Source organism: Arthrobacter mobilis, assembly GCF_012395835.1.
GTDB lineage: Bacteria > Actinomycetota > Actinomycetes > Actinomycetales > Micrococcaceae > Crystallibacter > Crystallibacter mobilis.
In genome coordinates, this window is record NZ_JAAZSQ010000006.1 from 20,596 (window position 1) to 77,788 (window position 57,193).

General features: G+C 68.9%; 50 protein-coding genes, 1 tRNA gene, 1 pseudogene and 1 riboswitch (1 of these 53 cut by a window edge). Of the genes and pseudogenes, 28 read left to right on the top strand and 24 right to left on the bottom strand.

The window, feature by feature from the left end; translation table 11 throughout:
* A pseudogene (locus HGG74_RS08125) lies at positions 1-313 on the bottom strand (ISAzo13-like element transposase-related protein); the annotation flags it as partial.
* Between the two features lie 368 nt (positions 314-681).
* On the opposite strand from HGG74_RS08125, the gene HGG74_RS08130 reads away from it, so the two are divergent.
* On the top strand, positions 682-1,506 hold the full coding sequence (locus HGG74_RS08130) for an AfsR/SARP family transcriptional regulator (RefSeq protein ID WP_168485858.1): 825 nt from the start codon (positions 682-684) through the stop codon (positions 1,504-1,506).
* Positions 1,507-1,531: 25 nt separating this feature from the next.
* Here HGG74_RS08130 and HGG74_RS08135 read toward each other — a convergent pair whose 3' ends face one another.
* The 11 genes from HGG74_RS08135 to HGG74_RS08185 form a co-directional block, all read right to left on the bottom strand.
* Positions 1,532-2,695 (bottom strand): carboxylate-amine ligase, encoded by a 1,164-nt coding sequence (locus HGG74_RS08135; protein WP_205761596.1) that lies wholly within the window; start codon positions 2,693-2,695, stop codon positions 1,532-1,534.
* A 79-nt stretch (positions 2,696-2,774) separates the two neighbouring features.
* A complete protein-coding gene (locus HGG74_RS08140) occupies positions 2,775-3,518 on the bottom strand; it encodes a metal-dependent transcriptional regulator (RefSeq protein WP_168485859.1) in 744 nt (247 codons plus the stop codon).
* A 15-nt stretch (positions 3,519-3,533) separates the two neighbouring features.
* Entirely contained in the window at positions 3,534-4,427 is an 894-nt protein-coding gene (locus HGG74_RS08145) for a metal ABC transporter permease (protein WP_168485860.1), read from the bottom strand.
* Positions 4,427-5,206 carry a metal ABC transporter ATP-binding protein gene (locus HGG74_RS08150; protein WP_168485861.1) on the bottom strand — a complete coding sequence of 260 codons (780 nt, stop codon included), beginning with the start codon at positions 5,204-5,206 and terminating at the stop codon, positions 4,427-4,429. Before HGG74_RS08150 ends, HGG74_RS08145 begins: the two co-directional genes overlap by 1 nt.
* Positions 5,203-6,120 (bottom strand): metal ABC transporter substrate-binding protein, encoded by a 918-nt coding sequence (locus HGG74_RS08155; RefSeq protein ID WP_168485862.1) that lies wholly within the window; start codon positions 6,118-6,120, stop codon positions 5,203-5,205. The genes HGG74_RS08150 and HGG74_RS08155 overlap by 4 nt, the downstream gene beginning before the upstream one ends.
* Before the next feature lie 38 nt (positions 6,121-6,158).
* On the bottom strand, positions 6,159-6,923 hold the full coding sequence (locus HGG74_RS08160) for a class I SAM-dependent methyltransferase (RefSeq protein ID WP_168485863.1): 765 nt from the start codon (positions 6,921-6,923) through the stop codon (positions 6,159-6,161).
* Between the two features lie 118 nt (positions 6,924-7,041).
* Entirely contained in the window at positions 7,042-8,421 is a 1,380-nt protein-coding gene (locus HGG74_RS08165) for an aminotransferase class V-fold PLP-dependent enzyme (protein WP_168485864.1), read from the bottom strand.
* Between the two features lie 39 nt (positions 8,422-8,460).
* A riboswitch (SAM riboswitch) is annotated at positions 8,461-8,573 on the bottom strand.
* Between the two features lie 123 nt (positions 8,574-8,696).
* Positions 8,697-9,560, bottom strand: coding sequence for a histidinol-phosphatase (gene hisN / locus HGG74_RS08170; RefSeq protein WP_168485865.1), 864 nt, complete (start codon positions 9,558-9,560; stop codon positions 8,697-8,699).
* A 111-nt stretch (positions 9,561-9,671) separates the two neighbouring features.
* Positions 9,672-10,784, bottom strand: a complete 1,113-nt coding sequence (gene rsgA, locus HGG74_RS08175) for a ribosome small subunit-dependent GTPase A (protein WP_168485866.1) — start codon at positions 10,782-10,784, stop codon at positions 9,672-9,674.
* Positions 10,785-10,786: 2 nt separating this feature from the next.
* Positions 10,787-12,127 carry a 3-phosphoshikimate 1-carboxyvinyltransferase gene (gene aroA / locus HGG74_RS08180; protein ID WP_205761598.1) on the bottom strand — a complete coding sequence of 447 codons (1,341 nt, stop codon included), beginning with the start codon at positions 12,125-12,127 and terminating at the stop codon, positions 10,787-10,789.
* 5 nt (positions 12,128-12,132) lie between these two features.
* Positions 12,133-12,813 (bottom strand): DoxX family protein, encoded by a 681-nt coding sequence (locus HGG74_RS08185; RefSeq protein ID WP_168485867.1) that lies wholly within the window; start codon positions 12,811-12,813, stop codon positions 12,133-12,135.
* A gap of 458 nt (positions 12,814-13,271) precedes the next feature.
* On the opposite strand from HGG74_RS08185, the gene HGG74_RS08190 reads away from it, so the two are divergent.
* Both HGG74_RS08190 and rsrA read left to right on the top strand, forming a co-directional pair.
* A complete protein-coding gene (locus tag HGG74_RS08190; protein WP_168486004.1) occupies positions 13,272-13,967 on the top strand; it encodes a sigma-70 family RNA polymerase sigma factor in 696 nt (231 codons plus the stop codon).
* A complete protein-coding gene (gene rsrA / locus HGG74_RS08195) occupies positions 13,964-14,227 on the top strand; it encodes a mycothiol system anti-sigma-R factor (RefSeq protein ID WP_168485868.1) in 264 nt (87 codons plus the stop codon). The genes HGG74_RS08190 and rsrA overlap by 4 nt, the downstream gene beginning before the upstream one ends.
* A gap of 122 nt (positions 14,228-14,349) precedes the next feature.
* Here rsrA and HGG74_RS22245 read toward each other — a convergent pair whose 3' ends face one another.
* The 3 genes from HGG74_RS22245 to HGG74_RS08205 form a co-directional block, all read right to left on the bottom strand.
* Positions 14,350-14,424 carry a 50S ribosomal protein bL37 gene (locus tag HGG74_RS22245; RefSeq protein WP_369299106.1) on the bottom strand — a complete coding sequence of 25 codons (75 nt, stop codon included), beginning with the start codon at positions 14,422-14,424 and terminating at the stop codon, positions 14,350-14,352.
* 207 nt (positions 14,425-14,631) lie between these two features.
* Positions 14,632-15,231, bottom strand: coding sequence for a GDSL-type esterase/lipase family protein (locus HGG74_RS08200; RefSeq protein WP_168485869.1), 600 nt, complete (start codon positions 15,229-15,231; stop codon positions 14,632-14,634).
* A gap of 96 nt (positions 15,232-15,327) precedes the next feature.
* Positions 15,328-19,155, bottom strand: coding sequence for a multifunctional oxoglutarate decarboxylase/oxoglutarate dehydrogenase thiamine pyrophosphate-binding subunit/dihydrolipoyllysine-residue succinyltransferase subunit (locus HGG74_RS08205; protein WP_168485870.1), 3,828 nt, complete (start codon positions 19,153-19,155; stop codon positions 15,328-15,330).
* 255 nt (positions 19,156-19,410) lie between these two features.
* On the opposite strand from HGG74_RS08205, the gene guaB1 reads away from it, so the two are divergent.
* The 6 genes from guaB1 (at position 19,411) to HGG74_RS08235 (ending at position 26,506) form a co-directional block, all read left to right on the top strand.
* Positions 19,411-20,865: a GMP reductase gene (guaB1, locus tag HGG74_RS08210; protein ID WP_168485871.1), complete on the top strand. Its 1,455-nt coding sequence runs from the start codon at positions 19,411-19,413 to the stop codon at positions 20,863-20,865.
* A 283-nt stretch (positions 20,866-21,148) separates the two neighbouring features.
* Positions 21,149-22,477 carry a hemolysin family protein gene (locus tag HGG74_RS08215; protein ID WP_168485872.1) on the top strand — a complete coding sequence of 443 codons (1,329 nt, stop codon included), beginning with the start codon at positions 21,149-21,151 and terminating at the stop codon, positions 22,475-22,477.
* Positions 22,474-23,535, top strand: a complete 1,062-nt coding sequence (locus HGG74_RS08220; protein WP_168485873.1) for a hemolysin family protein — start codon at positions 22,474-22,476, stop codon at positions 23,533-23,535. The genes HGG74_RS08215 and HGG74_RS08220 overlap by 4 nt, the downstream gene beginning before the upstream one ends.
* A gap of 171 nt (positions 23,536-23,706) precedes the next feature.
* Positions 23,707-24,738, top strand: coding sequence for a metal ABC transporter solute-binding protein, Zn/Mn family (locus HGG74_RS08225; protein ID WP_168485874.1), 1,032 nt, complete (start codon positions 23,707-23,709; stop codon positions 24,736-24,738).
* Positions 24,735-25,544, top strand: a complete 810-nt coding sequence (locus HGG74_RS08230; protein ID WP_168485875.1) for a metal ABC transporter ATP-binding protein — start codon at positions 24,735-24,737, stop codon at positions 25,542-25,544. Before HGG74_RS08225 ends, HGG74_RS08230 begins: the two co-directional genes overlap by 4 nt.
* A gap of 2 nt (positions 25,545-25,546) precedes the next feature.
* Positions 25,547-26,506 (top strand): metal ABC transporter permease, encoded by a 960-nt coding sequence (locus tag HGG74_RS08235; protein ID WP_168485876.1) that lies wholly within the window; start codon positions 25,547-25,549, stop codon positions 26,504-26,506.
* On the opposite strand, the gene HGG74_RS08240 is transcribed toward HGG74_RS08235, so the two are convergent.
* Positions 26,503-26,931: a Fur family transcriptional regulator gene (locus tag HGG74_RS08240; protein WP_168485877.1), complete on the bottom strand. Its 429-nt coding sequence runs from the start codon at positions 26,929-26,931 to the stop codon at positions 26,503-26,505. The genes HGG74_RS08235 and HGG74_RS08240 overlap by 4 nt on opposite strands.
* A gap of 141 nt (positions 26,932-27,072) precedes the next feature.
* Here HGG74_RS08240 and HGG74_RS08245 point away from each other — a divergent pair, with 141 nt between their 5' ends.
* Genes HGG74_RS08245 through HGG74_RS08260 form a run of 4 tightly spaced genes read left to right on the top strand, consistent with a single transcriptional unit; the run spans position 27,073 to position 30,352 of the window.
* Positions 27,073-27,771, top strand: coding sequence for an MBL fold metallo-hydrolase (locus HGG74_RS08245; protein WP_168485878.1), 699 nt, complete (start codon positions 27,073-27,075; stop codon positions 27,769-27,771).
* A gap of 6 nt (positions 27,772-27,777) precedes the next feature.
* On the top strand, positions 27,778-28,719 hold the full coding sequence (locus tag HGG74_RS08250) for a sulfurtransferase (protein WP_376766126.1): 942 nt from the start codon (positions 27,778-27,780) through the stop codon (positions 28,717-28,719).
* Positions 28,716-29,927 carry an NAD(P)-dependent alcohol dehydrogenase gene (locus HGG74_RS08255; protein WP_168485879.1) on the top strand — a complete coding sequence of 404 codons (1,212 nt, stop codon included), beginning with the start codon at positions 28,716-28,718 and terminating at the stop codon, positions 29,925-29,927. The genes HGG74_RS08250 and HGG74_RS08255 overlap by 4 nt, the downstream gene beginning before the upstream one ends.
* Entirely contained in the window at positions 29,924-30,352 is a 429-nt protein-coding gene (locus tag HGG74_RS08260; protein WP_168485880.1) for an HIT family protein, read from the top strand. The genes HGG74_RS08255 and HGG74_RS08260 overlap by 4 nt, the downstream gene beginning before the upstream one ends.
* A gap of 114 nt (positions 30,353-30,466) precedes the next feature.
* On the opposite strand, the gene HGG74_RS08265 is transcribed toward HGG74_RS08260, so the two are convergent.
* Both HGG74_RS08265 and HGG74_RS08270 read right to left on the bottom strand, forming a co-directional pair.
* Positions 30,467-30,925, bottom strand: a complete 459-nt coding sequence (locus HGG74_RS08265) for an NAD(P)/FAD-dependent oxidoreductase (protein WP_205761600.1) — start codon at positions 30,923-30,925, stop codon at positions 30,467-30,469.
* A gap of 194 nt (positions 30,926-31,119) precedes the next feature.
* Entirely contained in the window at positions 31,120-31,998 is an 879-nt protein-coding gene (locus HGG74_RS08270) for a class I SAM-dependent methyltransferase (protein WP_168485881.1), read from the bottom strand.
* Between the two features lie 48 nt (positions 31,999-32,046).
* Here HGG74_RS08270 and HGG74_RS08275 point away from each other — a divergent pair, with 48 nt between their 5' ends.
* Positions 32,047-32,637: a helix-turn-helix domain-containing protein gene (locus tag HGG74_RS08275; protein WP_168485882.1), complete on the top strand. Its 591-nt coding sequence runs from the start codon at positions 32,047-32,049 to the stop codon at positions 32,635-32,637.
* A 51-nt stretch (positions 32,638-32,688) separates the two neighbouring features.
* Here HGG74_RS08275 and hrpA read toward each other — a convergent pair whose 3' ends face one another.
* Entirely contained in the window at positions 32,689-36,648 is a 3,960-nt protein-coding gene (gene hrpA, locus HGG74_RS08280) for an ATP-dependent RNA helicase HrpA (RefSeq protein ID WP_168485883.1), read from the bottom strand.
* Between the two features lie 331 nt (positions 36,649-36,979).
* Here hrpA and HGG74_RS08285 point away from each other — a divergent pair, with 331 nt between their 5' ends.
* From HGG74_RS08285 to HGG74_RS08300, 4 genes are all read left to right on the top strand, one after another.
* Positions 36,980-37,993 carry an ABC transporter substrate-binding protein gene (locus tag HGG74_RS08285; protein ID WP_168485884.1) on the top strand — a complete coding sequence of 338 codons (1,014 nt, stop codon included), beginning with the start codon at positions 36,980-36,982 and terminating at the stop codon, positions 37,991-37,993.
* A 40-nt stretch (positions 37,994-38,033) separates the two neighbouring features.
* Positions 38,034-38,951, top strand: coding sequence for an ABC transporter permease (locus tag HGG74_RS08290; protein WP_168485885.1), 918 nt, complete (start codon positions 38,034-38,036; stop codon positions 38,949-38,951).
* A gap of 2 nt (positions 38,952-38,953) precedes the next feature.
* Positions 38,954-39,745, top strand: coding sequence for an ABC transporter ATP-binding protein (locus HGG74_RS08295; protein ID WP_168485886.1), 792 nt, complete (start codon positions 38,954-38,956; stop codon positions 39,743-39,745).
* 151 nt (positions 39,746-39,896) lie between these two features.
* Entirely contained in the window at positions 39,897-40,454 is a 558-nt protein-coding gene (locus HGG74_RS08300; protein ID WP_312856788.1) for a DinB family protein, read from the top strand.
* A gap of 80 nt (positions 40,455-40,534) precedes the next feature.
* On the opposite strand, the gene HGG74_RS08305 is transcribed toward HGG74_RS08300, so the two are convergent.
* Positions 40,535-40,702 carry a hypothetical protein gene (locus tag HGG74_RS08305; RefSeq protein ID WP_168485888.1) on the bottom strand — a complete coding sequence of 56 codons (168 nt, stop codon included), beginning with the start codon at positions 40,700-40,702 and terminating at the stop codon, positions 40,535-40,537.
* A gap of 81 nt (positions 40,703-40,783) precedes the next feature.
* Here HGG74_RS08305 and HGG74_RS08310 point away from each other — a divergent pair, with 81 nt between their 5' ends.
* Positions 40,784-41,770 (top strand): GlxA family transcriptional regulator, encoded by a 987-nt coding sequence (locus HGG74_RS08310; RefSeq protein ID WP_168485889.1) that lies wholly within the window; start codon positions 40,784-40,786, stop codon positions 41,768-41,770.
* A gap of 84 nt (positions 41,771-41,854) precedes the next feature.
* On the opposite strand, the gene HGG74_RS08315 is transcribed toward HGG74_RS08310, so the two are convergent.
* The 4 genes from HGG74_RS08315 to HGG74_RS08330 all read right to left on the bottom strand — a co-directional run bounded on the left by HGG74_RS08315 (position 41,855) and on the right by HGG74_RS08330 (position 44,906).
* A tRNA-Arg gene (locus tag HGG74_RS08315) sits at positions 41,855-41,927 on the bottom strand.
* Positions 41,928-42,037: 110 nt separating this feature from the next.
* Positions 42,038-43,573, bottom strand: a complete 1,536-nt coding sequence (locus HGG74_RS08320; RefSeq protein ID WP_168485890.1) for a ferredoxin--NADP reductase — start codon at positions 43,571-43,573, stop codon at positions 42,038-42,040.
* Entirely contained in the window at positions 43,570-44,475 is a 906-nt protein-coding gene (locus HGG74_RS08325) for an FAD:protein FMN transferase (RefSeq protein WP_312856789.1), read from the bottom strand. Before HGG74_RS08325 ends, HGG74_RS08320 begins: the two co-directional genes overlap by 4 nt.
* A 5-nt stretch (positions 44,476-44,480) precedes the next feature.
* Entirely contained in the window at positions 44,481-44,906 is a 426-nt protein-coding gene (locus HGG74_RS08330; RefSeq protein WP_168486007.1) for an FMN-binding protein, read from the bottom strand.
* 229 nt (positions 44,907-45,135) lie between these two features.
* Between HGG74_RS08330 and argS the strand changes: the two genes are divergently transcribed.
* The 9 genes from argS to HGG74_RS08375 form a co-directional block, all read left to right on the top strand.
* A complete protein-coding gene (gene argS, locus HGG74_RS08335) occupies positions 45,136-46,776 on the top strand; it encodes an arginine--tRNA ligase (protein ID WP_168485891.1) in 1,641 nt (546 codons plus the stop codon).
* A 2-nt stretch (positions 46,777-46,778) separates the two neighbouring features.
* Positions 46,779-48,239, top strand: a complete 1,461-nt coding sequence (lysA, locus tag HGG74_RS08340) for a diaminopimelate decarboxylase (protein ID WP_168485892.1) — start codon at positions 46,779-46,781, stop codon at positions 48,237-48,239.
* A gap of 80 nt (positions 48,240-48,319) precedes the next feature.
* Positions 48,320-49,642 (top strand): homoserine dehydrogenase, encoded by a 1,323-nt coding sequence (locus tag HGG74_RS08345; protein WP_168485893.1) that lies wholly within the window; start codon positions 48,320-48,322, stop codon positions 49,640-49,642.
* Positions 49,643-50,743, top strand: a complete 1,101-nt coding sequence (gene thrC, locus HGG74_RS08350) for a threonine synthase (RefSeq protein ID WP_168485894.1) — start codon at positions 49,643-49,645, stop codon at positions 50,741-50,743.
* Between the two features lie 7 nt (positions 50,744-50,750).
* On the top strand, positions 50,751-51,713 hold the full coding sequence (gene thrB / locus HGG74_RS08355; protein ID WP_168485895.1) for a homoserine kinase: 963 nt from the start codon (positions 50,751-50,753) through the stop codon (positions 51,711-51,713).
* Positions 51,714-52,084: 371 nt separating this feature from the next.
* Complete coding sequence (rho, locus tag HGG74_RS08360; protein WP_168485896.1) at positions 52,085-54,280, top strand: transcription termination factor Rho; 2,196 nt, start codon at positions 52,085-52,087, stop codon at positions 54,278-54,280.
* A 237-nt stretch (positions 54,281-54,517) separates the two neighbouring features.
* Positions 54,518-55,597: a peptide chain release factor 1 gene (prfA, locus tag HGG74_RS08365; RefSeq protein WP_168485897.1), complete on the top strand. Its 1,080-nt coding sequence runs from the start codon at positions 54,518-54,520 to the stop codon at positions 55,595-55,597.
* Positions 55,598-55,616: 19 nt separating this feature from the next.
* Entirely contained in the window at positions 55,617-56,471 is an 855-nt protein-coding gene (gene prmC, locus HGG74_RS08370; RefSeq protein WP_168485898.1) for a peptide chain release factor N(5)-glutamine methyltransferase, read from the top strand.
* A 38-nt stretch (positions 56,472-56,509) separates the two neighbouring features.
* Positions 56,510-57,193: the 5' portion of an L-threonylcarbamoyladenylate synthase gene (locus HGG74_RS08375; RefSeq protein ID WP_168485899.1), read on the top strand. Its footprint extends 99 nt past the window's final position; only the first 684 of its 783 coding nucleotides appear in the window; its start codon is at positions 56,510-56,512; its stop codon lies beyond the right edge, outside the window.

A 57,193-nucleotide genomic window follows, 5' to 3' on the forward strand; every position in this document is an offset into this window, starting at 1 on the left:
CCGATGTCGTAGGTGTTGGTGCCGAGCTCGGCGTGCACTCTCGGCCCGGTGCGGGTCGCAAGTCGCGGCGATGGTGTTGACGATGACCTCGTGGCTGGTCAGGAGCCGGCCGCGCCGGTTCGTGGTGATGTGGGAGAACAGCCGGTGCCCGGTGGTATTCCACTTGCTTGTACCGAGCGGGGAAGTGGCACACGGTGATCTGCAGGCCCGTTTCTACGGTCAGGGCCGCCAGCTCCGTCTTCCAGGCGCGGGTGCGGTAGCCGTTGGAGCCTCCGACGTCCGCGGTGATCAGCAGGCGGGTGGCATGCGGATGGCCGTGTCCGCGCTGACCCTGCCGGGCCAGTTCCGCGGCAAGGTTGCGGGCCGACTTCGTGGTCCAGTGCAGCGGAGACATCGGATTGCCCGCGCAACACGGTATTCTCCGAGGCCCCTGCACATTCCTCATTTCAGTAGTCCCTCAAATTTTAAGCGGGTCCACTGTCCGAAATCCCTAGGCTCACCAGTGGCTCCGTTACGCACACGTTACGCACACGTTACCGCTCACCGATTTCTTTTAACATGAATCCTTTAGCCGCGTTGACATCCCCGGAGCCGGTGGCAAGCTGGAGAAAACGGGGAGTTCCACGGGGCGTTGGGGGCAGCGGACCTACAGGAACGAGTGCTGGGGGGGAGCTGCAGATTATGACTTCGAACAGTAGTTGGGAAATCCGCCTGCTCGGCGGATGGCACGTCTTTAACGGCCGTCGCCCGGTGAGGGTGACGTTCCGCCAGCAGCGGCTGATCGCCGTCCTTGCACTGTATGGCAGCCAGCCCCGGTCCTTCCTGGCCGGAACATTGTGGCCGAACAGCTCGGAGAAGCAGGCCACCGGAAGCCTGCGGGAGAGCATCTGGATGGTCTCCCACCAGCTGCCCGGGCTGCTGGTGGAAGGCCGCGACCCCCTGGGACTGGCCCCCGAGGTGACGGTGGACGTGCACGCCCTCAGGCGGCAGGCCGCGGAGCTGGAGCGGAGCCCCGGCGGCCGCGGTGACAAGAGGCGCGCAGAGCTGCTGGAAGCACTCAGGACTGCCGAGCTGCTGCCTGGCTGGTACGAGGACTGGGTGACCGCCGAGCAGGAACGCTGGAACCAGCTGCGTCTGACAGCGCTTGAACGTCTGGCCGCCCAGTTCCTCGAAAACGGCCAGACGGGGCAGGCCGTGGACGCCGCCGCCTGCGCCATCGCGATTGAGCCGCTGCGGGAAAGCTCCCAGCGGCTGCTGCTGGAGGCGCACCTGGCGGAGGGTAATTACGCCCAGGCCCTGCGCAGCTATGCCGCCTTCAGCTCCCGGCTGCTGGACGAGTTCGGCGTCGAGCCCTCGGCCAGGATCTCGGAGCTGATCGGGCCGTTGAAGCTGGTCGGTGGCGGAGCGCGCGGCGCGTCCCGGCGGAAGTGGCCGGAGCCGGACCACGGGTTCGAGGACGCTGGCACGGCCGGCCGCGCCCGGGCAGGCGGCTGGCTGGCGAAATAGCCGCATCTTCGCCGGCCGGCGAACGCTACAGCTCGGCAGTCAGGGAGGTGGCATAGAGGTCCAGCAGTGCCGGCAGCCCGCCATGCTCCATGGACCGTCGCTGGCGTTCGGCCCCCGTGCCGTCGGCCAGTATCCGGGCGAGCGAGGCATCAACCCACTCGTCGTCGCCGGCTTCCTCGAGCGCGGGGCGGATATGCCGCAGCAACTGTCCCAGCACGTCTTCGGCCGGCAGCAGCACGCCGGCCAGCGGGTCGATCAGCCGCCCTGCCATACCCTGCCGTCCGGCCTGCCATACCGCGGCGTCCAGTATCTCGGCATCCGGCTCCGGGCACTGCCGGCCGCCTGCGGCCTCGGCGACGGCGGTGGAAACCAGGCCGCGGACCAGGGCGGCAATCAGCACGGCGTCCCGGGCCTCGAGCTGCACATCGGCGGCGCGCACCTCGATGGTGGGATAGTGGTCCGAGAGCCGGGCGAGCCAGGTCAGCACGCCGCGGTCGATGATCACCGAGGTGTCCACCAGCCGCTGGACGCGCCGCTCATAGTCGGCGGCATCGGCGAAGAGCGGCGGGCAGCCCTGCAGCGGCCAGCGGCGGTAGCTGATGGTGCGCCAGCTGGCGAAGCCGCTGTCCCGGTCCTGCCAGAACGGCGAGTTGGCGCTCAGCGCCACGATGGCCGGCAGCCAGGGGCGGATCCGGTTCAGCGCCTGGACACCGGTTTCCCGGTCCGGGACCTGGACATGCACATGCTGGCCGTTGATGAACTGGTCGGCCACGATACCTTTGGCACTGGCTTTGAGCTGGTGGTAGCGCAGCTTGTCCGTGACCGCTGGATAGCTTTCATCGATGCGCGGGGCCGTGGCCGTGGCCGCGGCCCGTACGCCGCTCTTGCGCGCGGCCGCATCCAGGCTGCGGCGGAACTTGAGCAGCGATTCCCCGGCCTCGGTCAGCGTGCTGCAGACGCTGGTGGCCGTTTCGATCTGGCAGCTGAGCAGTTCTCGCTGGACGTCCCTCCGGGCCACCTGGGCGGAGTCTTCCAAATGTGCCGCGACGCTGTCGGCCACCGCCGCGGGCAGGCCGCTCAGCGGATCCAGCAGCAGGTATTCCTCTTCGACCCCGATGGTGGGGATGCCGTCGCTGGCTGCCGGACGCCTGGTCGCTGCCTTGTCAGTCGTCTTCGCAGGGTGCTGCATGTGCTGCCTTTCCATCAGGGACGGCGGACACCACGAGCTTAGTTGATCAGCATGCTGTCTGTTGACCCGGCGCGGGGGGTCAGTGTCCGATCACACAGCCAGGGTGGGGATGGTCGCTGCTGATCCACAGTGCCGCCGCGGCTTCGTCGCCCAGATCCAGTTCGCGGCCGGCGTCCGCCGTGCCAACGCTGACCACCAGCGCTCCGCCGAAGGGACGGCGGCCGATCATCCGCACCGGATCGTCCAGGCTGATGTTCTCCGCCTGCAGGAAGCGCAGCAGTGCAGGGTCCGCGTCGCTGATGCGGGTAATCCTGCCGGTATGGCCCTCGTCCAGGTCAGGCAGCCGCCAGGCCCGGGGCACGGTGACAGAACCGTCAGCGGCCGGAATCGGGTCGCCGTGCGGATCCCTGCCGGGGTTGCCCAGTTTCGCCGCGATGCGTTCGATCATTTTGTCGGAGACGGTGTGTTCGAGCAGTTCGGCCTCCTCGTGCACCTCGTCCCAGGCGTACCCGAGCTCGTTCACCAGGTAGGTCTCCAGCAGCCGGTGCCGGCGCACCATGGCCAGTGCGAGCCTGCGCCCCGGCTCGGTAAGTTCGACGTCGCCGTACGGCTCATGCGCGACCAGGCCAAGTTCCACGAGCTTGCGCACCATTTCGGACACGGAGGAGTTCGCCACCCCCAGCCGGGCAGCCAGGACTGAGGAACTGACCGGCCGGTCCTGCCACTCCGTGAAGGTGTAGATCGCCTTCACGTAGTCCTGCACGCTGGACGAATTGCTGCTCAGGACGGAGTTCTTGTGCTTCTTCCTGCTGGCGGGGGACATCTTCGCCTCCAAGGTTCAGCGGCCGGCTTCCTGCCGGGCGGGAGCGGCCGCGGCGGGGCGGGAGGCCAGGCGCCGCCGCCACTGCCAGACTACCCCGCTGCGGCGGGCGAAGAGGAACACCAGGACGAACACCACGGACTGCGCCAGCACCACCGATGCGCCTGTGGAAATGTCCAGGTAGTAGCTGGCATAGATTCCGGCCACGGAGGCGGCGGCCGTGACCGTGCCTGCGATGAGCAGCATGCGGTCGAAGCTGCGCGTCAGCAGGAAGGCGGTGGCCCCGGGAGTGATGAGCATGGCCACCACAAGGATGATGCCCACCGCCTGCAGGCCGACGACGACGGTCAGGGCCAGCAGGCCCAGCAGGAGCGCCGAAAGCCGGCGTGTGCCCAGGCCGATGGCATGGGCGTGGATCCGGTCGAAGGCGAAGAGCGTCAGGTCCCGGCGCTTGAACAGGAGCACGGCCAGCGTCAGGGCTCCCAGGGCCAGCACCTGGATAAGCTCCGGCGTGCTGACGCCCAGGACATTGCCGAAGAGGATGTGCTGCAGGTCGATCTGGCTTGGTGTCTTGGAGACGATGGCCAGGCCGGTGGCGAACAGCCCGGTAAACACGACGCCGATGGCGGTATCGGCCTTTAGCTTGCTGTTCGAGCGGACCGCGCCGATCAGCGCCACGGCGCCGGCACCGAAAACGAAGGCGCCGATGGAAAACGGGATGCCGGCAATGTAGGCCAGCGCCACGCCCGGCAGGACCGCGTGGGATACCGCGTCACCCATGAGCGACCAACCCATCAGGATCAGCCAGCACGAAAGAACCGCGCAGACGACGGCGGCGGCCACGGTGACCAGCAGCGCCCGGGTCAGGAAGCCGTACTGCAGCGGCTCCAGCAGCCAGTTGAGCAGGTCCATCAGGAGGCCTCCTTGGGGGTATCCGCAGCCGCCGCTGCAGGCAGTGGGCCGAAGGTGCGGGCGAGGTTCTCGGCGGTCAGCACGGTTGCGGGCGAGCCGTGGGCCAGCACGTGCCGGTGCAGCAGGACCGCCTCGTCGCACAGTTGGGGGATTCCGGCCAGGTCGTGGGTGGAGATCAGGATGGTGCGGCCCTCGTCCCGCAGTTCGCGGAACAGCGCCACCAGGGCGGCCTCGGAGGACTTGTCGACACCGGCAAATGGTTCATCCAGCAGCATCAGCGCCGCATCCTGGGCGATGCCCCTGGCCACGAAGGCACGCTTGCGCTGGCCGCCGGAGAGTTCACCGATCTGCCGGTGCTGCAGGTCGGCCAGCCCCACGCGTTCAAGGGCGTGGTCGACGGCGTCGCGGTCCTGCCGCCGTGGCCGGCGCATGGGGCCGAGCCTGCCGTAGCGGCCCATCATGACCACGTCCCGGACTGAGACCGGGAAGGTCCAGTCGACATCCTCGGACTGCGGCACGTAGGTCACCAGGTTCAGCTTGCGCGACTGGCCGGAGGGCAGGCCGAAGATCCGCACCGCGCCGCGGACCGGCTGGACCAGTCCCATCAGGGCCTTGAACAGGGTGGACTTGCCCGAACCGTTCACACCGATCAGGCCGCAGATGGTCCGGGGGAGGACGGTAAGGTCCACGCCGTCGAGGGCGACGACGTCGTGGTAGCCCGCGTGCAGCCCGGTGACCGTAATGGCCGCCGCCCCGACGGGTATGTTTGGCAGGCTCATGGGGCCAGGCCTTTCTTGATCATGCGGATGTCGTGCCGGATCAGGTCCAGGTGCGTCGGCACCGGCCCGTCGGCGGTGGAAAGCGAGTCCACGTACAGCGGGGTTTCCAGCCGTGCCCCGGTTGCTGCAGCCACCTGTTCCATGGCGGAAGGGTTGACGGTGGATTCGCAGAAGACCGCCGGCACCTGGTGTTCCTGGACGAAATGGATGGCGTCCTTGATCTGGTGCGGGGTTCCCTCTGCATCCGAATTCACCGGCCAGAGGAAGGCCTCCTGCAGTCCTGCATCCTTGGCCAGGTAGGAGAAGGCGCCTTCGCACGTCACCAGTGCCGGCGTGGCCTGAGGGTCCTTGAAGGCCTGCGTCAGTTCCTCCATGACCGCGTCGAGTTCGCGTTTGTAGTCTTCACCGTTGGCCCGGAAATCAGCCGCGTGGGCCGGGACCAGCGTGCTCAGGGCCTCGACGATGTTGTCCACATAGGTCTTGGCCGCCAAGGGCGACATCCAGGCGTGCGGATTCGGCTTGCCGGCATAGTCGCCGGAACGGATGTCGACCGGTTCGACGCCTTCCGACAGCACGGCGTGCGGTGCGGGCACGGACAGCAGGAACCGTTCGAACCAGCGTTCCAGGCCCAGCCCGTTGTCCAGGATCAGGTCCGCTTCCTGGGCACGGACCAGATCCGAGGGGGTGGGCTCGTAGCCGTGGATCTCGGCGCCGACTTTGGTCAGCGATTCCACCCGCACGTGCTCGCCGGCCACTTGGCGGACCATGTCTGCCAGTACGGTGAAGGTGGTCAGTACCAGCGGCCGCGGATCACCGGAGGTCTGCGGACTGGCAGCCGTTCCGGCAGCCCCGCAGCCGGGCACGGCAAGCAGTGCAGTCAGCAGGGCGAGGACGGCCCACCAGTTTTTCGGCATACCTAAATTTAGCGTGCCGGTATGCCTTAAGCCAACTCTCAGGCCTTGAAGGCGCGCCACGTCTGCGTGTAGTACGGCAGCTGGATGACGGAAGTGCCGGCGTAGTCCAGATGGTCGTGCAGGTACCAGCGCAGGTTGGACAGCACCTTGGCGCGGGTCGGTTCGCCGGCGCGCAGGTAGTAGCTGCGGGACTTGGCCAGTTCCATCACCTCGGCAGCCGTGACCGGATCGCTCCAGCGGGTTTCGTGCCGCTGCAGCCCAATGAACTCCGGACCGATTTGAGGGCGGAAACCGGGCCGGTGCACGTCCCCGGCGTGCATGATGCGCGAGAGCCGGTGGACCCAGGGCACTGTCACATCCAACTGGTTCCAGACCAGGCCGAGCAGACCGCCCGGGCGCAGGATCCGGGCCAACTCGGTGCTGGCGGCCAGCGGGTCCACCCAGTGCCAGGCCTGGGCGACCGTAGCGACGTCCACCGAGGCGTCCGGCAGGCCGGTGTGCTCCGCGGTGCCGAGGACCGTCCGCACGCCGCGGAACTTGCGCGTAAGCTGCGCGAGCATGTCCGCGGACGGGTCCACGGCCACCACCTCGAGGCCGCGCGAGAGCAGTTCGGCCGTGTATTTGCCGGTGCCGGCACCCACGTCCACGGCCCGGGAGGCGCCGGGGGCAGAGCCCAGCAGCCAGTCCACTGCGTCGGACGGATAGCCCGGCCGCACCCGGTCATAATGTTCGCCGCCGGTCTGGAAACTGCCGCCGAAGGCCCGGCGGCGTTCGTCGTCAAGCCGCGGACCGCTCTGAACCACCGCTGTACTCCTATGAACTAACTGTTGAACCAACATTCGACGTGCCGGATAACGCGGGCACCCGGAAACGCATTATCCGGCAAATCCTTCACGCAAGCGCGGGCAGCGGGCGGATGGGTCAGATCCCCGCCGGAGCCGCGCCGGCGGTACCGGGCATGGCCGGGGCCCAGTCCGGGAAGGGCCGGGTTTCCGCGGCCGGGACCCAGCGTTCGCATTCGACCACGTAGTCGTGGCGCAGCCCCTCGTGCTGCAGTTCCGTGAGGCCGGTGAGCAGCCGGGCTGCGTCGTCGAACCGCGACCCCAGTCCGAAGCTGGCCCGCAGCGATCCGGAGGGCAGGCCGAGCCGGTTCAGCAGCGGATGCGCGCAGAACTTGCCATCCCGCAGCCCGACGCCGTGCTCGGCAGACAGATAGGCGGCCACCAGACCGGCGTCGTAGCCGGCCACGGAGAAGTTGACGATGCCGACCGTCCCGGGCTCGTCCTCGGGAAAGATCCGGTGCACCCTGATACCCGGAAGGGATTCCAGTCCAGCCGCCAGGTAGCTGCGCAGCGCCTGCTCCTGCCGCAGCCACACCGCCGGGTCCAGGTCCGCGAGCAATTCGGCGGCCTTGGCCAGGGCCGCGACACCCATCAGGTTGGGCGAGCCTGCCTCGTGCCGGGCCGGTCCGGTTGTCCAGGTCGCGGTCTCCGGGCGGACCCGCCGCACTGCGCCGCCGCCGGCCAGGTACGCGGTCCCGGCATCCAGCCAGTCACCCCGGCCGATGAGTGCCCCGGCGCCGAACGGGGCGTAGAGCTTGCTGCCGGACAGCACCACGTAGTCGATGCCGTCCCGGGCGATGTCGATCCGGCGGTGCGCGGCCAGCTGGGCAGCATCCACGGCTGTCCGCGCCCCGTACCGGCGCGCCAGCCGGGCCGCCTCGGCCACGGGGAAGAGTTCGCCCGTCACATGCGAGGCACCGGTGACTGCCAGCAGGCTGGTCCGGCCGCGGGCCAGTTCGGCCTCGATCGCCGCGAGTGTTCCGGCGATCGTGGGCTGGACGCCGAGGCTGCGGTGGGCGGTGCGCTGCCAGGGCAGCAGGTTCGCGTGGTGCTCGATGTCCAGGTACAGCACTTCTCCGCCCGGCGTCTGGTCAGGCACACATCCGGCAAGCAGGTTCAGGGCGTCCGTAGCGTTCCGGGTGAAGATGACCTGGTCATCCTCCCGGCCGCCCACGAACCGGCGTATGGTGTGGCGCGCCTTCTCGTAGACGGCGGTGGACACCTGGGCCGTGTAGCCGGCCCCGCGGTGCACGCTGGCGCAGTAGGGCAGCAGGTCCTGCAGATGCTCGGCAACGCCGACCAGGGCCGGGGCCGACGCCGCATAGTCCAGGTTCGCCAACCGGACCTGGCCTCCGCGGATCAGCGGTACCTGCAGGTCCGCCCCGGCCACCTCCAGCAGGGGAACGTCGGCGGCAGGGGAGGGGACGGGCAGGATGGCTGGCAGGATGCTGGTGCTCATGGGTCCTCGTGGCTGAGGGAACCGCCGGCAGTGCCGGAGGGTCCGCGCTTGCCGCACCGGGCAGGTGCGGCCAGGTCGTCACCCGGGGCACCCCGCCGCGACGGGAGGGTTGCCGACCAGCAAGCCGGGGCTTTGCGCTGGCACTCGTGACCTGGACCCAGCCTACCGGCGCGGCAGCCCCGGCCCGGGAAAATCACCGCGGATGTTACGAAATGCGCCGCGGCATGATCCCCGGTTACCCGGGCTTGGACGGCCGGGGCCCGTCACCGGCAAGGTCAGGCCGAGGACCCCGGGACACGGCCTGCCGGAAGGCCGGTGTCCCCGGCGGGACGCTGGCCGCGCAATTGCGGATTGAGCAGGTGCAGCACCTCCTCGTGCAGCAGGCCGTTGGTTGCCAGCGCGTTGCCGCCGAACGGCCCCTCCTCGCCTTCGAGCGAGGTGAACCGGCCGCCGGCTTCGGTGACGATCGGCACCAGGGCTGCCATGTCGTGCAGGTTCAGCTCCGGCTCGCAGGCGATATCGACGGCGCCTTCGGCCACCAGGCAGTAGGACCAGAAGTCGCCGTAGGCCCTGGTGCGCCACACGGATTCGGTCAGGTTCAGGAATTCGTCCAGGTTGCCGCGTTCCTTCCAGCCGGTCAGGCTGGAATAGGACAGCGAGGCATCCGCCAGGCTGGACACGCGGGAGACTCCCAGCCGGGTGGCTGCCGAGAGTGAACGTCCGCTGTAGGCGCCGGTGCCTTTGGCGGCCCACCAGCGCCGGCCCAGTGCCGGCGCACTGACTACACCGACTACCGGCCGGTCCTCGTCGACCAGGGCGATCAGCGTGGCCCAGACCGGCACACCCCGGACGAAGTTCTTCGTGCCGTCGATCGGGTCGACCACCCAGCGGCGGAGTCCATGGCCGGTGCTGCCGAACTCCTCGCCCACGACCGCGTCCCGCGGACGTGCCCGGGAGAGTTGGCCGCGGATGGCTTCCTCGGCGGCGCGGTCGGCATCGGTGACCGGGGTGAGGTCCGGTTTAGTCTCGATCTGCAGGTCCAGGGCCTTGAACCGGGACATGGTCATGGCGTCCACGGCGTCGGCCATGACATGGGCCAGGCGGAGGTCATCGGTGTAGTTGTGCGGTTCCAGCGTCATGGCTCCAAGCGTAGCGGCAGGGACCTCGCCTGAGCTTGCGAAGGCGGATAGGCGGTAGCGGCAGGGGTCCCCGTCCGGAGCTTAGAGAAGGACGGGGCAGGCGCTGAACGCTCAGAGGGTGCCCAGCTCCTTGACGTCCTTGGCGTCGGGGTGCTCCTGGGTACCCAGCAGGCGGCGCAGGGAGGCCAGCCGGGCCTCCCCGGCGGCACCGGCGTGGCCGCCGGCCACCCACTCGTCGAGTCCGCAGTTGACCGCGGCAGCATCGTGCCTGCAGCCGCGCTCGCAGTCCGCGGTACCCGGTTCAAGATCGGGGAAGGCAGCCAGGATCCGGTCCGGATCCACGTGGGCGAGGCCGAACGAGCGGATGCCGGGGGTGTCGATGATCCAACTGCCCGGCGGGGCGCCGCGGAGCTTGAGCGCCAGCGCGGAGGAGGAGGTGTGCCGCCCCCGTCCGGTCACGGCATTGACGCTGCCGGTGGCTCGCTCCGCGCCTGTGAGAGCGTTGACCATGGTGGATTTGCCCACTCCCGAGTGCCCCAGCATGACGCTGACCACGCCCTCCAGGTGCCTGCGCAGGTCGGCGACCGCATCGGTGTCGAGCCGGGCGGAGGCGCCTGCGTCCGAGCGCGCGTCGATACCGGAGGCATCGGCCGGGGCAGTGCGGCTGATGACCACCGGCACGTCCAGGCTGTCGTAGTTGGCCAGCAGCTCGGCAGGATCCTTGACGTCGGCCTTGGTGACGCACAGCAGCGGCTTGATGCCCGCATCGTAGGCGGCCACCAGGGCGCGGTCGATGAAGCCGGTCCGCGGCTCGGGATTGGCCGCGGCGACCACGATCACCAACTGGTCCGCATTGGCCACCACCACCCGTTCGACCGGGTCCGTGTCGTCGGCGCTGCGGCGCAGCAGCGTCCGGCGTTCCTCCACCCGCACCAGCCGGGCCAGTGTGTCCGGAGCGCCGGAGACATCGCCGACCAGGGCCACGAAGTCCCCGGCAACCACGGGGGTGCGGCGCAGCTCCCGGGCCCGGGCGGCCACGACGGTGCGCTCGTCGGGGGTGTTTTCGCCGACGACTGCGGTGTAGCGTCCCCGGTCCACGGTGACGATGCGGCCGATGACGGCATCCTCGTGGGCCGGGCGGTCCTTGGTGCGCGGGCGGGAGCCGCGCTTGTTCGGGCGGATGCGGACGTCGGATTCGTCCCAGCTGCCGGTACTTCGGGCCACCGTCAGCGTGCCCCCGCCTGCTCCCGGCCGACCCCGAACATACCGTGCCAGAGCTCTGGGAACTCGGGCATAGTTTTCGACGTCGCGCCGATGTCCTCGACTTCCACCCCTTCGACGGCCAGGCCGATGATGGCCCCGGCAGTGGCCATGCGGTGGTCCGCATAGGAGTGGAAGACGCCGGCGTGCAGCGGCCGCGGCCGGATGATGAGTCCGTCCTCGGTCTCCTCGGCATCCCCGCCGAGCCGGTTGATTTCGGCCACCAGGGCGGCCAGCCGGTCGGTCTCATGGCCTCGCAGGTGGCCAATGCCGGTCAGCCGGGATTCGGAGGATGCCAGGGCGCACAGTGCCGCCACGGTGGGAGCCAGTTCGCTGGTGTCCGCCAGTGCGGCCCCGCGGATCTCCGGACCGCCCGTGACGGTGAGCGTGCCGCCGTCGTACTCCACGCTCGCGCCGAGCCGGGGCAGGATGGTGCGCCACTGGTCCCCGACCTGAGTGGTTTGTGCCGGCCAGTCCGGGATGCGCACCGTGCCGCGCGTGGCGAGGGCTGCGGCCAGGAAGGGGCCGGCGTTGGAGAGGTCCTGCTCGATCCTCAGGTCGAAGGCCCGTACCGGGCCGGGGGCCACAATCCAATGGTCCGGCGTGGAATCATCCACCGCCACGCCCAGGCTGCGCAGCACCTGCACCGTCATGGCGATGTGGTCCAGGCTCGGCACCGGAGGGCCGCTGTGCTCCAGGTGCAGGCCCTGCCCGAACCGCGCCCCGGCCAGCAGCAGGGCCGAGACGAACTGGGAGGACGAGCTGGCGTCGATGACCAGGTGCCCGCCGTCAACGCCGCCGGCGGCGGCCACGGTGAACGGCAGGGCGCCTCGCCCGCCGTCGTCGACGGCGATGCCCAGGCCGCGCAGGCCGGCGACGATCGGGCCCATCGGGCGGTTGCGGGCATGCGGATCCCCGTCGAAGGTGATGGATCCGCTGCACAACGCGGCCAGCGGCGGCACGAAGCGCATAACCGTTCCGGCCAGCCCGCAGTCGATGGCCGTTTCGCCCAGCTGCCGGCCCGGCTCGATCGGGGTCACCACCAGATCCGGGCCGAACTGCCCGTCCCCTTCCACCTCCTCGACGCCGGCGCCGAGCGCCCGCAGCGCCTGGACCATCAGCGCCGAGTCCCGTGAGTGCAGCGGCGAGCGCAGCCGCGAGGGTCCGTCCGCCAGCGCGGCCAGGACGAGGTACCGGTTGGTCAGGGATTTCGACGCCGGTACCCGCACCGTGGCATCCAGCGGGGCAGTGGCGAAGGGCGCCGGCCAGGGGGTGCCGTGCCGGGAGCCTGCGGTAGTGCTAGTCATGAAGCTCAGGAACCCGCCACCGCGGCGGCAGTCCTGGCCGCCGCCTTCGAGGCCGTCTTCGATACCGTCTTGACGGTCTTGCCGGCTGTCTCGGCGGTCCTGCCGGCACTCTCGCCTACCACCTTCGCCGTCCTGCCGGCGGTTTTGCCCATCATCTTCGCGGTCTTGCCTGCCGTCCTGGCGCTCAGCCCCGCCGTCGTGCCGGCGCCCTTGCCCAGGGCCTGCAGGTTCCTGCGGGCGTCCACGACCAGATGTTCGGCACGCCAGGCGAGGCCGGGCTGCCCGGCGGTGTCCACGGCCGCGAGCAGGGCAGCGCCGGTCAGCCCAAGGTTCTTCAGCAGCTGCTGCCGGCGCAGCCGGCGCCCTGCGGGAGTGGTGGAGTCCGCGTTCTGGTATTCGACCACCGCATTGACCGCGGCCATCTTGGCCAGGACCAGTGCGGCGACGCGCGGGAACTTGCCCGCCGCCAGCAGCACTCCGGCGCCGACCTGGGCGGCACCGAGAAGCCGGGCGACGAACATTTCGTTGTTCGTCACGGCGGAGGCCTGCGGCATGATGGAGCCGGCCCGCTGCAGCACCGGACGCAGCTGGTCCGCGGTCTGCCGGGCACTGCGCAGCTGGTCCGCGCCGGAGGCCACGAAAGTGGCCGCGAGGAGCGGTCGGGCGAGACGTCGGACAACTGTCATAGGTGCCTCCTGGCTATGCTGCCGGCCGGGCCGGCAGGGCAACGTACACGGAAAACGTACACCGGATACAACAACTGGTAGGGACGGACGCAGGCCAGCGCCGTCGTGGCGCTGGTCTCTAGTCTTGCACTTTTACCTGCTCCCGGCACACCTCTGCCCGCTGCGGTGCGCCGGACGAAGCCCGGAGGGGCGGACCCGGGAGAACGGGAATAGTACGGGGCGGGGGACCGTTGCGCATAGAAGCAGGATGCTTCGCAACTGGCCGCCTGGCGGCCGGTGCCGTGCCGGCGCGGATGCCGGCAGGGTCGAATGCGGAGCCGGGGAAGCCAGGAAGGGAAGGCCCTGTGCCGACACTGACCACCGAACCGCCCAGGGGACTGCCGGTACCGTGGGCGGCCGGGCGGGTGCCAAGCGTAGACTTGGAGCCAATGACTACCGACAAGTCCGAGACCGAGGTCATGGCCGACAAGCAGCTGGCCCCCGCGCAGGTGTCCGGCGCCGTATCCGGTGAAACATCCGGTGAGGTGGCGGACGTGGCCGGGGAAACTCCCGAGGAACGGGTCGCCCGCTTCGAACGGGATGCCATGCAGTACGTGGACCAGCTGTATTCGGCGGCCATGCGCATGGCGCGCAATCCTTCCGACGCGGAGGACCTGGTCCAGGAGGCCTATGCCAAGGCCTTTTCCGCCTTCCACCAGTACAAGCCCGGGACCAACCTGAAGGCTTGGCTGTACCGGATCCTGACCAACACCTACATCAACTTGTACCGCAAGCGGCAGCGTGAGCCGCTGCAGTCCAACACGGACCAGGTGGAGGACTGGCAGATGTACCAGGCGGCGTCGCACACGCCGTCGGGCCTGCGTTCGGCCGAGGCCGAGGCCCTGGACCATCTGCCGGACTCGGACGTGAAGGATGCCCTGCAGGCGATTCCGGAAGAATTCCGGCTGGCCGTCTACTTCTCCGACGTAGAGGGGTTCGCCTACAAGGAAATATCGGAAATCATGAACACCCCCATCGGTACGGTGATGTCCCGCCTGCACCGCGGTCGCAAGATGCTGCGCGAGCTGCTCGCGGATTATGCAGCCGAGCGCGGCATCCGGAAGCAGGAGACGACGGACACCACCACCGTGACACAACAGGAGAACGGCAAATGAGCGACTGCCAGGGCTTGGGCGACTGCGACGACGATCGCATGAAGCGGATCTACGAATACGTTGACGGTGTGCTCTCGCGCGAGGACGTCGAGGACATCAAGGCGCATCTGGACTCCTGCGCCGACTGTGCCAATGAATACAGCCTGGAATGCCTGATCCGTACCGTGGTCAAACGCTCCTGCCGCGAGGCGGCGCCGGAGACGCTGAAGGAGCGGATCTTGGCCAGGATCAGCCACGCGGAGACGGCCAGCGCCGTCTAGTAGCGGGAGGCCGGCAGGCGCTGGTGGCCGAGGGCCCGGCTGGCCCCGCAACGCAAAGAACCCCCGACGGCGTCTGCCGCGGGGGTTCTTTCGCTGCCTGGGCAGCCGGGGGAACCGGCTGCTCAGGTGTTGGGGCGCTTGCCGTGGTTCGCGCCGCCGCGCTTACGGTCACGGCGCTTGCGTGCACGCTTGCTCATTGCTGCCTCCTCACGTGGCTGTAAAAGAACCGCCAATCAGTCTCCCACACCGGCGGCGGCCTCACCTAACCAGTGGCACTGCGGGAGTACCCCTGGAGCGGGTTCCGAGGGCCCCGCAGGAGAGCGGCCAGGGGTCCGCGTGCGCGGAGCGTGCGGGGAAGGCTGCGAACGGGCGGCGGAGTCGACACGCCGGGAGGAACCCAATCTCTATGCGGGCTCGGGCAGCTCCAGCCACTGGTACCAGCCGCGGTGCAGCACCAGCCAGGCGATCAGGCCGTAGCCGGCCTGCCCGGGTCCGCCGCCGTTGGCGGCCAGGTCGGTGCGCCACTGGCCATGGTTGACCAGCGGGGTGAAGGTGTCGACGTAGACGTGCTTGCGCCGGGTGGTCACGTCCCCGAAGGCCGCCGAGAGTTCGGCCAGGCGCAGGTTCCGGTCCATGTCCAGCCCCGGCGGCGGACCGACGACGAACACTTTGATGCTCAGCTGTGAGGCACCGTCGAGGATATTGGCCAGGTTCAGGCGGCTGCGCGCAGTGGTCAGGCCCAGGTCCAGGTCCCGGCTGGAGAGCCCGATCACCAGCCGGTTCTCGAAGCCGTCGTCGAAGCGGCGGCCGGCCTCCTGCAGCCAGCGCCCGGCCAGCTCCTCGGTGCCTTCATTGGGGGAGGCCAGCGTGAAGGACACCAGGGATGCCGGTGCGGGGTTCGTCCGGGCCAGGGCCCGGCCGAGCCAGCCCAGCGCCCGGGGATCCCCGGCACCGGCCAGCAGTTCGTCGCCGACGGCGGCAATCCTGATTCTGCGTTGCTCCACGAGTTGCTTTCTGGTCGATACCCGATAGTTGGCAGGGTGGAAATGGTTAAAAAGAAAGCGGGTGGGGCGCCGCCGGCACCCCACCCACCATCTTACCTAGCGGCGCTCGAAAGCCTTCTTGACCAGCAGGTCCTGCTCAACTGCGTGCCGCTTGGCCGAGCCCGTGGAAGTCGCCGCCGAGGCCGGCCGCGAGACCACGCGCAGGCCCTTGCCCAGCTGCGCGGGCAGGTGCAGGCCGACGAACGGCCAGGGGCCCTGGTTCGCCGGCTCGTCCTGGGCCCAGACGATTTCGGCGTTCGGGTACTTGGCCAGCTCCGCCTTGATCTCCTCGACCGGCAGCGGGTAGAGCTGCTCGACGCGTACCAGCGCGGTGCGGTTGTCGCCGCTCTTCCGGCGGGCCGCCAGCAGATCGTAGTACAGGCGGCCGGAGACCAGGATGACCCGGTCCACGTCGGCCCCGTTGAGCGTCTCGACCTCCGGAAGCACCGGACGGAAGCTGCCCTGTGTGAATTCTTCCACCGAGGAGGCAGCGGCCTTCAGGCGCAGCAGCTGCTTCGGCGTGAAGATGATCAGCGGCTTGCTCGGACGGCTGAACGCCTGGCGGCGCAGCAGGTGGAAGTGCGAGGCCGGGGTGGTGGGGTTGGCCACCACCATGTTGTCCTGGGCGCACAGCTGCAGGAAGCGTTCGATGCGCCCGGAGGAGTGGTCCGGTCCCTGTCCCTCGTAGCCGTGCGGCAGCATCATGACCAGCGAGGACCGCTGGCCCCACTTCTGTTCCGCGGAGGAGATGAACTCGTCAATGACGGTCTGGGCGCCGTTGACGAAGTCGCCGAACTGGGCCTCCCAGAGCACGAGGGCATCAGGACGCTCCACCGAGTAGCCGTACTCGAAGCCGAGGGCGGCGTATTCGGACAGCAGCGAGTCGTAGATCCACAGCTTGGCCTGGTCCGGGGTGAGGTGGGACAACGGCGCCCACTCCGCTCCGGTGGCACGGTCGTGGAATACCGCGTGGCGCTGCACGAAGGTGCCGCGGCGGGAGTCCTGCCCGGCCAGGCGGACCGGGATGCCTTCCATCAGCAGCGAGCCGAAGGCCGCGATCTCGCCGAAGCCCCAGTCGATGCCGCCTTCGCGGGACATCTGCTCGCGCTTTTCCAGCAGCGGCTTGAGCTTCGGGTGGATGGTGAACCCTTCGGGCACATTGATGTGCGCCTTGCCGATGTAGGCCAGTGTGTCGGCGCTGATCGCGGTGCTGCCGGGCACGCGCTCGGTGTCCTCCTGCTGCTGGGAGAGGGGACGTTCGAGGTCGCTTACGGCGGCGGCGTCCTTGGTGACGACCGGGATCGGCGAGGTTTGGGCGGCGTGGGTTTCGGCGAAGACGCGTTCCAGCCGCTCCTGGTAGTCGCGCAGGGCCTGGTCCGCTTCATCCTGCGTGATGTCGCCGCGGCCGACCAGGGCCTCGGTGTACAGCTTGCGGGTGGAGCGCTTGGCCTCGATCAGGTTGTACATCATCGGCTGGGTCATCGAGGGGTCGTCACCCTCGTTGTGGCCGCGCCGGCGGTAGCAGACCAGGTCGATCACGACGTCCTTGTGGAAGCGCTGGCGGTATTCGTAGGCCAGCTGGGCCACCCGGACCACGGCCTCCGGATCGTCGCCGTTCACGTGGAAGACCGGGGACTGGATCATCTTGGCGACGTCGGTGGAGTACACCGAGGAGCGCGAGGACTGCGGCGAGGTGGTGAAGCCGATCTGGTTGTTGACCACAATGTGGATGGTGCCGCCGGTACGGTAGCCGCGCAGCTGCGACAGGTTCAGCGTCTCGGCCACCACGCCCTGTCCGGCGAAGGCTGCGTCGCCGTGGACCATGATGGGCAGCACCGGGAAGGTACCCGTGGCGCCCTGGTCCAGGCGGTCCTGCTTGGCCCGGACAATGCCTTCCAGGACCGGGTCCACGGCTTCGAGGTGGGACGGGTTCGCCGCCAGGTAGACCTTGGTTTTGTTCCCGTTGTCCGAGGTGAACGTGCCCTCGGTGCCCAGGTGGTACTTGACGTCGCCGGAGCCCTGGACGCTGCGCGGGTCCTGGGTGCCCTCGAACTCGCGGAAGACCTGGGCGTAGGTCTTGCCGGCGATGTTGGTCAGCACGTTCAGCCGGCCGCGGTGGGCCATGCCGATCGCCACTTCGTCCAGTCCGTCGTCGGCGGCATCGGAGATGACGGCGTCCAGCAGCGGAATCAGCGACTCGCCGCCCTCCAGGGAGAAGCGCTTCTGGCCGACGAACTTGGTCTGCAGGAAGGTCTCGAAGGCCTCGGCCGCGTTGAGCTTGCCCAGGATCCGCAGCTGTTCTTCGCGGCTGGGCTTGGCGTAGTCGCGCTCGAGCTCGTCCTGGAACCACTTGCGCTCGGCCGGGTCCTGGATGTGCATGTATTCGACGCCGGTGGTGCGGCAGTAGGCGTCGCGCAGCACCCCGAGGATGCTGCGCAGCGTCAGCCGGCTCTTGCCGCCGAAGCCGCCGGTGGTCCACTCCCGGTCCAGGTCCCACAGGGTCAGCCCGTAGGTGAGGATGTCCAGGTCCGGGTGCTTGCGCTGGACGTACTCGAGCGGGTTGGTGTCGGCCATCAGGTGGCCGCGCACGCGGTAGGCGTGGACCAGCTGCTGGATCCGCGCGACCTTGTTCACCTGCTGGGCGACATCCACCTGGTTGTCGGCGTGCCAGCGGACCGGCTCGTAGGGGATCCGCAGGGCCTCGAAGATCTCGTCGTAGAAGCCCTGCTCGCCCAGCAGCAGCGACTCGACCAGGCGCAGGAATTCGCCCGAGCCGGCGCCCTGGATGACGCGGTGGTCGTAGGTGGAGGTCAGGGTGATGATCTTGCCCACACCCTGCAGCGCCAGCGTCTTTTCGCTCGAGCCGCGGAACTCGGCCGGGTACTCCAGCGCGCCGACGCCGATGATGCAGGCCTGGCCCTTGGACAGGCGCGGGACGGAGTGGACGGTGCCGATGCCGCCGGGGTTGGTCAGCGAGGCAGTGGTGCCCGCGTAGTCGTCGGCGGTCAGCTGGCCGCCGCGGGCTCGTTTGATCAGGTCCTCATAGGTGTGCCAGAACTCGGAGAAGTTCATGGTCTCGGCCTTCTTGATGTTCGGGACAACAAGCAGGCGGGAACCGTCGGGCTTGGGCATGTCGATGGCGATGCCGAAGTTCACGTGCGCAGGCTGCACGGCCACGGGCTTGCCGTCCACCTCGTCATAGTGCACGTTCTGGCTGGGGAACTGGCCCAGCGCCTTGACGACGGCGTAGCCGATCAGGTGGGTGAAGGAGACCTTACCGCCGCGGGCACGGGCCAGGTTGGAGTTGATGACCAGACGGTTGTCGATCAGCAGCTTCGCGGGAACGGCGCGGACGGTGGTCGCGGTCGGTACGCTCAGGCTCTGGTCCATGTTGGACGCGATGGCCTTGGCCGGGCCGCGCAGCACGGAGACGATGTCTTCTTCGGTCTTCGCGTTGGGTGCGGACTTGGGCAGCTGGGCGGGGATGGGGGCCGTCCTGGCCGCCGGGGCCGGAGCGGACGCCTTGGGCGCAGCAGCGGCTTCGGGTGCCGGGGCGGCGGACACCGAGATGGCGGTGGAGGTGTTCGGGGCGGGGGCGGGATCGGCCGGAATCGGTTCGGCTCCGGCGGCGGTTCCGTCCATGGCCGGCGAAACGGCGGGCTTGATCACGGGCAGTGCCTTGGTGGAAGGGTTGGTTTCGGCAGCGGCCGGAGCAGCCGGGGTACCGTTGGCCGCCGGTGCCGACCCGGTCGCGGACTCGAAGATGCTCCACCACTTCCGGTCCACGGAATTCTTGTCCTGGAGGTATTGTTCGTAAATTTCATCGACGAGCCATTCGTTACCGCCGAATTCCTCGGGTAGACGAAGGTTGGGATGCTCTGGCACTTTGTTTACGCCTCTTCCATCTGTTGCCGCTTGCCCGTCAGATCGCACGCTGCACCCGCATTAGCCCATGACGTTGCCGCGAGGCATGGCCGCGGGCCGAGGCAGCCGTGAGTGCGTGTGGACGCACATGATCTGGACCTCAAGCCAGTCTAGTAACACATGAGCAGGTCTAGCCAATCACCTGCCCGAACACTACGTATTCTGGAGGGGAGGCGGACTCCGCCCGGTTGATGCCACCGATTCCAGGAGTAGAGCATGCGTTTCCTTAACGAGCCGTCCACCGACCTGACGTACTCGGATGTGTTCCTGGTCCCGTCCCGGTCCGACGTCGTTTCCCGCCTGGATGTGGATCTGTCCCCGCAGGATGGAACCGGTGCCAGCATCCCGGTGGTGGCGGCGAACATGACGGCGGTCACCGGGCGCAGGATGGTGGAGACGCTTGCCCGCCGCGGCGGGCTGGCGGTGCTGCCGCAGGATGTGCCGGTCGAGGTGATTGCCGAGGTCGCCGCCTGGGTCAAGGACCGCCATCCTGTCTACGAGACCCCGCTGCGGCTGCGCCCGGACAATACCGTGATCGATGCCCTGCACCTGATGGCCAAGCGCTCGCACGGCGCCGTGGTGGTGGTCGACGGCGGGCAGCGCTGCCTGGGCGAGGTCAGCGCCCGGGACTGCGAGGGAGTGGACCGGTTCGCGTCGCTGGAATCGGTGATGCGCCCGACCCTGCTCACCCTCCAGGCCTCGATGTTCACCGGCGAACTGGTTCCTGCGCTGCGCAAGGTCTTCGAATTGTTCGACGGCGCCGGTGCCGCGTTTGCCCCGGTGGTCGACGACGACGGCGTGGTGCAGGGCGCGCTCACGCGCACCGGCGTGCTGCGCTCGACCATCTACCGGCCGGCGCTGGACGCGGACGGCCGGCTGAAGGTCGCCGCCGCCGTCGGCATCAACGGCGATGTGCGCGCCAAGGCCGCCGCGCTGCTGGAGGCAGGGGTGGACGTGCTGGTGGTCGACACAGCCCACGGGCACCAGGCCAAGATGTTCGAGGCGCTGCGCGCCGTGCGCAGCCTGGATCCTGCCGTGCCCGTGGTCGCCGGCAACGTGGTCGGTGCCGGCGGGGTGCGCGACCTGGTCGAGGCCGGCGCGGACATCATCAAGGTGGGTGTGGGCCCTGGCGCCATGTGCACGACGCGGATGATGACGGCGGTGGGCCGGCCGCAGTTCTCCGCGGTCTACGAGTGCGCCCGGGAAGCTCGGCGGCTTGGCGCGCACGTCTGGGCCGACGGCGGGGTGCGGTATCCCCGGGACGTGGCCCTGGCGCTAGCCGCCGGCGCCAGCCAGGTCATGATCGGATCGTGGTTCGCCGGCACCCACGAAAGCCCGGGGGACCTGCTCACGGACAGTTCCGGGCGGGAGTACAAGGAGAGCTTCGGCATGGCTTCGTCCCGGGCGGTCCAGCAGCGCACCCGCACCGAGGGCGCCTTCGAGCGGGCCCGGAAAGGTCTGTTCGAAGAGGGGATCTCCTCCTCGAGGATGTTCCTGGATCCGGCACGCCCGGGCGTGGAAGACCTGCTGGACCTGATCACCTCCGGGGTGCGCAGCGCCATGACCTATGCCGGCGCTCTGGACCTGGAGCAGTTCCACGAACGGGCAGTGGTCGGCGTGCAGTCGGCTGCCGGCTACGAGGAAGGCCGGCCCGTCCCGCAGAGCTGGTGATGGAACCCCCGGGCCTTGGCAGCAGGCCTGGCTGCTAGGCTTTAAGGACAATGGACAGCTATTCTAGACGCCGGTCCGTGACGACTGCCCCGCCCGCTGCGGCATGCACCAAGGCAGTCCCACCCAGCACCGGCCGACCCCGCACCCGTGCCCCGCATTCGCTGCCCGCCGCCGGAGCGGCCGGACAGGAGCCCTCCAGTCCGGATCCGGATCCTCTCCCACCTGACGGACCTGACCAGCTGCCGGCGCCCTTCCATGCCTGCCGTCTACGGGGAGGCCGCTGATGGAATGGCTCCAAATTGCCGCAGGACTCCTCCTGATCCTGGGCACCGGCTTCTTCGTCGCCGTCGAATTCTCCCTGGTCGCCCTGGACCAGCCCACCGTCCAGCGCGCCATCGACAACGGGGACAAGGGCGCCGTGCCGCTGATGCGGTGCCTGAAGTCCCTGTCCACCCAGCTGTCCAGCTGCCAGCTGGGCATTACCCTGACCACCCTGCTGACAGGTTTCCTGCTGGAGCCGTCCATCAGCTCGCTGCTGCGCGGGCCGCTGGCCGCGCTGGGCCTGCCCGCTGCGGTGCATGAACCGGCCGCCGTCGTCATCGCCATGACCCTGGCCACCCTGCTCTCCATGCTGATCGGCGAGCTGGTTCCCAAGAACGCCTCGATTGCCCTGCCAATGGCCATCGGCAAGGCCGTCGCGCGCCCGCAGCTGCTCTTCACCGCAGTGTTCAAGCCGGCCATCGTCGCGCTGAACGGTTTTGCGAACAAGGTGCTGCACCTGTTCGGCCTGGAGGCCAAGGAAGAGCTTTCCGGCGCCCGGACCCCCTCCGAGCTGGCCTCGCTGGTGCGCCGCTCGGCCGAGATGGGCACGCTGGACGCCGGCACCGCCACCTTCCTGTCCCGGACGCTCACCTTTTCCGGGCGCACGGCGGCCGACGTGATGACCCCGCGCATCCGGGTGGAGTTCATTGACGCTGACCAAAGCGTGGCCGACCTCGTGACGGTCGCGCGGCGGACCGGATACTCAAGGTTCCCGATCCTGGGCGATTCCCCGGACGATGTCCGCGGCGTCGCCCACATCAAGAAGGCCATTGCCGTGCCCCGGGACAAGCGCGCAGGGCTGTCCGTGGCGGCGATCATGGCCGATGTGCTGCGGGTGCCCGAAACCGTGCACCTGGACTCGCTGCTGACCGAACTGCGCGCCTCGAACCTGCAGTTCGCCGTGGTCCTGGACGAATACGGCGGCACGGCCGGCGTGGTCACGCTGGAGGACCTGGTCGAGGAAATCGTCGGGGAGGTCAAGGACGAGCACGACCGGGTCAAGCCCGGGGTGCTGCAAAGTGCCACCGGCAACTGGTACTTTCCGGGCCTGATGCGCCCGGACGAAGTTTCCGAACAGATCCCGCTGCTCACCGTCCCGGACGAGGCCAGCTATGAGACCGTCGGCGGGTTCATCATGGCCCAGCTGGGCCGGATTGCCGCGGTCGGGGACACTGTGGCCGTCGACGGCGGGGTGCTGGAAGTGGAGCGCATGGACGGCCGGCGGATCGACCGCGTCCGGTTCATCCCGGCACCGCCTCCGGTGCCGGCCGAGGGCGGAGGCGGACGATGAACCCCGAAGCGGGTATTTTCTGGCTGGTCATCCTGCTCCTGGGTAACGCGTTCTTCGTCGGTGCAGAGTTCGCGGTGATGTCGGCCCGCCGCAGCCAGATCGAGCCGCTGGCCGACGCCGGCTCGCGGCGGGCGAAGACCACGCTGTGGGCCATGGAGAACGTGTCCCTGATGCTGGCCTGCGCGCAGCTGGGCATTACCGTCTGCTCGCTGCTGATCCTGAACGTGGCCGAACCCGCCATCAAGGAACTGCTGCTGATTCCGCTGGAGCACTGGGTGGGGATCCCGCACGAGGCCTCCTACGCAGCCTCTTTCCTGGTGGCGCTGCTGGCGGTCACGTTCCTGCATGTGACCCTGGGCGAGATGGTTCCCAAGAACATCTCGGTGTCCACGGCGGACAAGGCGGCCCTGCTGCTGGCGCCGCCGCTGGTGTACGTCTCCAAAGCGGTCCGGCCGGTGATCGCCGTGCTCAACTGGAGCGCCAACCACATTCTGCGCCTGATGCGGATCACGCCAAAGGATGAGGTCACGTCGACCTTCACCCTGGAGGAGGTCCAGTCCATCGTGCAGGAGTCCACCCGGCACGGCCTGGTGGACGACGAGTCCGGGCTGATCTCCAGTTCACTGGAATTCTCCGGGCAGACCGCACGCAGCGTCATGGTCCCGCTCGCCGAACTGGTCACCATCGATGTGGACGCCACGCCGGAGGAGTTCGAGCGCCTGGTGCGCCGTACCGGCTTCTCGCGGTTCCCGGTGGCTGACCACGAGGGAAACCTAACCGGATACCTGCACCTGAAGGACGTCATGACCATCCCGGAGGAAGGCTTCCGACGCCCCGTTTCGGTGGGCAAGGTCCGCACGCTGGCCAACCTGGGGCCGGAGGATGAGATCGAGGACGCGCTGGCCGTGATGCAGCGGACCGGTACGCATCTCGCCCGGGTCATTAGTCCGGAGGGCCGGACCATGGGCGTGCTGTTCCTGGAAGACGTGCTCGAGGTGCTCGTGGGGGAGATCCGCGATGCCACCCAGGTCCAGGGCGAACGCCGCCGCGGCGACTGAGGCCGGGTGCCTTCGGGGCCCCGGCAGCGCACGGAAAGGAGCAGGCTCCGGTCAAGTATCCGGAGCCTGCTCCGTTCCCCGGACTGCGTGGAACTGCGAATGGTTCGCAGGCGTCCTAGACTGGTAAAAGTCTCTTGTTAATTATTCTCATTTAGAGCCGATCGAGGTACCATGCGGCGCTTCCGCACCCTGAACATATCCTCCGGATTGACCGGCCTGGCCGGCGCTGCCGTGTTGTCCCTGGCACTGGCCGGCTGCGGAGCGTCCGGCACCGGAGCGGGGTCTGCATCCGGCGGGGCTTCCGCCGGAGCGGACACGATCAGCGTGGTTGCCTCCACCAATGTGTACGGGGATATCGCCGAGGTGGTCGGTGGCGATGCCGTCTCCGTGACCTCCCTGATCAATTCGGCGGCCCAGGACCCGCACTCGTACGAGGCAACAGCGCGGGACAGGCTGGCTGTCTCCGAGGCCGACCTGGTCATCGCCAACGGCGGAGGCTACGACTCGTTCCTGCAGACCCTGGTCGAGGCCACGGGCAAGGACCCCGAAGCTGTCATTACCGCCGTCGATGTCAGCGGCCTCGCATCCGCTGCCGGATCCGAGGCTTCGGGGCACGCCGATGGCGAAGCCCACGAGGAAGAGGGCCAAGGCGGGGAGCACGGGCACGACGCCGGTGTCAACGAGCATGTCTGGTACGACCTGTCCGCCGTCGGCAAGGTCGCGGACGCGGTCGCATCGAAGCTGGCGGCCATGGCCCCGGACCAGGCAGCGGAGATTGAGCAGAATGCGGCTGCCTTCCGCGAGGGGCTGGCCGGGCTCGAGGCCGATCGTGAGGCCTTGGCCAGGACCGTTTCCGGGACCGCGGTGGTCGCCACGGATCCGGTGCCGTTGTATCTGCTGGACGCCCTGGGACTGAAGAACCTCACGCCGGCGGACTTCATGGAGGCAGCCGAAGAGGGCAGCGACGCCTCGCCGGCGGCGCTGATGCGGACCGAGGACCTGGCCGCGTCGCCGTCGGTGCGGTTCGTGGCCTACAACGAGCAGACCGAAAGCAGCCAGACCCGTCAGGTGCGCAGCGCCGCGGAAAAGGCGGGCACCGCCGTCGTCGACTTCTCCGAGACACTTCCCGAAGGCCAGCACTACCTGGACTGGATGAAGACCAACCTGGAGAACATTGCCGCTGCCGCCGGAAGCGCCGGATGAGCACACCGGCCGCCAGCCTGCAGAACGCCTCGCTGTCCTTCGGGAACCGGGTGCTCTGGCATGACCTGGACCTGCAGATCAACCCGGGAGAGTTTTTTGCCGTCCTGGGCCCGAACGGTTCGGGCAAGACAAGCCTGATGCGGGTCCTGCTCGGTCTGCAGCCGCTGAGCCACGGCACGGCACAGATCGACGGCCGGCCGGTGGCCCGCGGCAGCCGCGACATCGGCTACATCCCGCAGCAGAAATCTTTCGCTCCCGGCACGCCGCTGCGGGCCAGGGACCTGGTCGGGCTGGGGGTGGACGGCGACCGCTGGGGCATCCGGTTCCGGTCGCGGGGCTTCCGCCGCCGGGTGGACGAACTGCTCGAGCAGGTTGGTGCCACATCCTACGCGGACGCGCCCGTCGGCCTGCTCTCGGGCGGCGAGCAGCAGCGCCTGCGCGCCGCACAGGCGCTCGCGACCGATCCGAAGGTGCTGCTCTGCGACGAGCCGCTGCTTTCCCTGGACCTGCATCACCAGCAGGCCGTCAGCTCGCTGATCAACCGCCAATGCCGCGTGAACGGCAGCGCGGTGGTGTTCGTGACGCACGAGATCAATCCGGTGATCGAATATGTGGACCGGGTGCTCTACCTGGCCGGCGGGCAGTTCCGGGTCGGCGCCCCGGAGGAAGTCATGACCACCGAGGTGCTCTCGGCACTGTACAACAGCCACGTGGAAGTCATCCGCAACAAGGGCCGGATCGTGGTGCTGGGGCTGCCGGATGCCACCACGCACCACCACGGCGCCGGGCAGGACGGGGAACAGTAGCCATGGACTTCAGCGAACTCTGGGGCGCGGTCTTCAATTTCCAGGACTACGCCGAGCTGCTGCCGCTGGTACGCAATTCCCTGCTGGCCGGGGCCGTGCTGGGACTGGTCGGCGGCATGGTGGGCGTTTTCGTCATGATGCGGGATTTGGCCTTCGCTGTCCACGGCATCGCCGAACTGTCCTTTGCCGGGGCTGCCTTCGCCCTGCTCATCGGCGCCAACGTCGTCTTCGGTTCGCTGGCCGGGTCGGTGGTGGCAGCCCTGATCATCGGGTTCCTGGGCGTGCGTGCCCGGGACCGGAATTCGATCATCGGCGTGGTCATGCCCTTCGGGCTGGGCCTGGGGATCCTGTTCCTCTCGCTCTACCAGGGCCGCAGCGCCAACAAGTTCGGCCTGCTGACCGGCCAGATCGTCGCGGTGGACACGGTCCAGCTGGGCCTGCTGACCGGCTGCTCGGTGTTTGTCATCCTGGCACTGCTGGCCGTCTGGCGCCCGCTCACCTTCGCCAGCGTGGACCCGGAACTGGCCGAAGCCCGCGGGGTGCCGGTGGGCAAGCTCGGCATTGCCTTTATGTTCCTGCTCGGCCTGGCCGTGGCCCTGTCCATCCAGGTGGTCGGCGCGCTGCTGGTGCTGGCGCTGGTGATCACGCCCGCGGCCGCCGCGCTCCGGGTGGCCTCCTCGCCGCGCCTGGTGGTGCTGCTCAGCGTGCTTTTCGCCATGGTCTCGGTGGTCGGAGGCATCCTGCTGGCGCTGGGCGGACGGATCCCGATCAGCCCGTACGTGACCACGATTTCGTTTGTGATCTACCTGGTTTGCCGGCTCGTCGGCGGATGGCGGCAGCGGCGCGGCCTGGACCGGAAGGCCGGCCCCGCACTGCCGGGAGTCAGGGTTACTGCCGGGGTGGAACGCCAGGACCCGGCTCCGGCGGCGAAGACGGCCCTGCGGGAGCGCCCGAATCCCTAGGCACCGCACTCCGGGCACAGCCCGAACATCTCGACCGTGTGCGCGACCTCGGTAAAACCGTGTTCCTCGGCCACGCGTGCGGCCCAGCGCTCCACTGCCGGCGCCTCGATTTCCACCGTCTTGCCGCAGTTGCGGCAGAGCAGGTGGTGGTGGTGGTGTTCGACGGCGCAGCGCCGGTACACGGCCTCGCCGTCGCCGCTGCGCAGCACGTCCACCTGCCCGTCCTCGGCCATCGACTGCAGGATCCGGTAGGTGGTGGCCAGCGATACCGAGTCCCCGCGTTCGTGCAGCAGCCGGTAGAGCTCCTGGGTGCTGACGAAATCGTCGAGGCTGTCCAGGGCATTGCCCACGGCCAGCCGCTGGCGGGTCATCCGCTGTTCGGCGCCGCGGCGGGGGCTCCGGGACTGGGCGGAGGGGATGGACATGTCTTCCAGCCTACCAGTCAGGCTCTGCGGCAAACCGGCCTGTCCGTCCAATCGAGTCCGCAGCTGATGCCCGGTTCGGCGGCCGAAACGGGCACCATCCGCCAAGCCGATGGGGGAGTCCCGGGGCGCTAGGCTGGGCTCATGCTGCTGACAAAGTACACGCACGCCTGTGTGCGGCTGGAGAACGACGGCGAAGTGCTGGTCATCGATCCGGGGACTTTCTCCGAAGTCGAGGAGGCGCTGCGCGGGGCCGGCACGGTGCTGGTCACCCATGAGCACGCCGACCACGTGGACCTGGACCGGCTGCCCGGCATCCTCGCCGCCGGCACCCTGCACGTCTACGCCCCTGCCCGGGTCGCGGAGCAGCTGCGCTCGCTCACTGCCGCACTGCCCTCCGGGACTGCGGACGGCACCGCCGCGGAGCGGATCCACACGGTGGAACCGGATGCCGGCTTCGAGGTGCCGGGCTTCAGGATCCGGACCTTCGGCGGCCAGCATGCGTTGATCCACCCGCTCATCCCGGTAGTGGCCAACATCGGCTATCTGGTCAACGAGACCGTCTACCACCCGGGGGATTCCTTCGTGGTCCCGCACGGGCTGACCGCGCCCGCGGTGCTGGTTCCCGTCCACGCGCCGTGGAACAAGGTGTCCGAGGTGATCGACTTTGTGACTGCCATGCGGGCCCGGCGCGCTTATCCGATCCACGACGGCCTGCTCAACGAGACCGGCCGCGGCCTGGTGGAAAAGCACGTCGCGTCCTTCGGCGCCCGGTACGGCACCAGCTACGAACATCTGGATCCGGGCCAGAGCGTGGACCTGGATGCAGTCCGCGAAGGATAGGCGCCGATGATGACGGCAGCGGCCGGCGGGCCGGGACAGGTGCTGATCGGGGCACCGGCCCTGCGGGAACGGCTGGCCTCCGGGGAACGGACCATCCTGCTGGACGTGCGCTGGGCCTTGGGAGATCCCCACGGCCGGGAACATTATCTCGCCGGGCACCTGCCCGGCGCCGTGTATGTGGACCTGGAGAGCCAGTTGGCGGCCCCGGGGTCCGCAGCGCGTGGCCGCCATCCGCTGCCGGACCCGGCGGCCTTCGAGCAGGCGGCCCGCGGCTGGGGCATTGACGACGGCGACACGGTCGTCGCCTACGATGCGGTGGGCGGCATGTCCGCGGCCCGGCTGTGGTGGCTGCTGCGTGACGGCGGCATGGCCCGCTGCTATCTGCTCGACGGCGGACTGGCGGCCTGGCAGGCTGCCGGCGGTCCGCTCGAGTCCGGGGACGTCCGGCCTGCCCCCGGCGCGGTCCGGCTGGTCCCCGGGCAGATGCCGGTCCTGGCGCTGGAGGACGTGGCGGACTTTGCCCGCACCCAGCTGCTGTTCGATGCCCGGGCCGCGGAGCGCTACCGCGGCGAGACCGAGCCGGTGGACCCCAAGGCCGGGCACATCCCCGGCGCCGTCAGTGCTCCCACGGCCGCGAACCTGCAGGCGGATGGCCGTTTCCTGCCCGCGGAGGACCTCGTTGAACGGTTCCGACGCCTGGGCGCGGGACCGGCAGGGACGGGTGCCGGGAAGCAGGTTGCTGTCTACTGCGGCTCCGGGATTACCGCTGCGCATGAAGTTGCAGCGCTCGCCCAGGCCGGCATCGAGGCGGCCCTCTATCCGGGGTCCTGGTCCCAATGGTCCAACCAGCCCGGCCTGCCGGTAGCCACCGGGAATGAGCCCGGCGGCAGCACCGCGGCCGGAGGCCAGTGGCAAGCCTCCGGCGGAGCAGGTAGCGTCGGAGCATGACTCTCGGCCGACCCGTTCCGCCGCCGCTGGGCGCGAACCTGACCCCGCAGCATGTCCGGCAGGCACCGGTTCAGCCCGGTGCCGGGACTTTGGTCCAGGCCTACGGCGCCACCTCCGCCGGCTCCGGCCTGGTCCCGCTCCGGATCGAGCGGCGGGCTGCCGGCCCACACGACGTCGAGATCAGTATTGCCTTCTGCGGCCTCTGCCATTCCGACATACACGCCGCTCGCGGCGAGTGGCGCGACCAGCGCTACCCCCTGGTGCCCGGCCACGAGATCGTCGGGCGGGTCACGCGCACCGGCGAAGACGTGAGCATGTTCGTTGTCGGGGACCTGGTCGGGGTCGGCGGACTGGTCGATTCCTGCCGGACCTGCGAAAGCTGCAATGAAGGGCTGGAACAGTACTGCGAAAACGGCGCCGTGGCCACCTACGGCGCCGTGGACCAGCGGCACGGCGGGGAAGTCACCCAGGGCGGGTACGCCACCTCGATAACGGTCGATGAAAAGTACGTGCTCCGGATGCCGGAGAGCCTGGATCCGGCCGAGGCGGCACCGCTGCTCTGCGCCGGCATTACGGTGTTTTCCCCCATGCAGTATTTCGGGGTCGAGGCCTCGGACGCCGTCGGCGTCGTCGGCCTGGGAGGGCTGGGCCACCTGGCCGTGAAGATTGCCAAGGCACTGGGCGCGGTGGTCACCGTCTTCACGACGTCGCCGGAGAAGGTCGAAGAGGCGCGGCGGCTGGGCGCCGACCGCGTGCTGCTGTCCACCGACGCTGCGGCTCTGGCGGCGGCCCGGCGCAGCATCGACCTGGTCATCGATACGGTTTCGGCCGAGCACGAGCTGGGTCCCTACCTGAGGACCATCCGGCGGGACGGGGCGCTGATCCAGGTGGGGCTGCCGCCGGGGGGCATGCCGCCGGTTCCGGTCGGCATGCTCATCGGCCGCCGGATCGCGTACGGCGGATCGATGATCGGCAGCATCGCCGAGACCCAGGAACTGCTGGACTTTTGCGCCGCCCATGACATCGCCGCCGAAGTGGAGCTGGTGACCGCTGACAAACTCAACGAGGCCTGGGACCGGATGGTGGCAGGGGACGTGAAATACCGCTTTGTGCTCGATGTCGAGTCGCTGAGCCCGGGGAAGGACCCGGACGCCCCGCAGGACCAGGCCCGCCCGGATACTGCCCATACCGAGGAAAGGAACGCATGAGCACGCTGTTCACCAAGATCATCGAGGGCCAGATCCCCGGCCGGTTCGTCTGGAAGGACCCCGACGTCGTCGCCTTCCTGAGCATCGGCCCGCTGGCCGACGGGCATACTCTGGTGGTGCCCCGGCAGGAGGTGGACCGCTGGACCGACGCGCCGGCGGAGCTGCTGGCCAAGCTGACCGCCGTGGCCCAGAGGATCGGCAAGGCCCAGGTGGAGGCGTTCGGCTCGGCGCGGGCGGGCCTGATCATCGCCGGTTTCGAGGTCCACCACCTGCACCTGCACGTCTGGCCGTCCAATTCCGAGGCCGAATACGACTTCAAGCGGGCGCAGCGGAACCCGGACCCTGCCGTCATGGAGGCCAGCGCGGAGAAGATCCGTGTGGCTTTGCGGGCCGCCGGCCACGGGGAATTCGTCCCGGAAGCCTAGGGCGCCGCTGCCGGCTCACACAGCCGGCAGCGGTCCCGGCGTCGCCGCGCGCCTAAACCGCAGGGGAGGAGGATGCGGCCCGGACGGCGGCAGCGACCATCGCCGCAAGGTCGCTCACGTTCCCTGCTGCCCACACGCCGGGCATTTCCGTCCGCCCCATCGGCCCGTCCCGATGAAGGTTCCCATCGGATGTTCCGTGAGCGTTCCGCCGCCGGCCTGCAGAGAGCGTACGGCGCCGTCGACGGTCCGGATATCGAGCGCGGCCAGCTGCTCCCGAGCCTCGTCGCCCGGGGCGGGCATCTGGTCGGGGAACAGCGCGACGTCGTCACTGAGCTGCCGGAACAGGAGGGCCTGGTGGATGCCCAGGGCGCTCGTGCCGAGGACGCCGATCCGCTGCCCGCGGACTTCCCAGCCATGGCAGTAGGGGCAATGCAGCGCACTCTTTCCCCGGAACTCCCGGACACCGGGCACGTCGGGGAGCCCGTCGGCCGGCCCGGTCGCGGCGGATCTCCGCGCCGTAGTGCTCTGCTTCCCGCCGTCCGGCAGCCGGCAGCTCGAGCGGCGGGATTGCATCCCTGCCGAGGACATTGTGCACGCCGGCGGCGGGAGCGTCCCAGGGGGACGGCTGCACTCAGGCCCGCGGCACCGCCTCCGATGACTGCGGCTTCATAGCTTGGTTCCGTACTCACGGAGTACCTCCTTCATAGCATCGCTCCGGCGGACGTACCGGGTCCGGCGTGATGCTGGGTGCGCTGGTCCGTGCGGTGTCAGGGACGGCGGGCCGCCCAGGCGGTCCGGGTGCCGCGGACCGCCAGGTCGCGGCGGCGCAGCAGCGCGTGGGGGCCGTCCTCCGCCAGGAGATGGTCGAGGGTGTCGAGGTCCTCGGCGCCCAGCCGGCCGTCGAGGGCGGGCCGGATGAGGCGCAGGTAGGCCTGTGCGTAGCGGCCGGTGCCCGGCGAGGCCTGGCCGGCCTCGGTGCTGAAGCTTCGCTGCGCGGCGATCTGGAAGCCTGCCTGTTCCAGGTGGGGCCGCCAGTCCGGGTGCCGGTTCCAGTCCGCCTGTGCCAGCGCCTCGTGGCAGCGTGACTCCAGTCCCGGCCGGCCCGTTCCGACGTCGTCGGGCAGGAACCGCGGCAGGGTGTCCATTTCGATCACGACCAGCAGGCCGCCGGGGTTCAGCGCGGCGTAGGCGTCGCGCAATACCCGCTCCGGGTCGGCGACCTCGTGCAGGGATGAGGCGGCCCACGCGATGTCCACTGCCCCGACCTCGGGCCAGGCGACGTCCAGGTCGGCCTGCACGACGCGCAATCGGCCCGCCAGGCCCTGTTCGCGTGCTGCGGCCCGGACCCGCTCGAGCATCACTGCCGACCTGTCGACCGCAACGACCGCAGCCGTTTCGAAACGGCGCGCCAGTGCCAGGCTGCCGGCACCTGTCCCGGCGCCCAGGTCGACGACGGTGCGCGGAAGCTCCGGCGCGTGCTGCCGGGTCCAGCCGGTTACCGCCGCCAGGTAGGTCGCGAGCACCTCTGCGTCCAGGTCCAGCAGCTCTGCGAGCCCCGCTGCATCGTGATGCGTGTGTCCTCCGCCGTACCGGTGGAGGCCGTGGTGCTGGTCGGGGGAGTGGTGGTGGGAGGAGTGCTGTGCCATGTCCTCCATGCTAAGCATTTCGTGCCTAACAGGCATACACTCTTGCTTATGACGCAAGAACTGCCCTTGGACACCGTGATCCGCCAGCGCATCCGCGGCCTGCGGCTGGCCCGCGGCTGGTCGTTGGATGCCCTGGCCGCGCGCTGCTACCTCAGCCCGTCCACCCTGAGCCGGATCGAGACCGGGCACCGCAGGATCGCCCTCGACCAGCTGGTGCCCATCGCCCGGGCCCTCGACACCACGCTCGACCAGCTCGTGGAATCCGCCGAAGACGAGGACGTGGTGATCCGGCCGCAGCCCAGCCACACCCGCGGGATGACCACCTGGCTGCTGTCCCGCGAAGGGGCTGTCCACGGCGTGACCGTAGCGAAGATGCGCATCACTCCCGAACGGCCCGCCGGAGCAGAGCAACTGGGCGTGCATCCTGGCCGCGAGTGGTTCACGGTGCTGTCCGGCACGGCGCGCCTGCGGCTGGGGGAGCGGACCATCCTGGTCCAGCCCGGGGACGCGGCCGAGTTCTCGACCATGGTCCCGCACGCCATCGGCGCCCAGGACGGTCCGGTGGAGATCCTCACCATCTTCGACCACGACGGGGAGCGCGCCCACCTGCACACCGTGGAGGCGGCCCCGCGGCCGTGACGACGGCAGCAGGTGGACGTCTCCGCAGGCTGCGCTCCCGGGCTGCGCCGCTCAGGCCGCGAGCGCCTCGTGCAGCGCAGCTCGGACACGCTTTTCCGAGACCGAATAGGCAGTGCCCAGTTCCTGCGCGAAGAAGCTGACGCGCAGTTCCTCGAGCATCCAGCGCACCCGCTGCAGGCCCGCTCCGGGACGCGAGCCGGGCAGCAGGGCCGCCACGGCGTCGTCATACTCATCCTCGAGCCGCTGCACGATGGCCATCTGCTGTCCGTCACGGGCGACGTTGGTGGGCAGTTTCTCCAGCCGGCGCTCGATCGCGGCCAGATAGCGCGGCAGCTGGCTCAGCTGCGCATAGCCGGTCCGCGCCACGAATCCCGGATACACCAGCTGCTCCAGCTGCGCCTTGATGTCGTTGAGTGCGCTGATCAGCGGCAGGCTGGTGCTGGACTTGAGTGCCTTCTGGATCCGGCGGGTGCTGGAGAGGATCTTTTCGACGACGGCGGTCACCGTGAACACCGTGTCGATCAGCTCCGCCCGCACCGTCTCGTACAGGTCGTTGAACTCGGTGGCGGTGAAGGGCAGCTGCGCCGGGACCAGCTTGTCGATGGCCGCCAGGGTGCAGTCGTCGATCAGCGAACTGACCGAACCATGCGGATTCTGGCTGAAGGTCAGTTTTTCGGTATTGTTCAGGTGCTCGAGCACATAGCGCTGCGGCGAGGGGATCCGCAGCGCGAGCAGCCGGATGATGCCCGAGCGCATTGCCGATTCCTGTTCGGCCCGGGTCTGGTAGATCCGCAGCCCGACGGCCTCGCCTTCATCGACGAATGCCGGGTAACCGGTGACCTTGTGTCCGGCTACCAGACGCGAGACCTGCCGCGGCAGCACCGACGGTGCGAAGCCTTTCAGCCCCGACCGTTCAGCGAGCACGTCGCCATTGGCCAGCACCATGGCCTCGGCACGGTCCCCTGTCGCCGCGGACAACCGCGTCCTGGTCCCCACGCCCGCGGCCTGTTCGGTAGCGCGCACGCCGCGGGGGCCGGACTTCGGCAGCGGTTTGACGGTCTGCGGGCTGGCCCCCAGCGACTCGGCGATGGCCCGGCGGGTGGCCGGTGCCAGTTCCTCCTGCAGCCGGGCCAGGTCCTTGCCCTCGCCCAGGATCCGGTCCTTGCCGTCCACCACCTGGAAGGTCATGCGCAGGTGCGGCGGCACGCTGTCCCAGTTCCAGGACCCGGGCGGGATGATGTGCCCCTTGAGCCGGCGCAGCACCAGTTCCAGCGACGGCTCCAGCTCATCGTTGGCGGGATCGAAGTCCGTGGACAGCACCGCGGCGGCGGCCCGGGCCACGTCCGGGGCAGGCACGAAGTTCTTGCGGACCTGCTTGGGAAGGGAGCGGATCAGGGCGGTGACCAGCTCGGCGCGCAGGCCGGGGATCTGCCAGCGGAACGGGGCCGGCTCCAGCTGGTTTAGGAACAGCACCGGGATCTTCACCGTTACCCCGTCCGAAGCATTCGGTGCCGCCCCCGGCGCGGTGGGGGAAAACTCGTAGCTCAGCGGCAGCTCGAAGGAACCTTGGTGCCAGGTCTTCGGGAAAGCGCTCTCGTCCAGATCCTCGGCTTCCTCGGTGAGCAGGGCTTCGGGGTCGAAGTCCAGCAGGGCAGGGTTGTCCTGCCTGGCTGCCTTCCACCACTTGTCGAAGTGCCGCTCGGAAACCACCTCCGGACCGATGCGCTGGTCGTAGAAGTCGAAGAGCGTCTCGTCATCCACGCGCAGGCCGCGCCGCCGGGTGCGGGTTTCCAGTTCCTCCACCTCGGCCAGCAGCTTCCGGTTCCGCTGGAAGAACTTATGGTGCGTTTTCCAGTCGCCCTCCACCAGGGCATGGCGTATGAAGAGCTCGCGGCTCAGCTCGCGGTCGATCCGCCCGTACTGGATCCGCCGCTGGGGCACGATCGGCACCCCGTACAAGGTGACCTTCTCGTACGCCATCACCGAACCCATCCGCCGGGACCAGTGCGGTTCGGAGTAGCTGCGCTTGAGCAGGTGCGGGGCGATTTCCTCGGCCCAGAGCGGATCGAACCGGGCTGCGACCCGCGCCCAGAGCCGCGAGGTTTCCACCAACTCGGCGGCCATCACCCAGTCCGGGGACTTCTTGAACAGGGCCGAGCCGGGGAAGATGGCGAACCGGGTGCCGCGGGCCCCGGTATATTCGCGCTTGCGCTCGTCGTACAGGCCGATGTGGCTCAGCAGCCCGGCCAGCAGGGACTTGTGGATGTCGTCGTGTTTGCCCACCGGATCCACGTCGCTGCCCGGGCTGAGCGTAATGCCCAGCGGCTTGGCCAGCTGGCGCAGCTGGGCGAAGAGATCCTGCCATTCGCGCACGCGCAGGTAGTTGATGAACTCATTGCGGCACAGCCGGCGGAAGGCGCTGGAGGAGAGTTCCTTCTGCTTCTCCTGCACGTAGCGCCAGAGGTTGAGGATGCCGGTGAAGTCCGAGTTCTCGTCCACGAAGCGCTTGTGCTTCTCGGCAGCCTGCTGCTGCTGCTCGGTCGGCCGCTCGCGGGGATCCTGGATGGTCAGCGCTGCGGCCAGGACCATGACCTCGCGGACGCAGCCGCGCCGGCCGGCCTCGACGATCATCCGGCCCAGCCGGGGATCCACCGGCAACTGCGCCAGCTGGCGTCCGACGGCGGTGAGGCCGGCGCGCTGCCCGGGCTCGGCCAGCGCGCCGAGTTCGCGCAGCAGGTTCACGCCATCGTTGATGGCCCGGGTTTCCGGCGGCTCGACGAAGGGGAAGGACTCGATGTCCTTGGGGCTGCGGGCCACGCCCATGGCCGTCATCTGCAGGATGACCGCCGCCAGGTTGGTGCGCAGGATTTCCGGGTCGGTGAACTCGCGGCGGGAAGCGAAGTCCTCCTCCGAGTACAGCCGGATGGCGATACCGTCGCTGACGCGGCCGCAGCGGCCCGAGCGCTGGTTCGCCGAGGCCTGGGAAATGCGCTCAATCGGCAGCCGCTGGACCTTGGTGCGGTGGGAGTAGCGTGAAATCCTGGCCGTGCCCGTGTCGATCACATACTTGATGCCCGGGACCGTCAGGGAGGTTTCCGCCACGTTGGTGGCCAGCACGATCCGGCGTTTGCCGCCGGGTGTGAAGACCCGGTGCTGCTCGGCCAGCGAGAGCCGGGCGAACAGCGGCAGGATTTCGGCCCCGGCGAGCCGGCGGTTGGCCTGCACGCGGGGGCGCAGCGCCTCGGCGGCGTCGCGGATTTCGCGTTCGCCGGAGAAGAAGATCAGGATGTCGCCCGGCGCCTCCGCAGCCAGCTCGTCCACGGCGTCGCAGACGGCGTCAAGCGGGTCCCGGTCCTCCTCGAGCTCGGTCGAATCGTCGTCCGGATCCACCTCCCCGGCGGGCAGGTTCAGCGGCCGGTAGCGGATTTCCACCGGGTAGGTGCGCCCGGAGACCTCGATGACCGGCGCCGGCCGGTCCTCGGTGCCGAAATGCCGGGCGAAACGCTCCGGGTCGATGGTGGCAGAAGTAATGATCACCTTCAGGTCCGGCCGCTGCGGCAGGATGCGCTTGAGGTAGCCGAGGATGAAGTCGATGTTGAGGCTGCGTTCGTGGGCCTCGTCGATAATGATCGTGCTGTACTTCTTCAGCAGCTTGTCGTGCTGGATCTCGGCCAGCAGGATGCCGTCGGTCATCAGCTTGATCCGGGTGGCTTTGCCCACCTCGCCGGTGAAGCGGACCTGGAAGCCCACTTCCTCCCCGAGGGCGACGTCCAGCTCCTCGGCGATCCGCTCGGCCACCGTGCGGGCCGCCAGCCGGCGCGGCTGGGTGTGGCCGATCAGCCCCTTCTCGCCGAGGCCCAGTTCCAGGCACATTTTCGGGATCTGCGTGGTCTTGCCGGACCCTGTCTCGCCGGCGATGACGGTGACTTGGTTGGCCGCGATGGCGGCCATAATGTCCTCCCGCCGTTCGGAAACCGGGAGGGCCGGGGGATAGGAAAGTGTCAAAGCCATGATTGGTACCAGTTTATCCGGGCCTGGAAACGCGTCGTGCCGGCCCGGTCACGGCGTCAGCTTGGACGGTTTGACGGCGGCGCCTGCGCTTCCCGCTGTTTTGTCTTGCGAAGGCCGGCCTGTCGTCTATGGTTGTCCTGACAATGGGCCACCGATTGGACATTGTGACCTGCTTCACAGGTAATATCGGTGAAGACGTTCCGCAGAAAGATCCTCCTGCCCCCACGCGACGACGCGGCATGGGCAGAGTGCGCCGGCCCCGGCTGCGGCGGAACATTTGCCGGACGGCCCCGGCGCCCGAATACCCGCGGCCGTGTTGAAAGGACAACGCATGAAACGTTCGAGAATGGCCACCCTGGGTGCCAGCCTGCTGGCCACCGCACTGCTCGCCACCGCCTGTGGTGGCGAGGGTGGTTCGCCCAGCCCGGCAGGTTCTCCCGGCGCGGCCGGCGGGGAGAGTGTCGATATTGGCATTACCCAGATCGTTTCCCATCCCTCGTTGGACGCCGCCCGCGAAGGGTTCAAGAAGGCGCTGGCGGACAACGGCTATGTCGGCGGCGAGAACGTCAACTACGACGAGCAGAACGCCCAGGGCGACCAGGCCACCGCCACCAATATCGCCGGCAAGTTCAATACCGACCAGAAGGACCTGGTCCTGGCCATCGCCACGCCGACGGCCCAGGCTGCCGCCCAGGCGATCACCGACATCCCCGTCCTGATCACGGCCGTGACGGACCCGGTTTCGGCGGATCTGGTGGACAGCCTGGAGAAGCCGGGCGGCAATATCACCGGCACCAGCGACCTGAATCCGGTGGAGGAGCAGCTGACGCTGCTGACCCGGATCGCCCCCGAGGCGAAGACCGTGGGCATCGTCTACAGCTCCGGCGAAGTGAACTCCCAGGTCCAGGTGGACCTGGCCAAGGAAGCCGCGCAGAAGCTGGGCCTGGAAATCCGGGAAGCGACGATCAGCAACTCGGGCGAAGTCCAGCAGGCGGCCCAGTCCCTCGACGTCGATGCTTTCTACGTGCCCACCGACAACAACGTGGTCTCCGCGCTGGAATCCCTGATCCAGGTGGCCGAGTCAAAGAAGATCCCGGTGATCGCCGCCGAGGGCGACAGCGTGGAGCGCGGCGCGCTCGCCACCGAGGGCATCAACTACGAACAGCTGGGCTACCAGACCGGCCTGATGGCCGTGAAGATCCTCAAGGGCGAGGCCGAGCCGGCCTCCATGCCGATCGAGACCGCTTCGGAGCTGGAGCGGGTGATCAACCAGGCCGCTGCCGGACGCATGGGCATCGAGATTCCGGCCGACGTGCTGGATTCCGCCGACAGGGTCATCAAGTAACGCCAGCAGGCAGCCCGATAAGAACTAAGGAACCAAACGCATGATAGTTGCGGTTGAACTGGGCCTGATCTACGCGGTCATGGCCCTGGGGGTGTACCTCACCTTCCGGATCCTGAATTTCCCCGACCTGACGGTCGATGGCAGCTTCACCACCGGTGCGGCCGTCGCAGCCATCAGCATCATCAACGGCGTACCGCCGGTGGTTGCCACCCTCGCGGCCTTTGCCGCGGGCATGGCAGCGGGCTGGGTAACCGGCATCCTGCACACCAAGGGAAAGATCAACGGGCTGCTTGCCGGCATCCTGACCATGATTGCCCTGTATTCGATCAATTTGCGGATCATGGGCAAGGCGAACCTGCCGCTGCTGCGGGAGGAAACCCTGCTTACGCCGCTGCGGGAGGCCGGGTTCATCGGTTCCGCCGTCGGCATCATGGTCTTTGCCGTCGTGGCGCTGGTCATCAAGCTGGTCATCGACTGGTTCCTGCACACGGACCTTGGCCTGTCCCTGCAGGCGACCGGCGACAACGAGCAGATGATCCGCAGCTTCGGCGTCAGCACGGACCGGACCAAGATCCTGGGCCTGGCCCTGTCCAACGGCCTGGTGGCGCTGTGCGGGGCCATGATCGCCCAGTACCAGGGCTTCGCCGACATCGGCATGGGCATCGGCCTGATCCTGGCCGGGCTGGCCTCGGTGATCATCGGTCAGGCGATCTTCGGCTCCCGGATCATCTTCGTGGCCACCCTGGCCGTGGTGCTCGGCTCGGTGCTGTACCGGGTGGTAATCCAGTTGGCGCTGCAGGCGGGCCTGAATCCGAACGACATGAAGCTCATCTCGGCCGTGCTGGTGGTCATCGCCCTGGTGCTGCCGCAGCTGAAGGTCTTCCGGAAAGTCCAGGGGCTTGCGAACATGAAGAAAACCCTGACGGGAGCAACCGAAGCGGCGGGGGCAAAGGCCTGATCATGCTGGAAATCAAGAACGTACACAAGACCTTCTTCGCAGGCACCGTCAACGAGCGCGTCGCGCTGCAGGAGATCAACCTGTCGCTCGCGGCGGGCGAGTTCGTCACGGTCATCGGCAGCAACGGCGCCGGCAAGTCCACCATCCTGAACATCACCTCGGGAAAGCTCCGTCCGGATTCCGGCACGGTCACCATCGACGGCCGGGACGTCACCCGGCTCGCCGACTACCAGCGCGCCCGGTTCGTCGGGCGGGTGTTCCAGGACCCGATGGCCGGCACCTCGCCGGAGATGACCATCGAGCAGAACATGGCGATCGCCTATGAGCGGGGCAAGCGCCGCGGCCTGGCGCCGGGGGTGACCCGGAAGAAGCGGGAGTTCTTCCGCGAGGAACTCAAGTCCCTGGAACTGGGGCTGGAGAACCGGCTCAAGGCCAAGGTGGGCCTGCTCTCGGGCGGCCAGCGCCAGGCGCTGTCGCTGCTGATGGCCACCTTCAGCAGCCCGAGCATCCTGCTGCTGGACGAGCACACCGCGGCGCTGGATCCGCAGCGCGCGGCGCTGGTCAGCCGGCTGACCGCGGAGATCGTCGAACGCCACCACCTGACCACGCTGATGGTCACGCACAACATGGAGCAGGCGCTGCAGCTGGGTACCCGGCTGATCATGATGCACGAGGGCCGGATCATCCTGGACCTGGACCGGGAGCAGAAGAGCCGGATGACGGTGCCGGACCTGCTCCACGAGTTCGAGAAGATCAAGGGCGCGGCAGTGGACGACCGCACCATGCTTCAGTAACTGCCCGCACATCCCGGAAGGGCCGCATACCTGCCGTATGCGGCCCTTCCGCTGTTCTGCAGGGGCCCGCGTGCTGGGCAAACCTGAGGGTGGCGCCCATCATGGAGGTCAGGGACGCCGCGGCCGCCGGCCGGGCGGGAAGGGGGAACCGGTGGCATTTGACGTTGCGGCGGAACTGCAGGACCAGTTGGTGTGGCATTGGGAGCACCAGGCCCGGCCGCGGCTGGATGGCCTGACGGACGAGGAATATTTCTGGGAGCCCGCCGAGGGCTGCTGGAACCTCCGGCACCGCGGCACCGGCCGGGCGCCGATTGCCGCCGGTTCCGGTGCGTTCACCATTGACTTCGCCCTGCCCGAGCCGTCCCCGGCACCGGTGACCACCATTGCCTGGCGACTGGGACACATCCTGGTCGGCGTCCTCGGCGTCCGCAATGCTGCGCATTTCGATGGTCCGCCGGTCAGCTACCAGGACTTCGACTACCCGGGGACTGCGGACGGCGCGCTGGGGCTGCTCGACGAATACTACGGCCGGTGGATGCAGGGAGTGCGCTCGCTGGGCACGGAGGGGCTCGACCGGGCCTGCGGCCCTGCCGAAGGCGACTATGCCGGCCGTCCCATGGCGGCCTTGGTGCTGCACATCAACCGCGAGCTGATCCACCACCTGGCCGAGGTCGCCCTGCTGCGCGACCTCTTCGCCCACCGCCAATAGCCTCCGGCCAAAACCCGTCCACAATGCAGATAATGCCCGTTTCCGACCCGGAAACGGGCATTATCTGCATTGTGGATGGGTCAGCGGAAGCGGGCCAGATCCGCGTAGGCGCGGCTGGGCAGGGAGTCCGCGGCCCAGTCCACGTGCGAGCGCTCGGCCGGGGAGTGCCCCAGGCCGTCCCGGGTGACCGCCCGGATGGTGCGGGCGACGACGAGGGTGATGACTGCCAGTGCCAGGAAGAGTTCCATACCGCCATCGTGCGCCTGAGTGGGACAAAAAAAGAGTGGCAGAAAAGACCATTAACGATAAAAAAGCGCCATAATGGAGGCATGCTGAAAAAGGTAGCCGTCCTGGTCCTTCCCGAGGCGTCGCCGTTCGAATTCGGCGTGGTCTGCGAGGTCTTCGGGATCGACAGATCGGACCGCGGAACAGGGGTTCCGGCCTTCGACTTCACCGTCTGCACCGAACGGCCCGGCACCATCGGCACCAAAACCGGTTTTTCCATCAACGTACCCCGTGGCCTGGACGCGGCCGAGGATACGGACCTGGTGGTCGTGGCCCCCTACCAGGATTCCGGGCCGCTCCCGCAGGCCGTCAAGCAGGCCCTGCGCCGCGCGCATGCACGCGGCGCCTGGGTGCTCTCGGTATGTTCGGGGGCGTTCGCCCTGGCCGAGGCCGGGCTGCTGGACGGCCGCCGGGCCACCACGCACTGGCGGTATTCCCGCCGGCTGGCGGAGGAGTATCCGCTGGTCGAGGTCGATGAGAACGTGCTGTATGTCCAGGACGGCCGGATCATTACCAGTGCCGGCACCGCTGCCGGCATCGATGCCTGCCTGCACCTGGTGCGCACGGAGCTGGGCGCATCCGTGGCCGCGGCAATCGCCCGGGACATGGTGGTTCCGCCGCACCGGGACGGCGGCCAGGCGCAGTACATCGACAGGCCCGTGTCCCTGGCCGGCTGCAACACGCTCAAGGATCTGCTGGTCTGGCTCGGCGAAAACCTCGGCCAGGATGTCAGCGTCGCGGAACTGGCCGCCCGGGTGCACATGTCCGAGCGGACCTTTGCCCGGCGCTTCCGGGCCGAAACCGGTGCGACGCCCGCGGCCTGGCTGAATTCCCAGCGGGTGCTGCGCGCCCAGGAACTGCTGGAGGAGTCGGACCTGGCGGTCGAGGAGATTGCGCGGGTGTGCGGCTTCGGCCAGGCGGTGCTGCTGCGGCACCATTTCACCAAGGTGCTGGGGATCAGCCCGGCGGCGTACCGGCGCACCTTCCGCGGCGTGCGGCCCATGAACCTGCCCCAGCACACCGGGACCTGACGACGGTGGGGCCACCCGTTCCGGCGGCGGAAACGTCGAAGGGCCCGAAGCCTTGCGGCTCCGGGCCCTTCACTGTCCTCTGCGTGCCCTCGATAGGATTCGAACCTACGGCCTTCTGCTCCGGAGGCAGACGCTCTATCCCCTGAGCTACGAGGGCGTGGCTTCGACCGGTCCACTGCCGGACCCGGTAAACCGGCGGCGTGTGCACTGATCTTCAGGACTCATAGAGCTTATCAGGTCATGGGCCGGGATACGAAAACGGCGCCCTCAGTAGCCGGTGAAGGCATCGGTGCGGATGGTTTCCGCCCCGGCCCGGCGCAGTTCCCGGCGGGCGGAGGTGACGAACTCCGGTGAGCCGGAGACGTAGACGGCCCGCCGGGGCAGGTCCGGAACGGACGCACGCAGCTGCTCGGCAGTGGGGAAACCGCCCGAGTGCTGGTGCTGCCAGCCCCGGGGCAATTCATGTGTATCCGGGGAAAACCCAGGGGCGAACAGCGTCACCGGAACCCCCAGCCGGGCCAGCACCTCCCGGTAGGCGACGTCGTCGGCCCGGCGGACCGCATAGACCAGCCGGATGTCCCGGCCTTCCCGGCCGTAATGGCTGCGCAGCTGGCTGATGAACGGCGTCAGGCCGATGCCGCCGGCCACCAGCAGGACGGGCCGGGACGTATCGGCGGGCAGCAGGAAATCCCCGGCAACGTAGGTTGCCTCCACGCGGGCTCCTGGCTGGAGCTGGAGCAGTTGGCGTTTGAAACTGCTGGACGGCTCGGACAGGCGCAGGCCGAAGGTGACCTGCGGATCCGACGGGGCGGAGGTGATGCTGAATACCCGCCGCCGGCCGCGGGCGTCCGCGGATGCATGCGGCAGGCTCAGCTCCATGTACTGGCCGGGGCGGAAGGCCACGGGCCGGGCGGGTTCGAAGCTGAACTCCTCGCTGGTGGCGGTCAGGGGCCGCCTGCCGCGGTAGGTCAGCACAATGCGTCCGCGCTGGCCGGCCAGGAAGGCCAGCGCATTGCCGGCCAGCAGCGCCAGCTCGGGCGAGTTGAAGACCGGTCCCACGTGGAAGGGGACGAAGGCCAGCAGGGCGACGACGGCGGCGCAGGCCAGCTGCTGCCAACGCCGCGGCGGCAGCGTCAGCGGCTCCGAGAGCATGAACCCGGCCAGGAAAACCACCGGATAGGACCCGACGGAAGTCCACAGCGCGGTGGCCGGATCCGTGCCGGTGGCGATCAGCCGGACGGATATGACGGCCACACTGACCAGCACGGTCATCATGCCCAGGGCCAGCTTGCGGCTGCGATAGAGGACCAGGAAGGAACCGAGCGCCACCACGGGCAGCAGTGCGGGAGTGGCAGCCCACCAGGTGGCCGCATTGGCTGCCATGAAGGGCAGGACACCGCTGAGCTGGGCTACCAGCACGGCCGCTGCCGCCGCCGGATTGAACACATGCCGGCCGCGCACCGCCAGCAGGAACTTGCTGGCACCGGCGGCCGCGCCGGCGAAAGCCAGGGACACGAGCATGCCGGGCTGGGCGTCCGGGAAGAAGAGGAAGAACAGCAGCAGCGCGGTGATCACAGCCGAATCCGGATGGGCGCGGACTCCGGCCAGCCGGGCACAGGCCCAGCTGCTGCCCAGCGTGGCCGCCAGCAGCACCGCGAGGCTGGCCGCCATGTCGGCGACCGTGAAGAAGAACACCCCGGCGGCCGACAGCACCAGGGCCTCGGCGAGCAGCGCCAGCAGGACCAGGACCACCAGCCGGTACATCGTGATGCGGCCCAGGAGGGCATCAAGCCTGGCACTCATGCGAACAGTTCTCCCTTCAAGGTTCCCCAGTATTCCGCCCGCCCGTCGGAAAAGATGCGGACGCAGGAAAAACCGGACAGGCACGGCTCCTGCGCCAGCTCCGCGGGGGAGGCGAAGAACAGCCCGGTGGCGACGCCGTCGGCCACCAGCGCCGAAGCGGCGGTGGCCCAGCTGGCCACCACAGTCTCCACCGCCTGTCCGGTGTGCGCGTCCAGGACATGGTGCAGGCCGTCCCCCCAGGCACGGCGGTTGGCGGCCGAGGCGGCAACAGCCTGGTCGGCCAGTTCGAGGACGCCGACCGCCCGGGAACTGTCGTAAGGGTGTTCCAGTGCCACCCGCACCGGCTCGCCGGTACGGATCAGCATGTCGCCGCCGGCGTCGACGATGCAGCGGCCGTATCCGCGCTCCCGCAGCACGCCCGCCACCAGGTCCACCAGCTGGCCCTTGCCGGCCGCACCGACGTCGAGCAGCAGCGGCGCGCTGGTGGCCAGGACCGGACCGCTCCAGTCCAGCCGCCCGTCCCAGGCCGGCGCGGGCAGCGGCGGTCCGGACGGAACCAGCGAGTAGTGCGCGTCGTAGCCCAGGCGCTCCAGCGAAGCGCCCACCAGCGGGGAGACGCGCCCGCCGGTGGCCCGGTGCAGGGCAGCGTAGACGGCGGCCAGGTCCGCCGCGTGCTGCGGCAGCCGGCAGGCTCCTGCCTGCCGGGCCAGCCGCGCCACCAGCGAGTCAGCGCGGAAACGGGACCACAACAGGCTGTAATCCTCGATGCAGCCGTCCACCGCCGCGCGCGTGGCTGCGTCCAGCGGATCCTCGGTGGCAATACACCACCGGGTCCCGACCGCCTCGAAGGACAGCTCGTGGGACAGCTCGCCGGACAGGCGGGGGAATCCGGCGCCGGGCACGGCTGCTACCGCGAGGCCTCGGCCTTGATCTGCGCCAGGGCGTCGTTGAAGCCACCGCTGGTCAGCGACGATCCTGCGACCTTGGAGACCTGAAGCTCGTCCACGCTCCTGCCCACGACCTGCGCGGCGATGCCGCTGGCGAACTCGCCCTGGAAACGCCGGGTGTTGGGGTTGGAGGGATGCGTCTGCGCCTCGACGGCGGTGACGACGCCGGACTCGAGGGTCAGCGTGATGCCGATGGTTTCGGTGCCGTTGGGGGACTGGTAGTGCCCGTCCGCCGAATAGGTGCCGTCGGCGTAGGAACCCTCTGCCGCCTGCTGTCCCTGGGCACCCGTGGCTGCGGCGGTCGGAGCGGAAGCAGCGCTGTCCTGGGCACCGGGCGCGCATCCGGCGGCGCCGAGGAGGGATACCCCCGCGGCAGCGGCGAACATATAGTTTCCGGTCCTGGTCCTGGCGGTTCCGGGTGTCACTGGCACTCCTGATGGTCGGGAAGCGGGCACGTGCACCACTCTACGGCGCGCGGGCCGTGCCCGGCCTTGTGGTTTCCTGTGGATGGCCTGCCGAGCCGCAGGTTTTTGCCGAAGGAGCCCGGCAGGACGGTTCGGCAGGCGGCCCGCGGGGCGGAATCTTTCAGGCTGTGCGGGCCTTTATGCTTAATGGGTGACTCCAGAAGAACTCTCCGCTGCCATTACCGCCTGCCTTCAGGACGCCATCGACGCCGGCGAATTCGCCGTCGAGATGCCCGGCGAGGTGCGCGTGGAACGTCCGAAGAACCGGGAGCACGGGGACTGGGCCACCAACGTGGCGATGCAGCTGGGCAAGAAGGCCGGCCTGAACCCCCGCCAGTTTGCCGAAATCCTCAGCGCCCGCCTGGTGCAGATCAGCGGTGTGGCCAAGGTCGAGATTGCCGGTCCCGGGTTCCTGAACATCACGGTGGAGGCCGGGGCCGCGGGCTCGCTGGCCCGCAGCATCGTCGAGGCCGGACCCGCCTACGGCACCAACGAGGCGCTGGCCGGGCACGTGATCAATATGGAATTCGTCTCCGCCAACCCCACCGGCCCGCTGCACATCGGCCATACCCGCTGGGCGGCCCTCGGGGACGCGATCGCCCGGGTACTGCGCGCCAGCGGCGCCGAAGTCACTGCCGAGTACTACATCAACGACGCCGGCAAGCAGATGGACAAGTTCGGCGAGTCCGTGCTGGCTGCCATCCACGGGCGGCCGACGCCGGAGGGCGGCTACCCGGGCGCCTACATTGCCGACCTCGGCCGCGAGGTGCTGGCCGCCCACCCGGACATCCGCGAACTCACCGACGCCGCGGCCCTGCCGGTGGTCCGGCACGCGGCCTACGAGGCGCAGATGGAGGACATCCGCAAGACGCTGCACGAATTCGGCGTGCACTTCGACGTCTACTTCTCCGAGCAGCAGCTGCACAGCACCGGCGCCATCCAGGCCGCCGTCGAACGCCTGCGGGCCCAGGGCCACATCTTCGACGAGGACGGCGCCGTCTGGCTGCGCACCACGGACTTCGGCGACGACAAGGACCGGGTGCTGATCCGGGCCAACGGCGAGCCCACCTACTTCGCCGCCGATGCCGCCTACTACCTGTCCAAGAAGGACCGCGGGTTCGAGGAGAAGATCTACCTGCTGGGGGCGGACCACCACGGCTACGTGAACCGCCTGAAGGCCATCGCCGCCTGCGCCGGGGACGATCCGGAGGCGAACATCCAGGTGCTGATCGGCCAGCTGATCTCGGTCAACGGCGCCCGGCTGTCCAAGCGCGCCGGCAACATCATCGAGCTGCGCGACCTGGTCGAATGGCTCGGCAAGGACGCGCTGCGCTACGCGCTGGCACGCATCCCGGCGGACTCACCGATGGCCATCGATCCGGAGGTGCTGAAGAAGAACAGCAACGACAACCCGGTCTTCTACGTCCAGTACGCCCATGCCCGCACCTGCGCTGTGGCCCGCAACGCCGTCGCTGCCGGTGTGGACCGCAGCGCCTTCGACGCCTCCCTGCTGGACCATGCGACCGAAAACGAGCTGCTGGCCAAGCTGGGCGAGTACCCGTCGGTGGTGGCCACCGCCGCGAAGTTCCGCGAGCCGCACCGGATTGCCCGCCACCTGGAGGTCATTGCCGGCGCCTACCACCGCTGGTACGACGTCTGCCGCGTGACCCCGATGGGCGAGGAACCGGTCGCAGACGTGAACCGCACCCGCCTGTGGCTCAATGACGCCACCACCCAGGTGCTGGCCAACGGCCTGGAACTGCTCGGCGTCAGCGCCCCGGAGCGGATGTGAACATGACGTCGACCTCTGCCCAGGCCTCCCCGCTGGCCCCCCGCTGGCTCAGCCGCCCCGACGATGCCAACGCATTGCGCCCGCAGCTGTGGGCGCGGGATGTGGCGCGCACCGACACCGGCGAACTCTCGGTCGCCGGTGTCGGTGTCGCGGACCTGAAGGCCCGGTTCGGCACCCCGCTGTTTGTGCTCTCCGAAGCGGACTTCCGCGCCCGGGCCCGCGAATTCAAGGACGCCTTCGACGACGCCTTCCGCGGACTGTGCGGGGGAGTGGACGTCTACTACGCCGGCAAGTCCTTCCTGTGCACCGAGGTGGCCCGCTGGGTGGACCAGGAGGGCCTGCGGCTGGACACCTGCACCGGCGGCGAACTGGCGGTGGCCGCGCGCGCCGGTCTGTCCGGGGACAAGCTCGGGCTGCACGGTAACAACAAGTCCGACGCCGAGCTGAACCGTGCCCTGGACATGGGCCTGGGCCGGATCGTGGTGGACAGCCTGGACGAACTGCAGCGCCTGGCGGACCTGGCCGCCGCCCGGGGCGAACGAGCCAATGTCATGCTGCGGCTGACCCCGGGTGTGCACGCGCACACCCACGAGTTCATTGCCACGGCCCACGAGGACCAGAAGTTCGGCCTCTCGATGGCCGACGACCCGGCGGACGGCAGCCCGGCCGGCGGGCGGGAAGGCAGCTCCCCGGCCGCCGTGGCCGTGGCCCGGGCGCTGGCCGCCCCGTCCATCAACCTGCTGGGCCTGCATTGCCACATCGGCTCGCAGATCTTCGAGCCGGAAGGCTTTGCCCTGGCGGCCGAACGGCTGCTGACCTTCCTTGCCCGGATCCGCCAGGACCACGGCGTGGACCTGCCGGAGCTGGACCTTGGCGGCGGCTACGGCATCGCCTACACCGAAGAGGACACCCCGCGCCCGCCGGCCGAACTGGCCCAGGCCATGGCCGGCGTCGTCCGCTCGGTCTGCGAACGGCTGGACATCCCCGTCCCGCGGATCTCGATCGAGCCCGGGCGGGCCATCGTGGGCCCGTCGACGTTCACGCTGTACGAGGCGGGCACCTCCAAGACGGTGAACGTGGACCTCGATGAGGGCGGCACCAGCCCGCGGCGCTACATCTCCGTGGACGGGGGGATGAGCGACAACGCCCGGCCGGTGCTCTACGACGCCGACTACTCGGCCGTGGTGGCCTCCCGTGTGACGGATGCGGAACCGATTATTTCCCGCGTGGTTGGCAAACACTGCGAGAGCGGTGACATTGTAGTGCGGGATGTCTATCTGCCCGCGGACGTGTCGGCGGGCGACCTGCTGGCCGTTCCGGCCACCGGCGCCTACTGTTGGGCCTTGGCCAGCAACTACAACTACGTCCCCCGGCCGCCGGTGGTTGCCGTCAGGGACGGACAGGCGCGCCTGATCGTCCGCGGCGAGACCGAAGACGACCTGCTGGCCCGCGACCTGGGCTGACCCTGGCCAGCGCCGAGAGCCCCGACGCGGCGGCGGCGCGATAACTTGTGCAAATTTCACTGATTGGGAGTTGAAGCGGCATGGACACGCTGAAAGTGGCACTCTTGGGATGCGGCAATGTCGGTTCCCAGGTGGCCCGGATCCTGCTTGAGGACGCGGACGACCTCGCGGCCCGGGTCGGCGCGCGGCTGGAGCTGGCGGGCATCGCCGTGCGCAATATCGATTCGCCGCGCGAGGTCGACCTGCCGCGGCACCTGTTCACCACCGACGCCGAGACGCTGGTGAAGGGCAAGGACATCGTGATTGAGCTGATGGGCGGGATCGAGCCGGCCCGCAGCCTGATCCTGCGCGCCATCGAAGGCGGCTCCACGGTGGTGACCGGCAACAAGGCCCTGATCGCCACGCACGGGCAGCAGCTCTACGCGAAGGCGCACGAGGCGGGAGTGCGCCTGGCCTACGAGGCCGCCGTCGCCGGGGCCATCCCGATCCTGCGCCCGATCCGCGAAAGCCTGTCCGGGGACCGGATCACCCGGGTGCTCGGGATCGTCAACGGCACCACCAACTACATCCTGGACCAGATGGACTCCACCGGCGCGCAGTTCGCCGACGCGCTGAAGGCGGCCCAGGCACTCGGCTACGCCGAGGCGGACCCGACCGCCGACATCGAGGGTCTGGACGCGGCGGCCAAGGGTGCCATCCTGGCCGGACTGTCCTTCCACACAGACTTCAACCTCGACGATGTCTACTGCGAGGGCATCACCAAGGTTACCGCCGACGACATCGCCGCCGCCAAGGATGCCTCGATGGTGATCAAGCTGCTGGCCATCGCCGAAAAGCTGATCACCGAGGACGGCACGGAGGGCATCTCGGTGCGCGTGCACCCGACCCTGCTGCCGCGCACGCATCCGCTGGCCGCTGTGCACGGGGCGTTCAACGCCGTGTTCGTCGAAGCGGACAACGCCGGGCAGCTCATGTTCTATGGCCAGGGCGCCGGCGGCGCTCCCACCGCCTCGGCGGTGCTGGGGGACGTGGTCAGCGCTGCCCGCGCGCTGGTAGCCGGCGGCCCCTGGCGCCTGGAGGACACCAAGGCCGAAATCCCGGCGCTGCCGCTCAGCGCCGTGACCACCAGCTACTGCATTGGCCTGGACGTGGCCGACCAGCCGGGCGTGCTGGCCAGGATCGCGCAGATTTTTGCCAGCCACGGCGTCTCGATCGAAACCATGCGCCAGACCATCCACACCGAGCCCGCCGCCGCGGCCCTGGCCGCTGAGCGGCCGGCTGCCGAGCTGCGGATCGTGACCCACCGCGGCCCGGAGGCCGCACTGGCGGCCACGGTCGAGGACATCCGCGCGCTCGACGTCGTCAATTCAGTTATTTCCGTCCTGCGAGTAGAAGGAGTCTAAGTGGCTCACCAATGGCGCGGCGTGATCCGCGAGTACGCCGACCGTCTGCCGGTCACCGCGCAGACCGAGATCATCACCCTGGGTGAGGGCGGTACTCCGCTGGTCCACGCCAAGGCCCTCTCCGAGCTCACCGGTTCGGCGGTCTACCTCAAGGTCGAGGGGATGAACCCCACCGGCTCCTTCAAGGACCGCGGCATGACCATGGCGATCACCGCCGCCGTCGAGGCCGGCGCCAAGGCGGTGGTCTGCGCTTCCACCGGAAACACCTCCGCGTCGGCCGCAGCGTACGCCACCCAGGCGGGCCTGAAGTGCGCCGTGCTGGTGCCTGCGGGCAAGATTGCGATGGGCAAGATGAGCCAGGCCATCGCCCACGGGGCCGAGATCATCCAGATCAACGGCAACTTCGACAACTGCCTCGAGGTGGCGCGCAAGCTCTCCGAGGCCTACCCCGTGTTCCTGGTCAACTCGGTCAATCCGGCACGCATCCAGGGCCAGAAGACGGCAGCGTTTGAGACCGTGGACTTCCTGGGCGATGCCCCGGACATCCACGTGATGCCGGTAGGCAACGCCGGGAACATCACGGCGTACTGGAAGGGCTATCAGGAATACGCGGCCGAATATGAGTCCCCGACTGCCGGCACCCTGCCCGCCGTTGCCACCAGGACCCCGCAGATGTGGGGCTTCCAGGCCGCCGGAGCCGCACCGCTGGTGCTCGGGCACCCGGTGACCGAGCCGGAAACCATTGCCACCGCGATCCGGATCGGCAATCCAGCCTCCTGGGAGACCGCCATCGCCGCCCGGGACGAGTCCGGCGGCCTGATCGATGCGGTCACCGACGGCGAAATCCTTGCCGCCCACCGCTGGCTGTCCTCGAAGGAAGGCGTCTTCGTCGAGCCCGGCTCGGCCGCCGGCGTGGCGGGTCTGCTCAAGAAGCACGCCGCCGGCGAAGTGCCCGCCGGCAAGACCATCGTCATCACCGTGACCGGCCATGGGCTGAAGGATCCGCAGTGGGCGCTGCGGACCGAGGACGGGAGCGACGTCTCGCCCATCAAGGTTGATTTCGACGTCGTCAGCGTGGCCGCCGCCTTGGGCCTGGAGTAGGGAAGCCTTGAAGATATTGGAGCGCACCGTGGTCAAGGCCGGGCAGCACGTGAGCGTGCGGGTTCCGGCCACCAGTGCCAATCTCGGTCCGGGATTTGACAGTCTGGGCCTGGCATTGAGCCTCTACGATACGGTCGCGGTGGAAACCACCGATGACGGCATCTTCCGGGCACAGGTCGCCGGGGAGGGCGCGTCGGCACTGCCGACGGATGAATCCCACCTGATCATCAGGACGGTGCGCGACACCTTGGAATCGGCAGGCTTCAGCGCCGCCGGGCTGCGGCTGCGGGCGGAGAACGTGATTCCGCACGGCAGGGGCCTGGGCTCCTCCGCCGCCGCGATTGTCTCGGCGGTGCTGGCGGCGAACGCGCTGCTGCCGGACGGGGCCCGGCTCGACGATGCGCAGATCCTGCAGCGCTGCTCCGAACTGGAAGGCCACCCGGACAATGTGGCTCCGGCGCTGGCCGGCCGGCTGGCCATTTCCTGGGCCGAGGACGGCAGGTTCTTCAGCACCGCCGTGGACACCCATCCGGACATTGTCCCGGTGGTGGCCATTCCCGCCTACGAGCTCTCCACCGAGCTGGCACGGGGCCTGCTGCCGCAGACCGTCCCGCACGACGCCGCCGCAGCCAACTCGGGCCGGGCAGCCCTGCTGGTGCACGCGCTGACGCACGCTCCTGCGCTGCTGCTGCCCGGTACCGTGGATGCGCTGCACCAGGCCCACCGTGCCCCGGCGATGCAGCCGAGCGCCGACCTGATCGAGGCGTTGCGCACCGCAGGGTATGCGGCGGTGGTTTCCGGGGCAGGGCCTACCGTGATGACTCTGGCCCGGGGCGAGGACGAGGCCGCCGCCGTCGAAGCCCTGATCGCCGGTCATCTGAAGACCTCCCGGGTCCCCGACGGCTGGCATGTGCTGCGGCTCGCAGTGGACACAGAAGGTGCTAAAGTAGGAGTGCACCCCCGGAATTAACCGGCTAGGGACGCTTCCGATCGACCACATCCGGACCGACCGCCGTTGGTCCGGGTCGGTATTGATTCCCGTCAGTATTGAATGCTCCTGAGCGGATCATTGTGGCACGTGACGTGGTCAACCCATGTATCGGTGCAGCCTTCCAGGTCCCGCCACGCACTTTGCCGGCGCATATTCAGCTAACGGCACAGCGGCGCACCCCCAGCCCGGGTGAATGGGTTCCAGCCAAGGCTATTTCTATTACTCGGCTTTGCCCGGCCCCAGGCTGACGGCAAACCCGAACCCGTCCGGGCTTCTCATGCACCGGACGGGAGACAGACACCGCGGTCCTGGTCCCATCCGGACCGCCCGACGAGGGGGAAGGAACCTTCGTGACAGAAACCACTGACCTGGTCGCAGGTGTGGAACAAAAAGCAGACTCTGCTGCGCCGAAGAGCGCAGGGCTCGCCGGTCTCAAGCTCGCCCAGCTCCAGGTGCTGGCCGGACAGCTGGGGATCACCGGCGGCTCGCGGATGCGCAAGAGCGACCTTGTCTCCGCGATTTCCGACCACCAGCGGGGCTCCGCGGTAGCGGACCGTCCTGCCCGGCGCACTGCCAAGGCCGCCCAGCCGTCCGCAGCGGAGCAGGCTCCGGCCGGGCCGGCACAGCCGGAAAAGGCCCCGGAGCAGCCTGAAGCAGCGCAGCCGCAGCAGGCCCGGGCGGACGAAGCCGCCGAGGCGCCGGCCAAGAAGGCCGGCGGTGACCTGACCAAGGCCGCCGAGCGTGTCAGCCGCACCCGCAGCCGCAGCCGCCGGGCCACATCGGACGGCACCGTTGCCGCCGCCGAAGCCCAGATCGCAGGTGAGAGCACTCTGCCGGCCGAGGCTGCAGCCCAGGCCGCAGGCCAGAGCACCCCGCCGGCAGCAGCCGCCGAGGCTCCGGCCGAGACCCGCCCCGAGGCCGAAACCGGCCGGGAGAACCGCCGCGGCCGCGGCCGTTCCCGCCGTGCCGAGGCCGACGCCGGCAAGGCCGAGGCAGCCGCGGAGGCCCAGGCCGAAGACCGGACCGCAGGTCAGGAAACGGTGCAGGCGGGCAAGGGCGAAGCCGAGACCGCCACGCAGGCCGAGGTCCGCACCGAAGGCCAGGTCGAGGCCGCCCCGGAGCGCCGCGGCGAGCGCCGCGAACGCAACCGCAACCGCGGTGACCGCGACGCAGCGCGGGATGCAGGGCGCGAATCCGGCCGGGAGCCGGCCGAGCGTGCCCAGGAGGACGGCGAGGACGGCGGCCGCGGCCGGCGCAACCGCCGGGAGAGGGACCGCGGGCGCGGCCGCGACGGCGAGTCCGGCAGCCGCTTCCGGGACCGTAACGACCGCCGCCGCGGGCGCAGCCAGGGCGTTGACGTCGAGGACACGGAAATCACCGACGACGACGTGCTGCTGCCCGTGGCCGGCATCCTGGACGTGCTGGATAACTACGCCTTCATCCGTACCTCCGGCTACCTGCCCGGTCCCAACGACGTCTACGTCTCGCTGGCCCAGGTGAAGAAGTACCACCTGCGCAAGGGCGACGCCGTCGTCGGCGCCATCCGCGCCCCGCGCGACGGCGACGGCGCCAACCAGAACACCCGGCAGAAGTTCAACGCCCTGGTCCGCCTGACCTCGGTCAACGGCAAGCCGGCCGAGGACAACAAGGACCGCGTCGAGTTCAGCAAGCTCGTGCCGCTGTACCCGTCCCAGCGCCTGCGCCTGGAAACCGAGCCGAAGAAGATCGGCCCCCGCGTCATCGACCTGGTCGCCCCGATCGGCAAGGGCCAGCGCGGCCTGATCGTGTCCCCGCCCAAGGCAGGCAAGACGCTGATCCTGCAGTCCATCGCCAATGCCATCACCATCAACAACCCCGAGGTCCACCTCATGATGGTGCTGGTCGACGAGCGTCCGGAAGAAGTCACGGACATGCAGCGCACGGTCAAGGGCGAGGTCATTGCCTCCACCTTCGACCGTCCGGCCGACGACCACACCACCGTGGCCGAGCTGGCCATCGAGCGCGCCAAGCGCCTGGTGGAGCTGGGCATGGACGTCGTGGTGCTGCTGGATTCGATGACCCGCCTGGGCCGTGCCTACAACCTGGCCGCCCCGGCCTCGGGCCGGATCCTCTCCGGTGGTGTGGACTCCTCGGCGCTGTACCCGCCGAAGCGCTTCTTCGGCGCCGCCCGCAACATCGAGAACGGCGGCTCGCTGACCATCCTGGCCACGGCGCTGGTGGAGACCGGTTCCAAGATGGACGAGGTGATCTTCGAAGAGTTCAAGGGCACCGGCAATATGGAACTGCGCCTGAGCCGCCAGCTGGCGGACAAGCGCATCTTCCCGGCGGTGGACGTGAACGCTTCCGGTACACGGCGTGAGGAAAACCTGCTCTCGCCCGAGGAAGTCAAGATCATGTGGAAGCTGCGCCGGGTGCTGTCCGGACTGGATACCCAGCAGGCGCTGGAGCTGCTCACCGGCAAGATCCGGGAGACGCAGTCCAACGTCGAGTTCCTGATGCAGGTCCAGAAGACGACGCTGGGCTCGAAGTCCGACGACGACAAGTAGCTGTTGTAGCCGCTGGTTTTTTGCCGGCCCCGCCCCGCTTCGGCAGGCCCTAAGAGATAACAGGGTCCCTGCCCGAGCCTGCGAGGGCAGGGGAGCTTTCGAACGCTCCCTGGCCGGCAAAAAACCAGCGGCTGTTGTCGTTTAAGTCACCGATGCGAAGTCACCGGTGCGCGTCTCCGGGCCGGACTGGTGCCGGATTTTATTTAGACTTGATCACGAGTCGAAAGAGGTTTTGAGATGTTTGAGTCCGTGCAGGGCTTGTTGGATGAGCATGCGGAGCTGCAGAAGCAGCTCAGTGATCCGGCGGTGTATGCCGACCAGGGGCTGGCGCGGAAGCTGGGGCGGCGTTCGGCGCAGCTGAACGGCATCGTGGAAGCGTACCGGCGCTGGTCGCAGCTGAACGACGACCTGCAGGCCGCCCGCGAGATGGCGGACGAGGACCCGGAGTTCGCGGCGGAGGTGCCGGCGCTTGAAGCCGAGCTGGGAACCGCCCAGGAGAAGCTGCGCCGGCTGCTCATCCCGCGCGACCCCGACGATGCCCGCAACGTCATCATCGAGGTCAAGGGTGGCGAAGGCGGGGACGAAGCGGCACTGTTCGCCGGCGACCTGCTGCGGATGTATACCCGGTACGCCGAATCCAAGGGCTGGAAGACCGAGATCATCTCGTCCACCGAATCGGACCTCGGCGGGTACAAGGACGTCCAGGTGGCCATCAAGGGCAACTCGAACGATCCGGCCCAGGGTGTCTATGCCCACCTGAAGTTCGAAGGCGGCGTCCACCGCGTCCAGCGCGTGCCCGTGACCGAGTCCCAGGGACGCATCCACACCTCGGCCGCCGGCGTGCTGGTCTTCCCGGAAGTGGACGAGCCGGAGGAAATCGAGATCAACCCGAACGATTTGAAGATCGACGTCTACCGGTCCTCCGGCCCGGGCGGGCAGTCCGTGAACACCACGGACTCGGCGGTGCGCATTACCCACCTGCCCACCGGCATCGTGGTGGCCATGCAGAACGAAAAATCCCAGCTGCAGAACCGCGAAGCGGCCATGCGCGTGCTGCGTTCGCGCCTGCTGGCCCACCAGCAGGAGCAGATCGACGCCGAAAACGCCGACCTGCGCAAGTCGCAGGTGCGCACGATGGACCGCTCCGAGCGTATCCGCACCTACAACTTCCCGGAGAACCGGATCGCGGACCACCGGACGGGCTACAAGGCCTACAACCTGGACGCGGTGATGAACGGCGACCTCGAGCCGGTCATCCAGTCGGCGATCCAGATGGACGAACAGCATCGGCTGGACGCCCTGGGCGAGGACAAATAGCGGGGGATTTGGCAGCCACATGCACAGCCAGGATCTTGCCGGCGCGCTGAAGGCGGCGGAGGCGGTGCTGGCCCGGGCCGGCGTGCCGAGCCCGCGGGTCGACGCCGAACTGCTGGCCGCGTACCTGCTGGGCGAAAGCGTAGGCCGGGTGCGGGCGATGGCGCTGGCCGGCTCGCCGGTGCCGGCTGCCTTGGAGCCGTTCGAGCAGCTGGTGGCCGAACGCGCCCGGCGCGTTCCGCTGCAGCACATTACCGGCCGGGCGCAGTTCCGCCATCTGGAGCTGAAGGTCGGTCCGGGAGTTTTCGTGCCGCGGCCCGAGACCGAGACGGTGGTCCAGCACGCCATCGACCACGCGCGCGGGTTGTCCGCGCCGAAGATGGCCGATTTGGGCACCGGTTCCGGCGCCATCGCCGGCGCGCTGGCCACCGAGGTGCCCGGTTCGCAGGTCTACGCGGTGGAGCTGAGCGAACTGGCCCACGCCTGGGCCGAACGCAACCTGGTCCCGCTTGGCGTCGAGCTCATCCTCGGGGACTTGCGCACCGCCCTGGCCGGGCAGGAGGGAACCTTCGACGTCGTCGTCTCCAATCCCCCCTATATCCCGGCCGGCGCCGTGCCGCGGGACCCCGAAGTTGCCGAGCACGATCCGGCGATGGCCCTGTACGGCGGGGGAGCGGACGGGATGGAACTGCCCGCAGCCGCTGCTGCGGCTGCCGCCCGGCTGCTCAAACCCGGCGGGTACTTCATCATGGAACATGCCGAGGTCCAGGCCGGCGCCGTGGCCCGGATGCTGGAGGCATCGGGGCAGTGGCACCGGGTTGCCACGGTCCTGGACCTGACTGGACGGGAACGTGCCACATCGGCGCTGCGGCGTTGAGCGCCGGCCGTGCCGGCAATGAATGAAAGAATGAGCCTGTGACCACCACCTTCAACTGCACGGACGAGTTCCAGCGAAGCGAGGGAATCGCCGCTGCCCAGGAAGCCATTGCGGCCAGGCAGTGCGTTGTCATGCCCACGGATACGGTCTACGGCATCGCCGCGGACGCGTTCTCCCCGCAGGCCGTTGCCACCTTGTTGGCGGCCAAGGGGCGCGGACGGAGCATGCCGCCGCCGGTGCTGATTCCGCGGCCACAGACCATGGACGGCCTGGCCACGGACGTGCCTGCCGAGGCCCGGGCACTGGCCGACGCCTTCTGGCCCGGCGGCCTGACCCTGATTCTCCACGCCCAGCCCTCGCTGACCTGGGATCTGGGGGAGACCCACGGCACGGTGGCGGTACGGATGCCCGCGGACGGACTGGCCTTGGAGCTGCTGGCGCTGACCGGGCCGCTGGCGGTCTCTTCGGCCAACCGCACCGGCCAGGCCGCCGCGCGGACCGCCGCGGAGGCCAGGGTGCAGCTGGCCGAGTCCGTGGAGGTCTACCTCGAGGACGGGCCGCGTCCGGCCGGCGAAGAACCCGCGGGGGATTCCGGCGGAGCGCCCGGGACGGAGCAGATGGCCTCGACCATCGTCGACTGCACCAGCACCCCGTTCCGGGTCGTGCGCCAGGGCGCGATCGCCCTGGCAGCCCTGCGGGAGGTGGTTCCGGACATCCTGGGC

Coding starts and splice junctions, on each gene's coding strand:
- guaB1 (WP_168485871.1), top strand. CDS start 19,411: ATGCGTTTCCTTAACGAGCCGTCCACCGACCTGACGTACTCGGATGTG.
- HGG74_RS08220 (WP_168485873.1), top strand. CDS start 22,474: ATGAACCCCGAAGCGGGTATTTTCTGGCTGGTCATCCTGCTCCTGGGT.
- HGG74_RS08150 (WP_168485861.1), bottom strand. CDS start 5,206: ATGAGCCTGCCAAACATACCCGTCGGGGCGGCGGCCATTACGGTCACC.
- HGG74_RS08265 (WP_205761600.1), bottom strand. CDS start 30,925: ATGCAATCCCGCCGCTCGAGCTGCCGGCTGCCGGACGGCGGGAAGCAG.
- HGG74_RS08140 (WP_168485859.1), bottom strand. CDS start 3,518: ATGTCCCCCGCCAGCAGGAAGAAGCACAAGAACTCCGTCCTGAGCAGC.
- lysA (WP_168485892.1), top strand. CDS start 46,779: ATGACGTCGACCTCTGCCCAGGCCTCCCCGCTGGCCCCCCGCTGGCTC.
- HGG74_RS08275 (WP_168485882.1), top strand. CDS start 32,047: ATGACGCAAGAACTGCCCTTGGACACCGTGATCCGCCAGCGCATCCGC.
- HGG74_RS08250 (WP_376766126.1), top strand. CDS start 27,778: ATGATGACGGCAGCGGCCGGCGGGCCGGGACAGGTGCTGATCGGGGCA.
- HGG74_RS08225 (WP_168485874.1), top strand. CDS start 23,707: ATGCGGCGCTTCCGCACCCTGAACATATCCTCCGGATTGACCGGCCTG.
- HGG74_RS08165 (WP_168485864.1), bottom strand. CDS start 8,421: ATGAGCACCAGCATCCTGCCAGCCATCCTGCCCGTCCCCTCCCCTGCC.
- hrpA (WP_168485883.1), bottom strand. CDS start 36,648: ATGGCTTTGACACTTTCCTATCCCCCGGCCCTCCCGGTTTCCGAACGG.
- HGG74_RS08245 (WP_168485878.1), top strand. CDS start 27,073: ATGCTGCTGACAAAGTACACGCACGCCTGTGTGCGGCTGGAGAACGAC.
- aroA (WP_205761598.1), bottom strand. CDS start 12,127: ATGACTAGCACTACCGCAGGCTCCCGGCACGGCACCCCCTGGCCGGCG.
- HGG74_RS08320 (WP_168485890.1), bottom strand. CDS start 43,573: ATGAGTGCCAGGCTTGATGCCCTCCTGGGCCGCATCACGATGTACCGG.
- HGG74_RS08295 (WP_168485886.1), top strand. CDS start 38,954: ATGCTGGAAATCAAGAACGTACACAAGACCTTCTTCGCAGGCACCGTC.
- HGG74_RS08185 (WP_168485867.1), bottom strand. CDS start 12,813: ATGACAGTTGTCCGACGTCTCGCCCGACCGCTCCTCGCGGCCACTTTC.
- HGG74_RS08330 (WP_168486007.1), bottom strand. CDS start 44,906: ATGTTCGCCGCTGCCGCGGGGGTATCCCTCCTCGGCGCCGCCGGATGC.
- HGG74_RS08290 (WP_168485885.1), top strand. CDS start 38,034: ATGATAGTTGCGGTTGAACTGGGCCTGATCTACGCGGTCATGGCCCTG.
- HGG74_RS08135 (WP_205761596.1), bottom strand. CDS start 2,695: ATGCAGCACCCTGCGAAGACGACTGACAAGGCAGCGACCAGGCGTCCG.
- HGG74_RS08255 (WP_168485879.1), top strand. CDS start 28,716: ATGACTCTCGGCCGACCCGTTCCGCCGCCGCTGGGCGCGAACCTGACC.
- prfA (WP_168485897.1), top strand. CDS start 54,518: ATGTTTGAGTCCGTGCAGGGCTTGTTGGATGAGCATGCGGAGCTGCAG.
- HGG74_RS08145 (WP_168485860.1), bottom strand. CDS start 4,427: ATGGACCTGCTCAACTGGCTGCTGGAGCCGCTGCAGTACGGCTTCCTG.
- rsrA (WP_168485868.1), top strand. CDS start 13,964: ATGAGCGACTGCCAGGGCTTGGGCGACTGCGACGACGATCGCATGAAG.
- HGG74_RS08270 (WP_168485881.1), bottom strand. CDS start 31,998: ATGGCACAGCACTCCTCCCACCACCACTCCCCCGACCAGCACCACGGC.
- prmC (WP_168485898.1), top strand. CDS start 55,617: ATGCACAGCCAGGATCTTGCCGGCGCGCTGAAGGCGGCGGAGGCGGTG.
- HGG74_RS08240 (WP_168485877.1), bottom strand. CDS start 26,931: ATGTCCATCCCCTCCGCCCAGTCCCGGAGCCCCCGCCGCGGCGCCGAA.
- HGG74_RS08285 (WP_168485884.1), top strand. CDS start 36,980: ATGAAACGTTCGAGAATGGCCACCCTGGGTGCCAGCCTGCTGGCCACC.
- HGG74_RS08190 (WP_168486004.1), top strand. CDS start 13,272: ATGGCCGACAAGCAGCTGGCCCCCGCGCAGGTGTCCGGCGCCGTATCC.
- HGG74_RS08130 (WP_168485858.1), top strand. CDS start 682: ATGACTTCGAACAGTAGTTGGGAAATCCGCCTGCTCGGCGGATGGCAC.
- HGG74_RS08260 (WP_168485880.1), top strand. CDS start 29,924: ATGAGCACGCTGTTCACCAAGATCATCGAGGGCCAGATCCCCGGCCGG.
- HGG74_RS08310 (WP_168485889.1), top strand. CDS start 40,784: ATGCTGAAAAAGGTAGCCGTCCTGGTCCTTCCCGAGGCGTCGCCGTTC.
- HGG74_RS08305 (WP_168485888.1), bottom strand. CDS start 40,702: ATGGAACTCTTCCTGGCACTGGCAGTCATCACCCTCGTCGTCGCCCGC.
- HGG74_RS08215 (WP_168485872.1), top strand. CDS start 21,149: ATGGAATGGCTCCAAATTGCCGCAGGACTCCTCCTGATCCTGGGCACC.
- HGG74_RS08230 (WP_168485875.1), top strand. CDS start 24,735: ATGAGCACACCGGCCGCCAGCCTGCAGAACGCCTCGCTGTCCTTCGGG.
- HGG74_RS08235 (WP_168485876.1), top strand. CDS start 25,547: ATGGACTTCAGCGAACTCTGGGGCGCGGTCTTCAATTTCCAGGACTAC.
- HGG74_RS08155 (WP_168485862.1), bottom strand. CDS start 6,120: ATGCCGAAAAACTGGTGGGCCGTCCTCGCCCTGCTGACTGCACTGCTT.
- HGG74_RS08345 (WP_168485893.1), top strand. CDS start 48,320: ATGGACACGCTGAAAGTGGCACTCTTGGGATGCGGCAATGTCGGTTCC.
- hisN (WP_168485865.1), bottom strand. CDS start 9,560: ATGACGCTGGAACCGCACAACTACACCGATGACCTCCGCCTGGCCCAT.